Genomic DNA, 56871 nt, shown 5'->3' with positions numbered 1-56871 from the left:
TGCTGCCGGGCTCCGATGGCGATGACGTTCGCGTCGTTGTGCTGTCGCGCGAGCTCCGCAGTCGCGATGCTCCAGACGAGGGCTGCACGGATCCCGCGAACCTTGTTCGCAGCGATCTGCTCACCGTTTCCCGAACCGCCGAACACGATCCCGAGGGCCTCGACTCCCGCGCTCTGATCGGCGACGACACCGAGGGCGGCACGGATGCAGAACGACGGGTAGTCATCGACGGCGTCGTACTCGATCGGGCCGTGGTCGATGACCTCGTGACCCTCCTCAGCCAGATGGTGCTGAAGTTGCGTGGAGAACTCCATGCCGGCGTGGTCGGTGGCGATATGGATGCGCATGGCTCCCATCCTAGGGAAGCGCGGGTGAACGGCGCGGACCGATCTACGCCGATATGATGTTTTCATCATGCCATTGAATGATGCTCAAAGACCGCTCTATGAAGTCAAGGCCAACCTGTTCAAGGGGCTCGCGCATCCGTTCCGTATCCGCATCCTTGAACTGCTGTCTTCGAGTCCCGAAGTGAGCGTGGCCGATCTGCAGGGTGAGACGGCGCTGGAGGCGTCGCATCTGTCGCAGCACCTGGCAGTGCTGCGCCGCCATCGCCTCGTGCAGTCGGAGCGTCGAGGCAGCCACGTGTTCTACCGACTTGCTGATCCCCGCGTCGCCGACCTGCTCGCTGTCGCGCGGGCGCTGCTCCTGAGCCTGCTGGAAGCCGACAGCGCTCAATTGGCGCACGTCGACACACTGCCCACGTTCGGCACGGCAGCGCCATGAGTCGGGCACGCCGCTCGGCGCGGTCGCTCGCACAATCGGCGCGAGCACTCTTGCCGAGCATCCAGGACTACCGCCGGCTGCCCCGCACATGGCGGGGAGATCTCGTTGCCGGCGTCACGGTCGGAATCGTCGCGCTCCCACTCGCTCTCGGTTTCGGAGTGAGCTCCGGCCTCTCCGCTGAGGCGGGCCTGGTCACGGCGATCGTCGCGGGCATCCTGGCCGCCGTCTTCGGCGGATCGAACGTGCAGGTCTCGGGGCCGACCGGAGCGATGGTCGTCGTCCTGGTTCCCATCGTCGCAACCCATGGTGCCGGTGCCGTGGTCGCCGTCACGGCGATCGCGGGCGTCATCGTCGTCGCTGCCGGCGCTCTGCGGCTCGGTCGCGCCGTCTCGTTCATCCCCTGGCCCGTCATCGAAGGCTTCACCCTGGGGATCGCAGTCATCATCTTCCTCCAGCAGGTGCCGCTGCTCACCTCACCGCACACTGTTCATGCCGGCGACCACTCCTCGAACGCGATCATCGCCGCGGTCCAATCGGTCGCGGAGGCGGACTGGTCCTACGTCCCGTGGTCGCTGGGGGCTGCCGCCATCGTGTCCCTCGTCATGCTCATCGCGCCCCGGATCCACCGCGCTCTTCCCGGCTCCCTGATCGGCATCACCGTCGTGACGGCGCTTGCCCTGATCATCGCTACGCCACTGGCGACGATCGGCGCCCTTCCGTCGAGCCTGCCCTCGCCGTCTTTCCCTTCGCTCGACCCGAGTGTCATCGGTCAACTGCTGCTGCCCGCCCTGACGGTGGCAGCACTTGCGGCCATCGAGTCACTGCTCTCGGCTCGTGTTGCAGCGTCCCTCGCCGACACCGGACCCTATGACCCCGACCGCGAACTCGTCGGCCAGGGCATCGCCTCACTCGGCTCAGCACTTTTTGGCGGGATGCCTGCCACCGGCGCCATCGCACGCACCGCCGTCAACGTGCGCTCGGGCGGACGCACCCGTGTCGCCGCGATCACGCACGCTCTCGTCCTCCTGCTCGTTGTCCTCGTGATCTCTCGGCCCGTCGGCGCCATCCCCCTCGCCGCTCTCGCAGGCGTGCTGATGATGACGGCCGTGCGAATGGTGCATGCCTCGACCGTGCGAGCGATCATCACCTCGACACGCGCCGATGCGATCGCCTTCGTCATCACCGCGCTTGTGACGGTGTCGTTTGACCTCATCGTGGCGGTCATCATCGGCGTTCTGTTCGCGGGAGTCATCGCGGTGCGCAGCCTCTCGCGCCAGACCGGCGTGCGTCGCGAAGCAATCAGCGGCGAAGCGGTCGACGGAGACGAACGGATCGCGATCATCGCCATTGACGGCCCGCTCTTCTTCGCCTCCGCCGACCGCGTTTTCGAGCAGGTCGCCTCACTCACCGATGTCTCGGTCGTCGTGCTCCGGATGTCTCAGCTCGAGCTGGTGGATGCCACGGGTGCACGCATGCTGGCCGACATCATCCAGTCGCTCGAAAGACGCGGCATCACGGTGTTGATCAAAGGTGTGCAGCCGCTTCACGACGGTCTGTTCCGGCGGGTCGGGGTCCTGGATTCCCTGCGCCACCACAATCACCTCTTCACCGACCTTCCCGCAGCGATTACCCACGCCCGCAGTCACATCGCGCGAGAGCTCGCGGCGTAGGCTTGGGGGTTATCGCGCCCACAATGCGCGAGGCCGTGTCGCGGCATCCCTGACCCCTCACACACTTGGGAGCATCCGAAAGTGCCTGGAGAAAACCTCACCCGCATCGAAGCGCAGGAACGTCGCGGCGTCCTTGACACGCAGTCCTATGAGGTCGAGCTTGATCTGACCACCGGCCCGGAGGTGTTCCGCTCCACCGCAACGGTGCGTTTCACCGCAACCGAGGGCGCCTCCACGTTCATCGACCTGATCGCGCGGGCCGTCCACTCGATCACGCTCAACGGGCGCAGCATTCCGACATCCGCGTTCGCGGACTCCCGGATCGCACTGGACCAGCTCGCACTCGAGAACGAGCTCGTCGTCGTCGCCGACTGCGAGTACACGAACACCGGCGAGGGCCTGCACCGGTTCGTCGACCCGGTGGACGGCGAGGTCTACCTCTATACGCAGTTCGAAGTGCCCGACTCCCGGCGAGTCTTCGCCGTCTTCGAGCAACCCGACCTGAAAGCGACGTTCCAGTTCACGGTTACCGCTCCCGCGTCATGGAAGGTCATCTCCAACTCCCCCACCCCCGCGCCTGTGCCCAGCGGCGAAGGCATCGCGACGTGGGAATTCGAGCCGACCCCGCGCATCTCGTCCTACATCACTGCGCTGATTGCCGGCCCCTACGAGTCGACGTACTCCGAACTCACGAGCACGTCCGGCCGGGTCATCCCGCTCGGCATCTTCGCGCGAAAGAGCCTGTGGCAGTACCTGGATGCCGACTACATCTTCGAGAAGACCCGTCAGGGCTTCGCCTACTTCGAGGAGAAGTTCGACTATCCGTACCCGTTCGCCAAGTACGACCAGCTGTTCGTCCCGGAGTTCAACGCGGGAGCGATGGAGAACGCCGGCGCGGTCACGTTCACCGAGGTCTACGTCTTCCGGAGCAAGGTGACGGATGCCGTCAAGGAGCGCCGGGTCGTCACCATCCTGCACGAGCTCGCGCACATGTGGTTCGGCGACCTCGTCACGATGAAGTGGTGGAACGACCTGTGGCTGAACGAGTCGTTCGCCGAGTGGGCGTCCACGATCGCCACGGCCGAGGCCACGGAGTGGACCGAGGCCTGGACCACCTTCAACGCGATGGAAAAGACCTGGGCCTACCGTCAGGATCAGCTCCCCTCGACCCATCCTGTCGTCGCCGAGATCAACGACCTCGAGGACGTCCAGGTCAACTTCGACGGCATCACCTACGCGAAGGGCGGATCGGTTCTCAAGCAACTGGCGGCCTGGGTCGGCATCGACGAGTTCTTCGCGGGCGTCGGCGCCTACTTCCGCAAGCATGAGTACGGCAACACCGAGCTGCGCGACCTGCTCACAGAACTCGAGACCACGAGCGGACGAGAGCTGACGGCATGGTCCAAGAAGTGGCTGGAGACCGCTGGCGTCAACACCCTCTCTCCGGCGATCGTGGAGGCCGCCGACGGGACGATCTCGGCCTTCAAGATCGTTCAGACGGCGCCGGCCGACTATCCGACGATCCGCCCCCACCGTCTGGGCGTCGGCTTCTACGCGCTCGATGGCGGTGCGCTCGTGCGCACCCACTTCACCGAGCTGGATGTCGACGGAGACCTCACTGACGTGCCCGAGCTGGTCGGTCTCCCGCGCCCCGACCTCGTGCTGCTGAACGACCACGACCTCGCCTACGCGAAGATTCGCCTCGACGAGCGATCGCTGCAGACCGCGATCGACCACTTGTCGAAGATCTCCGACCCCCTCGCACGTTCACTCGTCTGGGGAGCGGCATGGGATCAGACCCGCGATGCCGAGGCGTCGGCATCGGCCTACATCGACCTCGTCCTGCGCAACATCGGGTCGGAGACCGAATCGACGACCGTGCGTACGACGCTGGCCCAGCTCCAGCTCGCCGCGAACTCCTACGTGGCGCCCCACAAACGAGACGCCTCACGCCAGAAGGTTGCTGACGGACTGTGGGCGCTCGCGCAGGCAGCCGAGTCGGGAAGCGACAGTCAGCTGCAGTTCGTGACGGCGTTCGCAAGCGCCGCCGCGAGCCCCGAGCACTGGGAGACGATCCGTTCGCTCCGCACTGGCGAAACGGCTCTGGACGGCCTGGCAGTCGACACCGACCTGTCGTGGCAGTTGTTGGTCTCGCTCGCGGCGGGGGGCGTCGTGACCGAAGGTGTCATCGATGAGGCGCTCGCGGCCGACAACACCGCCAAGGGCGCCGAGTTCGCGGCGCAGGCGAAGGCGGCGCTGCCGACGGCGGAAGCCAAGAGCGCGGCCTGGTCGTCCCTCGTCGATTCCGATCGTCTGTCGAACACCCTCGTGCGCTCGGCAGGTCTCGGATTCACCCATCCCGCGGGCGTCGCCCTGCTCGATGAGTTCGTCGACCAGTACTTCGCGATGCTGCTCCCGGTCTGGGAGTCGCGCACCTACAAGATCGCCGAGTATCTCGTGCTCGGCCTGTACCCCGCGCCACTGGCAAGTGCCGCTCTCCGCGACGCGACCCGCGCATGGCTGAACGAGCACACAGATGCCCCTCCCGCATTGCGCCGCCTCGTGGCCGAGAACCTCGCCGGTGTCGAGCGCGCCCTGGCCGTGCAGGAGCGCGACGATCACTGAGTGCGCTCCACAACCCGCGCCCTCAGTGATCGCGTATCGCTGAGGGCGCGGGTTCTAGGATTCCACTGATGCACTCGTTCGACACCGCTCCGACACCCGCGACCGTGTGGGACAGCTTCCTGTCCATCCTCGGCTCGATCAGCGGCACGTTGCTTCAGCTCCTCGGAGTGCTCGTCGGCGCGGTTCTGGTCGTGTGGCTGCTGCGCGTGATCATCCGACGCGTGGTCCGACGGGTCGTGGAGGGCGCGAAGTCCCGAGCGAGGGTCGACGACACGCAGGCACTGGACCGGTCGCCCCTGGCATCGGTCCGACTCGTGCAGCGAACGCGAACGCTCGGCTCGATACTGCAGAACATCGTCAACGTGACGGTCGTCATCGTCGCGATCTTGCTCATCATCCTGATCCTGGCAGGGCCCCAGGTCATGAGCTCTTTCACCCTGCTGAGCGCCGCGATCGGCGCAGGGCTCGGCTTCGGCGCGCAGAACATCGTCAAGGACGTCCTGAACGGGATCTTCATCGTCGCCGAGGATCAGATCGGGATCGGCGACGTGGCCGACCTCGGCCTTGCGACCGGGGTCGTCGAGTACGTCAGCGTGCGCATCACTCAGGTGCGCGATGTCAACGGGACGCTCTGGTTCGTCCGCAACGGCGAGATCACCAGAATCGGCAACATGTCGCAGGGTTGGTCCCGCGCCATCATCGACCTCGCGGTGCCGGCCAACGCCGACGTGGAGGAGGTCGAGCAGGCGATGCTGGACGCCGCCCGCGCGCTCGCGCAGGAGCCGAAGTGGCGCAGCCGCATCATCGAGGACCCCGAGGTCTGGGGTCTGGAATCCGTCTCCGGCGACGCTCTCGTCATCCGGATCGTCATGAAGACCCGCGCCGGCGCAAAGGATGATGTCGCGCGCGAATTGCGGATGCGCCTCAAGCGTGCGATTGACGGGCTCGGGCTGACCCTTCCGCAGATGAACTCGATCATGCTGTCGGGACTGGAGAACGCGGGCCGTGTCCGCGGCGCGAACCCCCCTCGCACCAAACCCACGCCGATCACCCAGCCGGGGGCGCCGGACCGGCCGGTCTGGCGTGCGAAGCGCACGAACAAGAAGGTCGATGCGCAGCCCGAGACAACCGAAGCCGGCGAGGAGACAGAGTCGTGAGCACACCCGCACAGCCCGGTACACCCGAACAGCAGTCGTTCTTCGATGCGGTGGGCGGCCACGAGACCTTCGTGCGGATCGTCGACGGCTTCTACCGCGGCGTGGCAGAGGATCCGGTGCTGCGCCCGATGTATCCCGAGGAGGACCTGGGGCCGGCGAAGGAGCGGCTGCTGATGTTCCTCGAGCAGTACTGGGGAGGACCGACCACCTACAGTGAGCAGCGCGGACACCCGAGGCTCCGGATGCGGCACGCACCGTTCCTCGTCAACCCCGACGCGCGGGATCGGTGGCTCGCTCACATGCGTGCCGCGCTGGACGAGGTCGAGTTGTCTCCCCTCCACGAAGAAGCGCTGTGGGACTACCTGAGTCGCGCCGCCCATGCGATGGTGAACTCGTTCGCGCCCACGGAGATCGGGCCGAACGCGGGACACCGCACAGACATCCCCCTGACGTCCGAGAACTGACGCAGGTGACGACGAAGGAGTCGCATGACCGCAGCATCCGTTCACCGCACCGACGTCCTGGTGATCGGCTGGGGGCTGGCAGGCCTGGTCGCCGCTGCTGAAGCGACGGCCGCCGGTAAACGCGTCACGATCATCGACCAGGAGCCGCGCACCAACCTCGGCGGCCAAGCATGGTGGTCCTTCGGTGGGCTGTTCTTCGTCGACTCCCCCGAGCAACGACGCATGGGCATCCGCGACAGTCTCGAACTGGCACGCCAGGACTGGTTCGGCACGGCCGGCTTCGACCGCGACGAGGACGCGTGGCCGCGGCGGTGGGCAGAGGCGTACCTTCACTTCGCGGCAGGAGAGAAGCGCAGCTGGCTCCGCGAGCGCGGGGTCGGCTTCTTCCCCGTCGTGGGCTGGGCCGAGCGGGGCGGGTACACCGCCGGCGGTCCCGGCAACTCCGTGCCGCGATTCCACATCACCTGGGGTACGGGACCGGGCCTTGTCGCTCCGTTCCAGGCGGCGATCGAGCAGGCCGAGCGTGCGGGGATGCTCACCGTCCTCCCGCGCCACCGGGTCAGCGCGCTGACGGTCACGGATGGTGCGATCACCGGCGCCGAGGGCGACGTGCTCGCCCCTTCCAGCGCCGCCCGAGGACTGGCGACCTCGAGGGAGGTCGTCGGGACGTTCTCGATCGAGGCCGGGGCGACCGTGGTCGCCTCCGGCGGGATCGGGGGAAACCATGACCTCGTCCGCAGATGGTGGCCCGAGAGGCTCGGCACCGCGCCGACCGACATGGTGTGCGGTGTTCCCGCCTACGTCGACGGATCCATGCTCGAGGTCACGCAGGCCGTGGGAGCGAACCTCATCAATCGCGACCGCATGTGGCACTACGTCGAAGGCATCCAGAACTGGGACCCCATCTGGCCGATGCACGGCATCCGGATTCTTCCTGGGCCCTCCTCGCTCTGGCTCGATGCCACCGGGGCACGCCTGCCCGTGCCCCTGTTCCCGGGCTTCGACACGCTCGGCACCCTCGCTCACCTGCGCGCGACAGGCCACGATCATTCGTGGTTCGTGCTCTCTCAGCGCATCGTCGAGAAGGAGTTCACCCTGTCGGGCAGCGAACAGAACCCGGATCTCACCGGGAAGGATGTGCGCCTGCTCCTGCGCTCCCGGCTGGGGAAGGGCGCTGCCGGCCCCGTGCAGGCATTCCTCGACCATGGTGCGGATTTCGTCATCCGGGATGACCTCGACAGTCTCATCGATGGCATGCGTGCCATGCCGGGCGGTGACGCGCTCGATGCCGACCGCGTGCGATTCGAGGTCCAGGCGCGCGATCGTGAGATGGACAACGAGTTCACGAAGGACGCGCAGGTGGCGATGCTGCGCTCCGCGCGGGCATACCGCGGCGACCGCTTGGTGCGCACGGCGGCCCCACACCGCATCACCGATCCCGACGCCGGTCCGCTCATTGCGGTCAAGCTGCACGTCCTCACCCGCAAGTCACTCGGCGGCATCGAGACCGATCTGGAGGGACGAGTCCTCCAGCCCGGCGGCACTCCCCTCCCCGGGCTGTTCGCCGCCGGCGAGGCCAGCGGGTTCGGTGGCGGAGGCGTCCACGGATACCGCGCGCTCGAGGGCACGTTCGTCGGTGGATGCCTCTTCTCAGGCCGCGCAGCCGGTCGCGGCGCCGCGACGCACACCTGATCGCTGAGGGTCGACGCGCCGGGGCCGGTTCAGGTCAGCCCACCGTCCACCGAGCGGCCGTACTCTGACGGCGCGTCCCGGACGAGCACGGGCGTGTCACGGTTCAGGCTCTCCCCCCGGAAGAAGGACTTCGCACGGGGGAACAGGAACCACAGGAGCATCAGCACAACACCGAACGCGAGCGCTCCGATTCCCAGCACGAAAGTGCCGCCGACCCCGAGAAGCACCGTGTATCCGTAATCGACGTCGTACATGTCGATCGCGGATTGCACGAAGGCGTACGTCAGGGTGAGGGCGCCCAGGAGGGGAAAGAGGAACTTGTAGAAGAAGTTCCTGCGAGATGTGAACAGCTCCCGCCGGAAGTACCAGACGCAGGCGTAGCCGGTGATCGCGTAGTAGAACGCGATCGCAAGACCGAGCGAAAGAATCGAGTCCTGCAGGATGTTGTCGCTGATCAGGGTCATGCCGACGTAGTAGACGATGGCGACGATGCCCATGACCAGCGTCGAGAACGACGGCGTCCGAAAGCGCGGGTGGACCGTCGCGAACTTCTTGGGCAGCGCGCGGTACGCGGCCATCGCGAGCGTGCCGCGCGCGGTCGGGAGGATGGTCGTCTGCGTCGACGAGATCGCCGACACCATGACGGCAACGATGAGTACCCAGCCGAGCGGGCCGAGAAGACCATCCTTGACGGCGATGAAGAAATCGTCGGCATTCGTCTCGTTCCCCAGGCCCGTGGGTCCGTCACCGAGACCCGCGTACATCATCGCCGCGACCGTGACGGTGACGTACGTCACCAGCAGGATCACCGTCGTCAGCAGCGCGGCAAGTCCCGGGATGCGCCGTGGGTCCTTCGTCTCCTCGTTCAGGGCCAGGGTGGTGTCCCATCCCCAGTAGATGAACAGCGCCAACAGGATCGCCTGCACGAACCCGCTCCAGTCGGCGATCGCGAACGGGTTGAACCACGACCACTCGAAGGGCGTGGGATCGGGCGCGCTGCCGCCGAAGAAGTGCCACAGCGCGGCCACGACGAAGATCGCCAGAGCGAGGTACTGCACCGACAGCAGGACGTTCTGGACCTTCTCCCCGATCTCCACGCCGCGCCAGCTCACCCAGGTCATGGCGGCGATGAAGACGACGCCCGTCACCGTGACCAAAGGTGCGTTGTCCGCCAGCAGCGCGTCCTGGGGGCTTCCGACGATCCCGTCGACGAGCGCCCACAGGTAGATTCCGCTGATCTGCGCGAGGTTGGCGAGCACCACCATCCCCGCGACCGCAACACCCCAGCCGCCCATCCAACCGACCCACGGTCCGAAGGCTTTCGTACCCCAGGTGAAGGTCGTCCCGCAGTCGGGTATCTCCCGGTTGAGCTCGCGGTAGGCATAGGCGATGAAGAGCATGGGCACGAACGCCAGCACGAAGATGATGGGCGCTTGCGCGCCGACCGCGATGACGATGAACCCCAGCGTCGCGACGAGCGAGTAGACCGGTGCGGTGGACGCCAGCCCGATGACCGTGGAGCCCCAGAGCCCCAGAGTGCCGGCCGCGAGGCCCTTCCCCTCCGGAGCGGTGAATGTGATCGGTGCAGTCGCCATTCCGTCACCGTAGGGGTCGCGCGAATTCGCGGTCAAGCATGAGTGTGCCGCCGTGACGACGGTCGCGGCGTCACGACGCGCCAGTGCGGCGAATGCCACCGGCACGCCGGACCAGCACGTGGCCCCGGCGAAGCGACAGTCGCAGCCATGCACCGGACTCCCGCAGCGGCACAGTCTCCGCATCCTGCCCGAGGAATCCGAGCACCTGCGCGACGAATCCGGCGCCCCGAGGCAGGCCATCCAGACGCGGATCGGATGCCCCCCACACCGCACTTCGGATCTGGCGCACCACGTCCTCCCCCGCGTTCGCCGGCACCGCGGTGGCGACGTCCTCCATTCCGCGGTGAGCGGCGGCGGCGAGATCCGTCGATGACAGGTGGCCGAGCAGGGTCCAATCCGCGACGGGCGGCGACACCCCTGCCCACGCTGCACGCATCCCCGCGTCGGGGAGCCGGAGGGCCTGACCGTCCGCGCGAAGCGATGCGCCGTCGACGACGACGTCGCAGGACAGCTCGGGGTCGGCGCCGAGAACGCGCACGCCCAGGACCGTCGGCGAGGTGTCGAGGATGCCCCGGGGTGCGATCGGCGCGCAGCTCATGACCAGGATGCCGTCGGCGGCGCGAAGCCTGACCGCGCCGTCTCCGACACGAGCCGCTCGCGAGGCGAAGGTCTGCGCGTCCACCGCGGTCTCGGCATCAGCGAGAATCAGGAGCGTGGGCATCCGACCTAAACTACCAAGCGAGAAAGGCGCCGCGCCCGCGGCGGCACATTCGCGCTCCGAGGAGGCTCGATGACCGACGGCACCTCCAGCGAGATCGTCGAGGCCGATCCCGTCGCGTCGCTTCTGGCCGTCCTCGATCTCTCCTCCAACGGCGCCCGGACGACAGAGGACATCTTCACGGGAGTCTCGCAGTCGATGCCGCTCGGTCGCGTCTATGGAGGGCAGGTGCTTTCGCAGTCCATCGTGGCCGCATCCCGCACGCTCCCGCCGGGACGGTCCGTGCACTCCATGCACGGCTACTTCCTTCGCCCGGGAGATTCGTCGGCCGAGATCACGTTCGCCGTCGATCGGATCCACGACGGCCGATCCTTCTCGACGCGCCGAACGCAGGCCTTTCAGGACGGCGTGCCGATCTTCTCGATGATCGCGTCGTTCCAGGACGAGGACCCGGGCCTCGAGCACGCGGCTCCGATGCCCGAGGGCATTCCTCGTGCCGAGGAGCTGCCTGACATCGAGGACCACCTGATCGGGCTTCACCCCATGAGCAAGCGCATGTTCACGGACCGCCCTCTCGATGTGCGCCACGTCCCCTCGCCCATCTACCTCCACGTGGAAGGCGAGCGCGTCCCCCGCCAGGCGGTGTGGTTCCGCACACGTCGGCGCTTCCCCGACGATCCCGACCTGCATCGCGCGGCCCTCGCGTACATGAGCGACATGACGATCCAGGAATCGGTCCTGCGCGCGCACGGAATCGCCTGGGCAACGCCGGGGCTCAAGGTCGCAAGTCTCGACCATGCCATGTGGTGGCATCGATTCGCCCGTGTCGACGAGTGGCTGTTGTACGTCCAGGAGTCACCGAATGCGCGGGGCGGTCGCGGACTGGCCACGGGCCGGATCTACACCGCTGATGGCATCCTGGTGGCAAGCGTCGCGCAGGAGATCACGATCCGGGTTCCCGACCACGCCTAGCTGTTGTCAGCGACGGTGACCGTATCGGAGCGGCTCACCGACATACGGCGCCCACGCCTCGCGTTCTCGCTCGCTCAGACGCAGCGGGCGGCCGGAATCGGCATCGACCTTCACGACGACCGTCGTCGCACGCGCATAGATCTCCTGCCCGCTCTCGCCCGCGGTCTCCCGCGGGCTGCACACCTCGTAGCAGACGTCGATACTCGAACCACCGAGCCGCCCGAACCACAGTTGCACATCGAGCGGGTGCCGCTGGTAGGGCACCGGGCGCACGTACTCGATCTCCTGGCGGGCGATGAGGGTGAGCACTCCGGAGTGAAGGCTCGAGTCCATGACGGCGGTCGGCGGAGCCGTCTCGCCGTCACCGGGCTGCCAGAACGCGCGCACACGCGCTTCCTCGAGCAACTTGAGCATCGACGTGTTGTTCACATGGTTGAACGCGTCGAGATCTCCCCAGCGCAGATGGATCGGCAGGTGGACCCGGGCTCCCCCCGCCGCGGGCTCTTCCGGCTCGGTCATCGCGAGTTCAGTCTCGCGTCAGCTTGCGGTATGTGGAACTCGCGCGGTTGAGAGCGTCGGGCCCGAGCCGTTCGAGCTTGTTTCGCTCATACGCCTCGAAGTTGCCCTCGAACCAATACCACGCATCCGGATTCTCGTCTGTCCCCTCGTAGGCGAGAATGTGGGTCGCGATGCGGTCCAGGAACCACCGGTCGTGGGTGATCACCACGGCGCAGCCGGGGAACTCGAGGAGGGCGTTCTCGAGCGACTGGAGAGTCTCGACGTCGAGGTCGTTCGTCGGCTCGTCCAGCAGGAGAAGGTTGCCGCCCTCCTTGAGGGTGAGCGCGAGGTTGAGGCGGTTGCGCTCACCGCCGGAAAGTACGCCGGCCTTCTTCTGCTGATCGGGCCCCTTGAAGCCGAACTTGGACACATAGGCGCGCGAGGGAATCTCCGTCTTGCCGACCGTGATGATGTCGAGGCCGTCGGACACGACCTCCCACAGGGTCTTGTTCGGGTCGATGTTCGAGCGAGTCTGGTCGACATAGCTGATCTTGACCGTCTCGCCGATCTTCAGTTCGCCGCCATCGAGCGGCTCGAGTCCGACGATCGTCTTGAACAGAGTCGTCTTGCCCACGCCGTTGGGGCCGATGACTCCGACGATTCCGTTGGGCGGAAGGCTGAAGCTCAGCCCATCGATGAGGGATCGCCCGTCGAAGCCCTTCTTGAGCTTCTTGGCCTCGATGACGACACTGCCCAGTCGCGGACCCGGCGGAATCTGGATCTCTTCGAAGTCCAGCTTGCGCGTACGCTCCGCCTCGGCGGCCATCTCCTCATAGCGCGCGAGACGCGCTTTGGATTTCGCCTGGCGGCCCTTCGTGTTGGAGCGGACCCACTCGAGCTCGTCCTTCAGCCGCTTCGCGAGCTTGGCATCCTTCTTGCCCTGGATGTCCAGTCGCTCGGCCTTCTTCTCGAGGTAGGTCGAGTAGTTGCCCTCGTACCCGATGAGCCGGCCGCGGTCGACTTCCGCGATCCACTCGGCGACATTGTCGAGGAAGTACCGGTCGTGCGTGATCGCGATGACCGCGCCCGCATACTTCTGCAGGTGCTGCTCCAACCACAGGACGCTTTCGGCGTCGAGGTGGTTGGTGGGCTCGTCGAGCAGCAGCAGATCGGGCTTCTGCAGCAGGAGCTTCGTCAGCGCGACACGCCGCTTCTCACCGCCCGAGAGGTGCGCGACCTGGGCGTCTCCCGGCGGTGTCCGCAGGGCGTTCATCGCCTGGTCGAGCTGCGAGTCGAGGTCCCACGCGTCGGCCGCGTCGATCTCTTCCTGCAACGTGCCCATCTCTGCGAGCAGGCTGTCGAAGTCGGCGTCCGGGTCGCTCATGAGTCCGGAGATCTCGTTGAAGCGATCGAGCTTGGCCTTGATCGCGATCCCGTCCTGGATGTTCTCAAGAACCGTCTTGGACTCATCGAGCTCGGGCTCTTGCATCAGGATGCCGACGCTGAACCCCGGCGTGAGCGTTGCCTCACCGTTCGACGGCGTGTCCAGACCCGCCATGATCTTCAAGATCGTCGACTTTCCGGCACCGTTGGGCCCCACCATGCCGATCTTCGCTCCTGGAAGGAACGCCATCGTCACGTCGTCGAGGATCAGCTTCTCGCCCACAGCCTTGCGGGCGCGGACCATCTGATAGATGTACTCAGCCATAGCCCGACCAGTCTACGGGCCGACCGGCGACGCCCCGTTCAGTGGTCGCCGGCGGGCGGGCGGCACGGGGCCGGCCCCGCATCCCGCCGGCCCGTGCCGGGCGATGTGTCGGACGACTGTCACCAGTCGATCGGCCGCGTGTCGCCGATGAGGCACCGCTCGGTTGCGAGACCCGGCATGACCGCGACAACCGGATCGCCGGTGGACGGCCCGACCTGACCGACCAGACACTCATCCCCCCACCTCACCGAGAACTGGATGCTCTCGGCGGGGTTGCCGACGGTGGATTCGTCGTACGTGACCTCCATGGCCGACTTATCGAACCCTGCCTGGACCAGAGCGTCGATGTATGCGCGGCCCTGGAATCGCTGATCCGTCGCCCACACTGCTGTCACCACGTCGGCGAAGAACGGCAACGCCTGATCGGCATCCGTCGCCTCGCTCAGCTGCTGCGGCGTCGGGGTCGGCGTCTCCGTCGCCGTCGGTGGGGCACTGGCTGTCTCGCTCGGCGTCGGTGTCGGCGAGGGGCTGGGGGTGCACCCGGCGAGCCCGATCGCGGCGGCGGCGACGATTGCCGCCACTCGTGAGGCGCGCGGGCGACCGGCCGCCTCGCGCGGAGCGGTCATTCGAGCAGCACACACGCAGAGGAGTCTAGAGCCCCGCACCCCGCGGCTCCCTGAGAGCTAGAACGGCGTCTCGCTGACCGCGTGCAGGGCAGGGCGAGTGCCGTCGGCACCTCCGGGGGCCGCCCAGCCATCCTCCGCCGCCGCAGGTACGGGTGGGGTGTTCGGCTCCGACACCGAGGCGGCAGTTTGCGCGCTCGACTGTTTGGTGTAGGTCGCCGTGCCCCATCGCAGATCGTGCCCGAGCGTCTCGGCGTCGATCTCGATGCTGACTCCCTTCTTCCCCCCGGACTCCCACGCACGAAGTCGTAGCCGGCCGGTGACGACCAGGGGCTCGCCTTTGGAGACCGAGGCGGCGACGTGTTCCGCCAGTCCGCGGAACGCCGACACGTTGTACCAGTTCGTCCCGTCGTCGACCCAGCTGCCGCTTGATCGGTCGAAGTGGCGCTGGGCGCTGGCGAGGCGGAAGTTCGCCACCGGCATGCCGCCCGTGGTGACTTTGAATTCCGGTGGAGTGGCCACGTTTCCGGTGACCGTGATGACGTCTGACATTTCTCCCTTTCCCGTCCGGACCTGTTCCGGACTGCGCTGGTACCCGAGTGCCCGTCGGGTACCAGCGCCGAGATCAGGCTCGCCGATCAGCGGCCGCTACCGCGCGCGGTGCAGCGGTGTCGTGAACGCACCACCCATCGCGCGCGGCTGGGGAGGAATGCTCAGGCGGTGACGTACTCGGCGAAGCGGGCCCGCACCTTGTTGACCTTCGGTACCGCCACGGCCAGGCAGTACCCCTGCGTGGGGTTCTTCGCGAAGAAGTCCTGGTGGTACTCCTCGGCGGGGTAGAACGTTCCGAGCGGCTCGATCGTCGTGACGATCCCGCCGTCCCACCACTGCGCCGCACGATCACGCGCTGCCTCGAAAAGCTCGCGCTGCTCGTCATCTGCCGGGAACATCGCGCTGCGGTACTGGGTTCCGATGTCATTGCCCTGACGGTTGAGCTGACGCGGATCGTGCATCGTGAAGAACGCGTCGAGGATCACGTCGTCGGAGATGACGTCGGGGTCGAAGGTCACCGCGACAGCCTCGGCATGACCGGTGCGCCCGGTGCAGACCTGCTCATACGAGGGATTCTCGACAGCGCCGCCGACGTAACCCGAGACAACCGACGAGACGCCTCGCAGTGCGCGGTATGCCGCGTCGAGGCACCAGAAGCAGCCCCCGGCAAGAACGAACGTGTGCATGATTTCTCCTTGTTGTGCGCCGGATCCGCGGCGCCACTGGAGACAACAGTCTCGCGGGATCTGCTGTTCCCCGCATCCGTGTCGGTGGTCGGATCTATGTTCGACTCGGAGGGAGAGGGATGACGACACCACGCATACGGCTCGTACCGATCGGAATCGACACCTGGCGAGTGGTGCACGACGACCTCGGGCCCATCGGGCAGGTGCGGGCCGGATGGGACGAGCAGGGCGAGCACTACGCGGTGAAGCGGTTTCATCCGCGCGATCGCCGCTTTCACGTGCTCGGCCGATTCTGGAACAAGGATGACGCCATCGACGCGCTCGTCCTGTCGACATGACGCGAGCATCGATGCCGGGAGGTCACACCGGCGCGCTCCAGAGGTCACGCACGCCGCGTGGCGCATCCCGCAGCACGCCCGGCCAGATCTGCGCCAAGATCTCGACGGCACGCCGCAGGTCAGCGGGCGGCCCCGTGAAGGGAATGCGCAGGTGGCGCTCGTTCCCCCCCTCGAGAGCGAACCGGGGACCGGCAGCCAGCAGCAGTCCCGCCGAGCGAGCCTGAAGCACGAGCGCAGAACTCAGTGGCGCATTCAGTTCGACCCAGAGCGCGACACCCCCGTCCACTGACGGCACGCGCCACTCGGGCAGCCGTTCCGCGAGGGCCGAGACGAGCGTGTCCCGACCCTCCCGCAGGAACTCCCCTCGATGTCGCGCGATCTCAGGAAGGCGGGGCACGAGTCCCGTTGCGACGGCCTGTTCGAACTCCGGGGTGCCGAGATCGTACGCGGGCCGCTCTTGCACGAGTCGATCGATCAGCTCGTGATCGGTCCGGATCCATCCGACGCGAAGACCGCCCCACACGGTCTTGCCGAGCGAACCCACGCGGATCACGAGGGATTCGTCATCGGTGCGGAAGCCGCGGTCGCAGGGACCGCGATCGATGTCGAGGTCTGCGGTGGTCTCGTCGATCACGAGGCGTGTTCCCCAGCGACGCGCGGCGGCGAGCACTGTCTCTCGTTCATGCGCCGACATGCTGCGCCCGGTAGGATTCTGGAAGTCGGGCATGAGGTACGCGAGCACCGGACGCGTCCGCGCGAACGACTCCTCGACGCGCTCCAGATCCCACCCGGACTCGGCGGCGACGGGTATGCCGACCAGTCGCCCGCCCGCGCGGCGCAGGGCGTCTGCGGCGTGCGGGTACGTCGGAGTCTCGATTGCGACACGCTCACCGCGGTTGACCAGCACGCTCGAGAGCAAGTGGATCGCGCTCTGCGCGCCGGCGGTGATCATGACGTGGCGGGGCTCGGTCGGAAGCCCGCGCGCGCGGAAGTGTTCCGCGATCGCCTCACGCAGCTCTGCGCGGCCCAGAACGTCGTATCCCGATCGCGAGGCGAGGGTGGCCGCCTCGGCGGCGACATCCGCCATGTGTCCGGCAAGACCCGGCCATGCGGGTGGACTCGCCTGCTGCAAATCGATCGTGCCCGTCGCCCCCAAGACGCGCGCCACCTCGCGCCGACCGAGCGGGAGCGTGACGCTGCCGGAGCCGCGAACGCTGCTGATGTGGCCCGAGTCCCGCAAGCTCTGGTACGCCATTGACACGGTGCTGCGACTGATGCCCAGCGCCGACGCGAGTTCGCGTTCCGCGGGAAGCGCGGTTCGGGGCGCGATGCGATTGTCGAGGCACAGCAGACGGATGCCGTCCGCGAGAGCCTCGTATGCGGGCTCGCGTGTGCGCCAGCCGCCCAACGCAACGGTGAGCGCACGAGCGGACATTCGTGACTCCATGGCCACTCCTTCCCAATTGGACTGGTCGCCGCAGTCCACTTCTGGACTTGGATGGTGCCATGGTCCGCCGTATCGTGCAACTTCTCATCGGCCTCCCCCTCTACGGCGCAGGTGCGGCCCTGACAGTGGCGGCAGGGCTCGGTGTCGACCCGTGGACTGTCTTCGCCGAGGGGCTCTCGCTTCGCACCGGTATCGGGGTCGGCTGGATGACGAACATTCTCGGGCTGCTGATCCTGCTGGCGTGGATTCCGCTTCGCCAGCGTCCTGGAATCGGCACCATCGCCAACATCCTGATCGTCGGCACCGCGATGCAGATCACCCTGTGGCTGCTGCCGCCCATTTCGGGCTTTCTCGCGCAGCTGGCCGTCCTCGTGGGCGGAATCGTGCTGGTCGCGATCGCCTCGGGTCTGTACATCGGAGCACGATTCGGACCCGGACCCCGGGACGGTCTCATGACCGGTCTTCGGAGCCGCTTCGGGATGCCGATCTGGGCGGCGCGGGCGAGTGTCGAGGTGACGGTGCTCATTCTGGGATGGCTGTTGGGCGGCACTGTCGGACTGGGCACCGTGCTGTTCGCCCTGACGATCGGACCTCTCGTTCATGTGACGCTGCCGCTGTTCGACACGGCACGCAGACGGCATCCGGCGTCGCCGCTGGCTCCGGCGCCACTGGTCACACCGAGGTAGGAGAAGTGTGCCCCCGCGCCCTCCCGCCACTCCACGCGCCGCGACGCGACGCGCGGAGCCTCCGGCGGCAGGGGCCCGTGAATCGGGCGGTGTAGAGACGGAGAGGACCGCCCCTCCGGGACGGTCCTCTCCATCTCGTGCCCCCGACAGGACTCGAACCTGTAACCGGCGGATTAGAAGGCCGCTGCTCTATCCATTGAGCTACGGAGGCGCATCTCCCAGATTACCGGGAGCCGCCAGGGCACCCGGGAGGCCCCGCTCTAGGATGGGCGGCATGGCCTCGAGCGAGAACGACCGTCTGGTGTGGATCGACTGCGAGATGACCGGGCTGGATCTCGCCGTCGATGAACTCGTCGAGATCGCCGTCATCGTCACCGACTTCGAACTACGCCCCCTCGACCCGGGCTTCCAGGTCGTGATCAAGCCTGACGCCTACGCGCTGGCGAACATGAACGAGTTCGTCACCAGCATGCATCAGAAGTCGGGGTTGCTCGAGGAGATCCCGAATGGCGTGAGCGTGGCCGAGGCGGAGTTCGAGGTTCTCGAGTACATTCAGCGTTTCGTTCCGCAAGAGGGCAAGGCGCCCCTCGCTGGCAACACGATCGGCACTGACCGAATGTTCCTCGCGAAGTACATGCCCAGGGTCGATCGGTGGCTCCACTACCGCAACGTCGATGTATCCAGCATCAAGGAGCTCGCGCGACGCTGGTATCCGCGCGCCTACATCCACGCCCCGGCGAAGGATGGCGGCCACCGCGCTCTCGCCGACATCAGTGAATCCCTGCGTGAACTGGCGTATTACCGCAGCGTCGTCTTCGTTCCCGAGCCCGGACCCACAAGCGACGATGCCAAGCAGGCGGCGGCTGCCGCCGTGTCGGCGTTCACCTCCGGCGTGTGAGAGAATCTTTTGGTTGCCCGCCTCGGTGGGCACATGGTGGGTATAGCTCAGTTGGTAGAGCACCTGGTTGTGGTCCAGGGGGTCGCGGGTTCAAGTCCCGTTACTCACCCCAATGAAGCCGTGAACGACACCGGCAGGGTGCGGCCATGATCGAGATGGATGCGGAAACCTTCGAGCAGTTGGTCGTCGACGAGCTCGATCGCCTTCCCGACGACATGGTCGATGGCCTCGACAACGTCGTCTTCGTGGTCGAGGATCGTGGCGAAGACGGTTCGCTGGATCTTCTCGGACTGTATGACGGTTGGGCGCTCACCGAACGCGACAGGTACGGCGCGGGCGAGCTGCCCGACCGGATTATCGTCTATCGTGAAGCGCACTTGGCGGCGTGCGACGACCTCGACGAGCTTCGCGCCGAGATCCATACGACTCTTGTCCACGAAATCGCACACTTCTACGGCATTGACGACGACCGACTCCACGAGTTGGGATGGGCATGATGAACACGGCGACTCTCCCCCGTGCCGACGAGGATCTCGAACTGCGTGGCGCACCCGAAACGCCCTGGCAGACAGTGGTGTGGAACGATCCGGTCAACCTGATGAGCTACGTGACACACGTCTTCCGCACATACTTCGGATTCAGTGCTGAGCGGGCAGAGTCGCTGATGCTCGCCGTGCACCACGATGGCCACGCCGTGGTCGCGGAAGGAGCGCGCGAGCAGATGGAACTGCATGTCCACGCGATGCACGACTACGGGCTGACTGCCACGGTCCGGAGGGCCCCGCAATGACGCGCGAGCTCGTGATGGCGATCACGCGGGTGGAAGCGCTTCACCTGTCCCAGATGACACAGCAGTTCCTGGATCTGCTCGAGGCGACGACGGATGCCGCCAGCGACGAGGCGGTTGCCCGGCTCGTTCCGGACGGATACAGCGACGACGATGACGCGGCGCGCGAGTTCCGGCGCCTGACGGAGCGAGAACTGCTCGAGCGTCGTCACGTCGATGCCCAGGCCGTTCTCGAGATCCTCCGCCCGACGCTGCCCGACCAGCCGATCGCGCCCGACGACGCGTCTCTCACCGAGGAGGTCGTCGTCCATGCGAGTGCTGACGACGTCGGCGCACTCCTGCGCACCCTGTCGGCGATCCGCCTCGTCCTCGCCACGCGCCTGGGCATTCAGAGCGAAGACGACCACGATTCGACCGATCCGAGGTTCGGGATCTACGACTGGCTCGGCTACCGGCTCGACAGCCTGATCGCCGCGATCGACTCGGATTCGCCGCCCACGGCACCCTGACGACGCCCGCAGCCCTTAGCTGCGCTCAGGGCACGACCACATGGTGAGTGGCGTGGGCCGCCGGATCGTCGCGGTCGATATGACGCTGCTCCTGTCGTGCCCACCTCTCCCAGTGCGGCCGGTAGGTGTCGCCATCCCGCTCGAGGGCGCGTTCTCGACGCGACGGCTCCGGCGACTCGACCCACACGCGCACCTGCGCCAACTCGGCAGTAACCGGGGTGAGGATGCCCGAGCCCTCCACGAGCAGCGGCAGACCGGCATCCACCTCGTGCGTCTCGGCGTATGCGGCCGCCTCCCAGTCCCACCGGCGCCACGCTCCGCGCCGCCCTCGGGCGTGCGGGGTCAGAACGTGTCGCGCGACGTCGTCGACAGCGGCATCCAGCCCGTCCCACCCCGGGTAGGTCGAGTCCAACGCCAGCACCTGAGGTGACAGCGGCAGCGGCCACTGACCCACAAGGAGTCGCGCCAGGCTGGTCTTTCCAGCCCCACTGCGTCCGTCGATGAGCACGACAGGGGCTTCGATCCCCAGAGCGAGGAGGTCGGCGCGCAGCAGCTCCGTCGCCCCCGTCAATGCGTCGGCGACGAGAGCGTCACTTCTTGAGGGCGCGAATGACACGGATCAGCACATGCCCGGCAACCCAGACGAAAGGAATACCGACCGCGAGGAGCGAGACCAGGTTGGGCTCGAAACGCAGATCGTCACCGCGGCGAATGTACGCGCCGATGGGGATCGCCGTGCCTCCGGCGCCACCGCCGCCGTTGCCGCTCTCGTCGGAGCCGCCGCCGAAACCCGACGACGCGAGCGCGACGGGAATGATCCGGATGCCGTCGACGTCCTGCTGTTCTCCGTAGATGCCGGAGACGCCGAAGGATGCTGCCTGCTTGCCGATTTCGAGCGCGATGTTGGGCATGAGCCCCACGCTACCCGCACCGAGCGTCCGAGGACAGGCCGAAATGGGCCGGGTCGTGTCAGTTCGGCATGTCGCGCGGAGGACGCGGATTCGAGGGCAGGCTTCCGCCCCCGCGTTCGGTGATGAGTGTCGCGCGGGTGACGGCTCCTCGACCGAAGCGGGCCGTCGCGGTGTCCAGCGCGGACTCGACACGTCGCCACTCGCCGTCATCGTCCCAGAGCGCCGGCGCAGACTCAGCCACTGGCCGAAGCTTCTCGGCGCGGACCCCCACGAGCCTCACGGGCAGGCGCCGGTCGATGTCGTCGAACAGTTCGAGAGCGACATCTCCGATCCGCTGACCGACCGAGCTGGGTTCAGGGAGCGTGCGTGAGCGCGAGACGGTACTGAAATCGGAGAAACGCACCTTGATCGCCACGCTGCTCGCCTCCCACGACGCCGCGCGCAGGCGCGCCGCCACGCGGTCAGAGAGGCGCCGCAGCTCCGAGCGCAGCACCGCCGCATCGCCGATATCCGTGCGGAACGTCTCCTCGTGACCGACGCTCTTCTCCACGCGGGTCGTCGTGACCTCTCGTGCATCGCGCCCGCGGGCAAGATTCCAGACCCGCTCACCCATCGCGGCGCCGAGCGCACGGTCGAGAACCGCGCGCGGTGTCTCGATCACATCGGAGACGGTGTGGATGCCGCGCGAGGCGAGCGCCTCGGCAGCCTTCGGCCCCACTCCCCACAGAGCGCGAACCGGGCGCGGTGCGAGGAACGCGGCGGTGTCGGCCTCGGCGATGATCAACAGACCGTCGGGCTTGCTCATCGTCGAGGCCATCTTGGCGACGTGCTTTGTCGCCGCCGCCCCGACGCTGCACGTCAGCCCGGTTTCGTCCTTCACCCGCGCCCGAAGCATCCGGGCAATGGTGCCGGGAGGGCCCCAAAGCCGGCGCGCCCCGCGCACGTCGAGGAACGCCTCGTCGATCGAGAGCGGCTCCACCAGCGGGGTGATGTCGTGGAACACCCGCATGACTTCACGCGAGAGCGCAACGTAGCGATCGAAGTGGGGTGGTACGACGATCGCCTGCGGACACAGCCGCAGAGCCTGCCCGACGGGCATCGCGGCGCGCACGCCGAACGCGCGCGCTTCGTACGACGCGCTCGAGACCACCGAGCGGCTCTCCGGCGCCCCGATGATGAGGGGCTTGCCTGCCAACGACGGATCATCCAGCACCTCGACGGCGGCATAGAACGCGTCCATGTCGACATGCAGGATGTCGGCCCCGGTGTCATCGGCGTCCTCCGCCGACACGAGGCGATCGCGCCCATCCCCGCGTCCCATGCCCCTATTCTCCTCCGCCCCTCCGACAGCGGGCGGAGGGCTTTCTCACGGTCGTCCTTCAGCCGGAGGATCCGCATCCGCTATACCCTAGGGGGTATCAGAATCCATGATTCACAGGAGTACATGATGATCGCCTCGAAGGCGGCGAGGCTGGCCACATCGGCCGCTCTTGCTGCGCTGATCTCCACCACCGTCGTACTTGCCGGGTGCACAGCGTCCCCGCCTGAGAGCACGACCGTCGATCCTGTTGCGCCGACCGCTTCGCTGTCGACCCCGCCCTCCACCTCACCGGAGCCGCTCGAATCCGACGTCGCGGCCGATGCCGAGACCGAGCTTCGCGCCCAGCTGCTCTACCTCATCGAAGAGGAGAAGCTCGCGCACGACGTGTACACGGTGCTCGGTGATACGTGGGGCGGCAACGTGTTCGTGAACATCGCGGCGTCCGAGACCACTCATCAGGAGGCCGTCGCCGCGCTGCTTCCCGACTACGGGCTGACCGATCCGCGCGTGAACGAGGTGGGCCTCTTCCAGGACGCGAGCCTGCAGACCCTCTACGATCAGCTGATCGCCGAGGGCATGCGCTCCCGCGATGACGCGATCGACGTCGGCGTCCTCATCGAGCAGACCGACATCGCCGACCTCACCGAGGCTCTCGATGATGCACCGGATGACGTCGCCGTCGTCCTCGAACGTCTGCTCGCCGGGTCACAGAATCACCTTGCCGCCTTCGAGCGGCAGGCCTGAACCGGGCACCGATCAGGCCTGCCCAGCGCGCTCCAGAATCAGCTCACGCACGCGCGCGGCATCCGCCTGCCCTTTCATCGCTTTCATGACGGCGCCGATGATCGCGCCGGCAGCCTGAACCTTGCCGTCGCGGATCTTCTCGAGCACATCCGGCTGGGAGGCCAGCGCCTCGTCGATCGCGGCAATGAGCGCTCCGTCGTCCGAGACGACAGCGAGCCCTCGTGCGTCCACGACCTCCTGGGGCGTGCCCTCACCCGCGATGACACCCTCGAGCACCTGGCGGGCGAGTTTGTCGGTGAGCGTTCCCGCATCCACGAGCGCCTGCAGCGCCGCCACGTCAGCCGGGGAGACGAGCTCGCTCGCCTCCCGCTCCTGGGCGTTCGCGATGCGGGCGATCTCGCCGGTCCACCACTTGCGCGCGGCAGCCGGCGACGCACCCGCCGCGATCGTCGCCTCCACCTCGGCGAGGATGCCCCCATTGGCGACGTCCTGGAACTCCAGGTCCGTGAAGCCCCACTCGGTCTTCAGGCGCCGACGCCTCGCTGCCGGGGGTTCGGGCAGCGCCGCGCGCAGTTCCTCGATCAGCTCGAGCGACGGCTCGACCGGCAGCAGGTCGGGCTCGGGGAAGTACCGGTAGTCGTCGGCATCCGACTTCGGGCGTCCCGGCGAGGTCGTCCCGGTGTCTTCGTGCCAGTGGCGGGTCTCCTGGATGATCGTGCCGCCGGCGGCGAGGATCGCGGCCTGGCGCTGGATCTCGTGGCGCACCGCCCGCTCGACCGACCGCATCGAGTTGACGTTCTTGGTCTCGGTGCGCGTCCCCAGGGGCGCCGGCGGCTCTCCCGGGGCGGTACGGGGACGCAACGACACGTTGGCATCGCACCGGAGGTTTCCGCGCTCCAGTCGCGCCTCCGAGATGCCCAGCGACAGCACGATGTCGCGGATGGTCCGTACGTATGCCTTGGCCACCTCGGGTGCACGGTGCTCGGCGCCGAAGATCGGCTTGGTGACGATCTCGACGAGGGGCACACCGGCGCGGTTGTAGTCGACCAGCGAATACTCGGCGCCCTGGATGCGGCCGGTTGCCCCGCCCATGTGGGTGAGCTTGCCGGCATCCTCCTCCATGTGGGCCCGCTCGATCGGGACCTCCACGATCGTGCCGTCTTCGAGCTCGACCTCGACGGTGCCCTCGAAGGCGATCGGCTCGTCGTACTGCGAGATCTGGTAGTTCTTTCCGAGGTCGGGATAGAAGTAGTTCTTGCGCGCGAACCGACTCGACGGGGCGATCGAGCACCCCAGCGCCAGGCCGAGGCTGATCGACGAACGCACCGCGGTCTCGTTGACGACCGGCAGCGCGCCCGGAAGCCCCATGTCGACGGGAGCGACGAGGGTGTTGGGCGCAGCGTCGTGGTTGTCGGCGTGAGCGGGGTTGCCGGCGGGCGAGAACATCTTCGTGCGGGTGTTCAGCTCGACGTGCACCTCGAATCCGAGCACGGGCTCGAACAGCTCGAGCGCCTTGTCGAAGTCCATCAGCTTCGCGGTGGCCATCAGGCTCGCCCTCCCATCGATGCCCCCAGGACCGGCGCCCGATCCAGCAGGGGTCCTCCCCACTCATCGACCAGCAACGCCTCCAGCGCCGCCCCGACCCGGTAGAGGCGGGCATCCTGCCGCGCGGGGGCGAGGAACTGGATGCCGACCGGTAGGCCGTCCTCGGCAGCCAGGCCCGACGGGAGAGAGATGCCGGGCACACCGGCGAGGTTCGCGGGGATCGTCGCGACGTCGTTCAGGTACATCTGCATGGGGTCGTCGACCTGCTCGCCCAGGCGGAACGCGGTGGTCGGCGCTGTCGGGGTCGCGATGACGTCGACCTGCTCGAACGCCTCGTCGAAGTCGCGCTGGATGAGCGTGCGTACCTTCTGCGCCGACCCGTAGTACGCGTCGTAGTATCCGGCGCTGAGCGCGTAGGTGCCGAGGATGATGCGGCGCTTGACCTCGTCGCCGAACCCGGCATCCCGGGTCGCCGCCATGACGTCTTCGACCGTGCCGCCGGGGACGTCGACCCGCAGTCCGAAGCGCACGGAATCGAACTTGGCGAGGTTGCTGGATGCCTCAGCCGGAAGGATCAGGTAGTACGCGGCGACCCCGTACTCGAAGTGGGGTGCGCTGATCTCGACGATCTCGGCTCCCTGGGCCTCCATGGCCGCGAGCGCTTCCCGGAAGGATGCCGAGACGCCGGGCTGGAATCCGCTGTCGGGCAGCTCGCGGATGACGCCGACCCGCAGGCCCTTGAGCACATCGCCGCGGGCACCCTCGCGGGCGGCATCCGCGAACGAGGGCCAGTGCTCGTTCAGCGAGGTGGAGTCGTGCGGGTCGTGCCCGCCGATGACGTCGTGGAGCAGGCCCGCGTCGAGCACGGTGCGGGTGACGGGGCCGATCTGATCGAGGCTCGAGGCCAGGGCGATCGCCCCGTACCGGCTGACCGCGCCGTAGGTCGGCTTGACGCCGACGGTTCCGGTCACGTGCGCGGGCTGGCGGATCGAACCGCCCGTGTCCGATCCCAGCGCGAGAGGCGCTTCGAACGCGGCGACCGCTGCCGCCGATCCGCCGCCGGAGCCGCCGGGGATGCGGTCGAGGTCCCAGGGGTTGTGGGTGGGACCGTACGCGGAGTGCTCGGTCGACGAGCCCATCGCGAATTCGTCCATGTTCGTCTTGCCCAGTGGCACGAGCCCGGCGGCGCGGGCGCGGGCGACGACCGTCGCGTCGTACGGCGAGACGAACCCCTCGAGGATGCGGGAACCGCTCGTGGCGGGCATGTCGGTCGTGACCAGCACGTCCTTGATCGCCAGCGGCACCCCGGCAAGCGGCGGAAGGTCCTCCCCCGCCGCCCGACGGGCATCGATGGTCTCGGCGACCTCGATGGCGTGATCGCTGACGTGCAGGAAGGCGTGGATGTCGGCATCCACCGCCGCGATGCGGTCGAGGTGCGCGCGGGTCGCCTCGACACTCGAGACCGCACCGGTGCGCAGCTGCTCGGCGAGGTCGGCCGCGCTCAGGCGGATGAGGTCGTCGCTCACTGCTCTTCTCCCAGGATCGCGGTGACCCGGAACCTGCCATCGGCAGCATCCGGCGCATTCTGAAGCACCTGCTCGGGGGTGAGCATGTCGCCCGGCTCGTCGGGGCGGAAGACGTTCTGCAACGGGATCGGATGGCTCGTCGCCACCACATCGGGGGTCGCGACCTGCGAGACCTTGGCGATGTTGTCGACGATCACGTCGAGCTGCCCCGTCAGGCGCTCCACCTCCTCGTCGCTCAGGTGGATCCGGGCGAGCACGCCGAGATGGCGCACGAGATCGGGGGTGATTTCAGACACCGGACCATTCTAGGCGGGGCACTCCACGCAGCCCGTTCTGCCCCTTCCCGTCGATGTCGCATCACCCATAGGCCCGGCGCTGCGCCACCCATAAGCTGGGTGCCGTGACGACGTACGACCCGCCCCGTCCCTGGATCGCCAGCTATGCCGAGGGGGTGCCGGCCGATCTCGACCCGGTGTCGGGCTCGCTCGTCGACATCGTCGCGGCATCCGTGCGCGACTACCCCGATGCGCCCGCGCTGCAGTTCTTCGGTCGCACGACGACCTATCGGTCGCTGGACGAGCAGATCCAGCGCGCGGCGGCTGCCCTCCACGAGCACGGTGTGCGGCCGGGAGACCCCGTCGCGATCGTGCTTCCGAACTGCCCCCAGCACATCGTCGCGTTCTACGCGATCCTGCGGCTGGGAGCCGTGGTCGTCGAGCACAACCCGCTCTACACGCCACGGGAGCTGCGGAAGCAGTTCGAGGATCACGGCGCGAAGCACGCGATCGTCTGGAGCAAGGTCGTACGCACCGTCCAGGAGTTCCCGCGGGACCTCCGGGTGGACACGCTGATCTCGGTGGACATCACCAAGGGCATGCCGTGGACGATGCAGCTGGCCCTGAGGCTGCCGATCGCGAAGGCGAAGGAGGCGCGCACGGCCTTGACCGAGCGGGTCAACGGCACCGTCAGCTGGGAGGATGTCGCGTCGCACGCGCCCCTGCCGGCGACCCACCCGACTCCGGGGACCGATGATCTCGCCCTCATCCAGTACACGAGCGGCACCACGGGAACCCCCAAGGGCGCCTCGCTGACCCACCGGAACCTCCTGTCCAATGCCGCGCAGGCGCGTGCCTGGGTGCCCACGATCCACCGCGGCGAAGGATGCGTCGTCTACGCCGTCCTCCCGATGTTCCACGCCTACGGGCTGACGCTGTGCCTGACGTTCGCGATGTCGATGGGGGCACGGCTCGTGCTGTTCCCCCGCTTCGACCCCGACATGGTGCTGGAGGTCACCAAGAAGCACCCCGCGACGTTCCTGCCTCTCGTCCCGCCGATCGCGGATCGACTGCTCAAGGAGGCCAAGCTCAAGGGCGTCTCGCTGGCGGGCACGGGTGTTGCGATCTCGGGGGCGATGGCCCTGCCGCACGAGCTGGTCGTGCCGTTCGAGGCCGAGACGGGCGGATATCTCGTCGAAGGGTACGGTCTGAGCGAGTGCTCGCCGGTCTTGATGGCCAACCCGGTCGCCGACAATCGCGTCCCCGGAACGGTGGGCCTTCCGCTGCCCGGCACCGAATGCCGCGTCGTCGACCCCGAGAACCCCACCGTCGATGTCGCGCCCGGCGAACGCGGCGAGCTCATCGTTCGCGGTCCGCAGGTGTTCTCGGGTTACTTCGGCAAGCCGGAGGCCACTGAGGCGGTATTCGTCGACGGCTGGTTCCGCACCGGCGACATCGTCACGATCGATGACGCCGGATTCGTGCGGATCGTCGACCGCATCAAGGAACTGATCATCACCGGCGGGTTCAATGTCGCTCCGACCGAGGTCGAGAGCGTGTTGCGCCAGCATCCATCGGTCGCCGACGTCGCCGTCGTCGGTCTGCCATCGGACCGGTCGGGCGAGGAAGTCGTCGCCGCTGTGGTCCTTGAGCCCGATGTCGACGAGGTGGATGAGGCAGCCATCCGGGAGTTCGCGCGCAGCATCCTGACCCCGTACAAGGTGCCCCGCCGCATCTTCGTCGTCGACGAGTTGCCGAAGTCGCTCATCGGCAAGGTCCTGCGTCGCCAGGTGCGCGACAAACTCCTGGAGCTCTCCGGCGACGAGTAATCCGTCGATGACGTTCAACCGGGGGACTTCGACCTCGAGCCGTCGAGCCTCAGGCGCGTGGTCGAGTTGCTGCGTGACTCCGGCGCTGGCTTCCGGCTCCGGCCTAGGGAGAAGAGCGACTCCCCGGGAGCGACTCACCCGCATCGACAACGCGGAAATACGCATGCGCCAGTCCGATGTCGGATCCCCCTCGTAGTGTTGGTATCAACAGGGAATCGCACACGTGCCCACTTCGTGCGAGACGGATGCCGCGGTTGCGGTCCGATCGGAGATGGGTATGGAACACGACGCGAACGCCGCCGTCGTGGGGTGGCGTGCCCTCGACGCGCTCGTGTCCGAACTCGGGGACGCGCATCGGGCTGTGGCGGAAGCTCAGGCGCGGGTGTCGCGGTTGTTCGCCGCGGCGCTCGATCTCGCGCTGGAGCGCGCTGCGCAGCAGCAGGCCGACGGCATCCGGCGCCGCGCCGACAGTGATCTGCCGGTGCGGGAGGTCGCTGCGGAGATCGCGGCGGCGTTGCGTCTGAGCGATCGGAGCGTGCAACGGCGGATGGGTGACGCGTTCACGACGGCCACCGACTACGCCCGCACTCAGGACGCGTGGGAACGCGGCGCGATCGATGCGGCTCACGTGTCGGCGATCCTCGATGGCGGTGTGGGGATCGATCCGACGCTGCGTGAGACGTACGAGCGCTACGCGTTGGCTGCCGCGGAGACCGAGACTGCGGGTCGGATGCGGAGCATCGCCCGCATCATCGCGGCGCGGGTCGACCCAGAGTCTTCCGCCCGGCGTCGAGCCCAGGCCAAAGCCGACCGCGGTGTGCGGGTCATCGATCTTCCCGACGGGATGGCCAGGCTCCTGGCAGAGCTCCCCGCACCCCTCGCGTACGCGATCCACGACCGACTCACCCGGATGGCGAAGCGCGTACACGAGGATCCGCCCCCGGTCACGGTCGACGAGCTCTCTCGCACCAACACCGCGGATTCCGTTCCCGGCGAACTGACGGACCCAGCGTCGGTCGACGAGACGCTCGACCCTGCGGGCGGCCTGGTGGTCGTCACAGGACCAGGACCTCATGGCACGGAGACCGCCGCCGACCGCCCTGAGCCCGATCTCGCAGGAACCGCGGTAGCGGTGGACGCTGCCGCGTGCGTGGGAACGGCTGCCGCGGGCACGACACCGCCGGTCGATACCCGCACGATGGATCAGACCCGGGCCGATCTACTCACCGATCTGCTGCTGGCCGCCACGCCGGTCGCCCACGGCGTCGGCCTGGACGCGATCACCGGCCACGTTCAGGTCACCGTTCCCGTGCTCACTCTCGCCGGCGTCGGGTCACAGCCCGCCCTCCTCGTCGGGCACGGTCCGGTCGACGCCGACGTCGCCCGCCGACTAGCCGCGAACGCTCCGGGGTGGGACCGGGTGATGACCGATCCGTACACCGGAGCGGTCCTCGCCGTCGATCGGTATCGACAGAGCGCCGACCTCGAACGATATCTCCGGGCGCGCGACGAACGGTGCCGGTGTCCCGGTTGCCGACGGCTCGCTCGGAGGTCCGATGTCGACCACACGGTGGATGCGGCTCGAGGAGGTCCGACAACGTCAACGAACCTCGCCCACGTCTGTCGACGACATCACACCCTCAAGCACGAGACCGCCTGGCGCGTCCGGCAACTCGCCGGCGGCGTGCTCGAATGGACAGGCCCCACGGGGCGGACGTACGTCGACCGGCCGCCGGGCATCGTCACCTTCGTGCCCGACGAAACGCCGCCACCGTTCTGAACCGGGCCGTCGGTTACGGGGGCGGGTCGCTGTGACAGACCGCATCTCATTCTGTGAAGTGGCGAAGGACCCGCATGGCGCGAAGGGTGATCACTCGGTGAGGCGTACCGGCGCGCGGGTAGACGACGTGCGTCATGCCCGGATACTGCGCGGCACCGACCCATCGGCCGTCCGGCCGCCGCCTGTGGCGGACGATGGCGAGCGCGGCGTCGAGGCGAGGGTCGTACGCGACGCCCGCACTCCGAAGCACGTCGAGTCCACGCAGCACGTCGAAGTGCCACCGCGCAGGATCATGAAACCGGGTGAACTCGGCGCGGATCGGCTCGCCGTCGGAGCGACGCTGGTACAGGTTCCGCTGCAGAAGGACGTCCACGGCGGACGCGACGGCGACCCGGATCTCGTCGGCGCGGTACAGGTATCCGCAGCGCAGGTACTCCGCCAGTCCGTCGATCACGCTCGTCGTGCTGTGAACGGATGAAACGCGGGCACCGGATCGGTTGGTCATGCAGTTGAACCCGCCGTCAGCCATCCGTTGTCTCAGGACGAAGTCCACGATGCTCCGCAACGCCGCCGGGTCCGCGCCGAAGTAGCTCGCGAACGCCAGGAACATCCCGTTCATGCAGACATCCGAGTGCCTCACCGAATCAGCGGGGTTGAAACCGCCGTCCTCGCCGATGTGTTCGCTCAGCGCCGCCTGTACGGCATCGACGCACGCCGGGTGGCGCTGTGGAATCGCGAGATCGCGCAGTTCGAGCAGCGAGTAGTGCCCGCACGTCCACTTGGGTTCATAGAAGCCCCGGCCCCACCCGCCGTGGGTTCGTGCGTCGAGAATCCGCGCCGCAACGCCCTCCGTCGCGGCCCGAGCGCGGAGGTCGGGACGTTCCTCATCCAGAAGATCGCGATAGACCTGGAACTGGACGGCAGCATCTCCGGCGAGCAGCCAGGAAACGACGTCCCGGTCGACCTCATCGGGCTCGTCGAATCCTCGCGCGACGTGCTCGCCGACGGCCGCCATGCCGACAGCATAAGGATGCAGAAGCCCCACGCACAGCGGACGACATCGCAGGACCGGTGTGTTCAGCCGTCGAGCGCCGCGGGTCCCTCCTCGACGAGGATGCGGAATTGCGCGGCGTCGATGATGCGGATGCCGAGCTCCTCGGCCTTCGCGAGCTTCGAACCGGCACCGGGGCCGGCAGCGACGAAGTCCGTCTTCTTCGACACGCTCGAGGCCGCCTTGCCGCCCGCAGCGAGGATTGCCTCCTGGGCGCCCTCCCGCGTGTATCCCTCGAGCGTCCCCGTCGCAACGACCGTGATGCCCTCGAGCACTCCCCCCGTGACGACTGCCGCGCCCGGCCCGGGGTGACCCGGGGTGGACAGTTGTGCCCCCGCGGCAGCCCAGCGTTCGACGATCTCGACGTGCCAATCGACCTCGAACCAGTCGATGATCGCATCGGCGATGATCGGGCCGACGCCCTCGACCGCCGCGAGCTCCTCCCGGGAGGCGGCACGGATCGCGTCGAGCGAACCGAACCACTGCGCGAGCGCGCGCGCCGCCACCGGGCCCACGTGCCGGATGCTCAGAGCGACCAGGAACCGCCACAGGTCTTTCGTCTTTGCCCGCTCGATGTTCTCGAGCAGTTCGCGGGCCGCCGCGGACAGGATGAAGTCCGCGTCCCCGTCGAACGGGCCGTCCGGATCGAACGCGGGGTCGGGTCGGGAGGCGGTCGGCGCGCGGCCGTCCAGCGGCGCCTTGCGCTGCCGCCGGAACGGGCTACGCGCGTCGGGGGTGCCGTCCGGCCGCAGTCGCACCAGTCCGGTCTCGGCATCCCGCACCTCGACATCGATCGGAAACAGGTCCTCGGCACGCAGCTCGAACAGACCGGCCTCGGTAACCAGAGGCGGCATCTCGGGGCGTAGCGGGTGGGTGAGCGCAGCCGCCGACACCTCCCCCAGTCCCTCGATGTCCAGGGCGCCCCGTGAGCCGATGTGCTCCACGCGACCGCGCACCTGTGCCGGGCACGACCGAGTATTGGGGCACCGCAGGTCGATGTCGCCCTCCTTCGCGGGTGCCAACGGTGATCCGCATTCGGGGCACTGGGTCGGCATGACGAACTCGCGCTCAGAGCCGTCGCGCAACTCGACAACCGGCCCGAGCACTTCGGGAATGACATCACCCGCCTTGCGGATGACGATCGTGTCGCCGATCAGCACCCCCTTGGCCTTGACGACGTCCTGGTTGTGCAGCGTCGCTTGCCGCACCACGCTGCCCGCGACCCGCACCGGCTCCATGACAGCGAACGGCGTCGCCCGCCCGGTGCGACCGACCGAGACGACGATGTCGAGCAGGGTCGTGTTGACCTGCTCAGGCGGGTACTTGTACGCGATCGCCCACCGCGGCGCGCGGCTTGTTGCCCCCAGCTCATCGTGCAGCGCGAGCTCGTCGACCTTCACCACGACCCCGTCGATCTCGTGCTCGACATCGTGGCGGTGCTCGCCGTAGTGGCGGATGTAGTCCGCGGCCTCGTCGACGGATGCCGCGACCGTGAAGTACGTGCTGACCGGCAGGCCCCACGAGCCCAGAAGCCCGTAGACCTCGCTCTGCGTGGCCACGGGCGGGTTCGGCCACGCCCCGATCCCGTGCACCGTGAGCCGCAGTCGCGAGAGTCGCTCGTGCATCGCCTCGAGCTGCCGCTCGTTCTTGCCCTCGCGCTTCTGCCGCAGCGAGCCGGATGCCGCGTTGCGGGGGTTCGCGAAAAGACGGTCTCCCATCGACTCTTGGTAGGCGTTGAGCGATTCGAAGTCCGCGACGGTGAAGAAGACCTCCCCTCGAACTTCCACGAGGTCCGGATGCCCGTCTCCCGCCAGCACCTCGGGGATACCGGCGACATCGCGAACGTTCTCGGTGACGTCCTCGCCGACACGGCCGTCGCCGCGGGTCGCCGCCGACACGAGCCGACCGCGTTCGTACCGCAGCGAGAGCGCGAGCCCGTCGATCTTCAGCTCGCACAGGTAGCGCACCGGCCCGCCCACATCGCGCTGCACCCGGGCCGCCCACGCGCGGAACTCCTCCTCGCTGAAGACGTTGTCGAGGCTCAGCATCCGTTCGGCGTGCTCGACGGGAGCGAAGAGGGTTCCGGATGCCGCACCCACCGACAGCGTCGGCGAGTCCTGACCCTGCACCTCCGGGTGGAGCCGCTCGAGCGCCTCAAGCCGCTGCATCCAGCCGTCGTACGTCGCGTCGTCGACGATGACCTCGTCACGCCCGTAATACGCATCACGGGCCTCGACGATCAGGTCGGTCAGCCGCGCCGCTTCCGCGCGCGCGTCGTCGAGGGTGAGGTGCTCGAGACCGGTGTCGGCAGTCGTCGTGGTGAGGTCGGATGCGTCATTCGAAGCCACGTGTGCAGTCTAGGCAGGGCTGCCGACGCGAGGTCCGGAACGCCGGTCGAGGGTGTCTGCCGGTTCAGGCTTCCACCGGGACCGCGGAGCGCGTGCGATCGATCGTGAACTGCCCGAGCACGCGCGTGCCGTCGTAGAGCACCGCGGTCTGCCCGGGCGCGACGCCGTCCAGCGGAGCGTCGGGAATCACGACAACCTCGCCGTCGACGATCTCGGCGCGCGCGGGCACCGGGTCGGCGTGGGCGCGGATCTGCACGTGACAGGCGAAGGATGCCGACTCCGGCGCGGCTCCCGCCCAGCTGAATCGCGAACCGGCGATCTCGGCAGTTGCCAGGGCCTCCTTCGGCCCGACGATGACCGTGTTGCTCACCGGCCTGACCTCGAGCACGAACCGCGGCTTGCCGTCGGGCGCGGGCACGCCGAGCGCAAGTCCGCGGCGCTGCCCGACCGTGTAGGCGTGCGCGCCGTCGTGCGTGCCGACCTGAGCGCCCGAGCGATCGACGATCGGGCCCTGCGCGACACCGACTCGCTCGGCAAGCCACCCCTTGGTGTCTCCGTCGGGGATGAAGCAGATGTCGTGGCTGTCCGGTTTGTGCGCGACCGTCAGACCGCGCTCCTCCGCCTCGGCCCGGACGACGGCCTTCGACGGTGTCGCCCCCAGCGGGAAGTAACAGTGCGCGAGCTGCTCCGAGGTCAGGACGCCGAGCACATACGACTGGTCCTTGGCGGCATCCGACGCGCGATGCAGCTCTCGGCCGTCCGGGGTGTCCAGGAGCGTCGCGTAGTGCCCGGTGCACACGGCGTCGAAGCCGAGCTCGATCGCCCGTTCGAGCAGGGCTGCGAACTTGATCTTCTCGTTGCAGCGCATGCACGGATTCGGGGTGCGACCGGCGCGGTATTCGGCGACGAAGTCGTCGATGACCTCGTCACGGAAGCGCTCCGAGAAGTCCCACACGTAGAACGGGATGCCGAGGCGGTCGGCGGCGCGGCGGGCATCCATCGCATCCTCGATCGTGCAGCATCCGCGGCTGCCGGTGCGGAGGGTTCCGCCCGCGCGCGAGAGCGCGAGGTGCACGCCGACGACGTCGTGGCCGGCATCCACGGCGCGCGCAGCGGCCACGGCGGAGTCCACTCCCCCGCTCATCGCCGCCAGAACACGCATCTGTCCAGTCTAGGCAGCACCGCCTGGGCGGGACCCGGATGCCGACCGCGCGCGCTCGACGGCACTCGGCAACGCCGCGAGCAGAGCGTCGATGTCGGCATCCGTCGTCGTGCGTCCCAGCGTGAACCGCAGCACCTCGCGCGCTTCCCGGTCGCTGTGCCCCATCGCCATGACGACGTGCGAGGGCTCGGGAACTCCGGCCTGACACGCCGAACCGGTCGACGCCGAGATCCCCGACATGTCGAGCAGGAACAGGAGCGTCTCGCCCAGCGCCCCACGAAAGAGCACATGCGCATTGCCGGGGAGCCGGTCGCGAGGATCCCCGAGCGGCTGCGCATCCGGCACGGTCGCCAGGATCCCCTCGATCAGTCTGTTGCGCATCCTCGACAGGCGCACCGACTCGACGGCGAGCTCGGAGACGGCGAGCTCGGCGGCGACGGCGAAGGCCGCCGCGCCCGCGACATCCTGGGTTCCCGAGCGCAGCCCCCGCTGCTGCCCGCCGCCGTGCACGAGCGGATCCAGCCGGGCCGACCGGGCGACCACGAGCGCCCCGACGCCGATCGGACCGCCGATCTTGTGCGCCGAGACACTCATCGCGAGCAGCCCTGTCCCCGGCCGCGCGTCGCCGCGCAGGGTTGAGAAGGCGACGGGCACGTGCCCGAACGCGGCGATGGCGTCCAGATGCAGGGGCACGCCCTCGGCGGCGGCCGCTTGCGCGAGGTCCGCGACGGGATTGACGGTGCCCACCTCATTGTTCGCGATGAGCGCTGTCGCGAGCGCCGCTCCAGGGAGGGCTGCGGAAAAGTCCGCCTCCCGGATGCCGCCCGCCGGGGTGAGCGGGACGCGTCGGATGCGGGCACCCTCCCGCCGGGCGAGCCAGTCGACCGGATCGATCGACGCGTGATGCTCACCGTCGGGCAGAACGATCTCGGAGGTTCCGTGGCGGCGGGTGCCCCACAGCCCCTTCACCGCGAGATTCACCGATTCAGTGCCCCCGGAGGTGATCACGATCTCGACCGGATCGCACTCCAGGGCCGCCGCGAGCCGCTCCCGTGCGTCCTCCAGCATCCGCCGGGCACTCTGCCCGTTCGTGTGAATCGACGACGCGTTGCCGACCACCGCAGCCGCGTCAAGCCAGGCCTCTCGCGACTCGGGACGAAGCGGCGTCGACGCCGCGTGGTCCAGATAGATGCTCACGAACTCCACTGTGGCAAACATCGGCACCGGCGGGGCCCGAAAGATGAGATCCCTCTCATGAACGCGTGTTACGTCACCGCCCGTGTGCGCCGCACCGCCACTCTGACACCGTCAGATACTGATCCTCCCGAAAGGTCGTCATGGCTCCTGCGTCCCCTGCCCCGCGACGGACACGAACGCGCCGTGTTCTCCCCGCTCTCACCGTGACCGCTGCCGCCGCCGTCGTGGCAAGCATCGCCTTCACAGCCGGTCCCGCCCTCGGACACGGCTACGTCGGAGGCGGCGGCACGATCCTCGCCCGCGCGGCCGATCCCGCCAACTCCGGGCGGGGCGCGATCGCCTACGAGCCCCAGAGCCTCGAGGCACCGAAGGGTTTCCCCGCGGCAGGCCCGGCTGACGGCCAGCTCGCCTCAGCGGGTCTTGCCATTGCGGCAGCGCTCGACGAGCAGACCGCGACGCGCTGGCACAAGCACACGGTGACGACCGGTGCGCTCGTCGTACCCTGGCGCTATACGGCTCCGCACCGCACGTCGCAGTGGCGGTACTACCTGACCGTCCCCGGCTGGGATCCCAACGCTCCGCTCGATCGCGGCGACTTCGAGTTGATCGCCACGATCGCCCACGACGGCACGGCCGCCTCGACGAACCCCGCGCACACCATCACGATTCCCGCGAACCGTTCGGGGTATCACGTGCTCTACGCCGTGTGGGACATCGCCGACACCACCAACGCGTTCTACAACGTCATCGACCTCGACATCGTCGGTTCGGGCCCGCAACCGACACCGACGCCCACCGCGACTCCGACGCCCACCGCAACCCCCGCGCCGACCGCGAGCCCGACGCCGACGGCATCCCCGACTCCCAGCGCGACCCCCACTCCGACGGTCTCCCCCGCGCCCAGCCCGACAGCGACGACTCCGCCGGCGCCGGTACCTCCGGGGGCCCCGCACCATCTCCACACCATGTCGGTCAGCGCTGAGAGCGTGTCCTTGATGTGGTCGGCCGGCTCCGGCGCAGCCGCGTACGCCGTCACTCGGGACGACGTCCCGCTCACGACGACGACCGGCACGAGCTTCGTCGACGCGGCCCCGGTGCCTGGCGCGCGTCACACCTACAGTGTTCGATCGATCGGATCGACGGGAGTGGTCTCATCACGCGCGGCCACCTTGACGGTCACGATCCCGGGCCAGACGCCTGCTCCCGTTGAGCCGTGGAGCGCGACGGGGCGCTACAGCATCGGAGACGTGGTGAGCTGGGGCGGCGCGACGTTCCGCTGCATCCAGGCCTATCAGGGCTGGGGCGACCCGAACTGGATCTTGGCACCCTCGCTCTGGCAGCGGATGTAGATCACCATGCAGGTCGGGCCCCGGCGGCGCACGAGTGCATTCTCGGCGCGCGGCCGGGGTCCGACTGCGTCGTTATGCTCTACGCATGCCGATTCCCGAGTCAGCGGTGGTTTTGCGCGCCGAAACGGCACCGAGCGACCTCCGGTCCCCGCGGTTCGATGATCTCGGCGTCCACCTACACGAGGGCGGTGGCACGCTTCGCGTCTGGTCGGCCCGCGCCTCCTCGATCGATCTGCTGATCTTCGACGCCGACGACCTCGACTGGGTCGTGGAGACGGTTCCGCTGTCCCGCGTGGATGCCGACATCTGGTCGGCGTACTCGCCCCTCCTGCGCCCCGGAACCCCGTACGCGATCCAGGTCGACGGCCCCCCTGGGGCGGGCAACACCTTCAACCCCGCGACACTCCTGATCGAGCCCTACGCGCGAGGCCTCGTCCGCAGCGGATACGACGGATGGCGATCTGTCGTCGTCGCGGGAGACTTCGACTGGGCTGGGGTGCGTAAGCCCCTCGTCCCCCTTGACCGGACCGTCATCTACGAGGGTCACGTCAAAGGCATGACCAAGCGCCACCCCGAGGTTCCGGCGGCCCTGCACGGGACCTACGCTGGCCTCGCACACCCGGCGATGATCGAGCACTTCACGTCGCTCGGCGTGACAAGCATCGAGCTCTTGCCCGTGCACCAGTTCACGACCGAGCCGCGCCTGCTCGAACTGGGGCTCACCAACTACTGGGGCTACAACACTGTCGGGTTCTTCGCCCCCCATGCCGCGTATGCCACGGAGGCGAATCGACGAGAAGGACCCGAGGCTGTCCTGCGCGAGTTCAAAGGCATGGTCAAGCTCCTGCACGAGGCGGGACTGGAGGTCATCCTCGACGTCGTCTTCAACCACACCTCGGAAGCCGATCTCGGCGGGCCGCGGTCGAGTCTGCGCGGTATCGACAACCGGGGGTACTACCGCCAGCATCCGGACGGCGCCTACATCGATGTCACGGGGTGCGGCAACAGCGTCGACACCTCGACGGATGCCGCGGCACGCCTCGTGCTGGACTCACTGCGGTACTGGGCGAACGATGTCCAGGTGGATGGCTTCCGCTTCGACCTGGCCGCGACCCTCGGCCGGGACAAGGACCACACCTTCACTCCCGACCATCCCCTCCTGCGCGCAATCATCGACGACCCCGCCTTGGCCGGAGTCAAGAAGATCGCCGAGCCGTGGGACGTCGGGATGGGCGGGTGGCAGACAGGCAACTTCGGCGACGGCTGGATGGAGTGGAATGACCGCTACCGCGATCGTGTCCGCAACTTCTGGCTCAGCGACGTCGACTACGGACGCCGAGCCGCGACGGCCCCCGTCGGCGTCGGCGGCTTCGCGACACGGCTCGCCGGATCGTCCAACACGTTCAGCGCCGAACGCGGACCGCTCGCAAGCGTGAACTTCGTCACGGCGCACGACGGATTCACGCTCCACGACCTCGTGTCCTACGACGTCAAGCACAACGCGGCGAACGGCGAGCACAACCGCGACGGCGCCGACACGAACCGGTCCTTCAATCACGGCGCGGAGGGCGAGACCGACGACCCGGTCATCCTTGCGACCCGTCGGCGGGCGATGCGCAATCTCCTCGGCACACTGCTGCTGTCCGCCGGCGTGCCGATGATCACCGCCGGAGACGAGTTCGGGAGGACTCAGCACGGTAACAACAACGCGTACTGCCATGACAGTGCGCTCACCTGGCTGCCCTGGGAACACGCTCCCTGGCAGACGGATCTGTTCGCGCACGTGCAGCGCCTGCTGAGCCTGCGGGCCGAGAATCCTGCGCTACGGCCGAGCCGGTTCGCCCGCGACGATCAGGATATCCCGTCGGCATCCGTCATGGACTGGTACGACGAACGGGGCGAGATGATGTCGGGCGAGCGGTGGGCCGATCCCACGCACCGAACCCTTCAGTACCTCGCGACCTCCACTCCCGAGCTCGAAGCGCCGAACCGAACTCTGCTGATCGTGCACGGGAACGAGCGGCCCGTCACGGTGCGCTTGCCGCTCGTCGACGGCGTCGCCCAGTACCGATCGGTGTGGTCCAGCGAGGATGAACACCCCTCAGCGACCACGAGTCTGCACGAGCCCGGATCGACCATCGAGCTCGGACCGACCTCGATGCGACTGTTCGTGGCAGTTCCTACCTGAGAGGTCCGCTCGCGCGAATTGTGGCCGACGGGGCGCGCCCTGTCCACGCCTGTCCCGGCGGGGGCGAGCGGGGTAGGTTCGAAGCGTGGCATCCAGCAAACGATCTCCCGCCCCTCGACCCTGGCGAAGCGCCACCGCGATCCCGGTACGGCAGGTGACCTCTCCTGCCCCACCGGCCGATGCCGCGATGGGTCGCATCCCGATGGTGCGCCCGCGCCCGGACACACCGGACGCCCACTACCGGCCGAGCGCGTTCCGGGGCGAGGTCGTCCCGTTCGGCGTCACGGCCTTCCGTGAGGGGCACGACCGGATCGGCGTGCACGTCCGGCTCTTCTCACCGTCCGACGATGAGTCACTGCACCGACTGGAACCCGCGAATGACGGGTTCGACCGGTGGTGGACTCACGTCGCGCTTCTGGAGGAGGGGACGTGGACGTTCCGTTTCGAATCGTTCGCCGACGACTTCGCCACCTGGCACCACGCCGCCCACGTCAAGGTACTCGCGGGCGTGGACGTTCCTCTCATGCGGGAGATGGGCGCGCTCCTGTGCGAACGCGGCGCCGGGGAGCGCACTCGCCCCGCCGCGGAGCGTCGCCTTCTGACTGAGCTGGCGGATCAGTTCCGTGCGGATGCCGTGAGCGACCCGCTCAGCCTGATCGACGACCCGCGACTGAAGACCGTCTTCACCGAGCGCCCGCTGCAATCCCTCGTCACCGTTGGACCCGATCGCGAACTGCTCGTGGAACGAGAGCGGGCGGGGGTCGGCGCATGGTACGAGTTCTTCCCGCGCTCAGAGGGGGCCAAACGCCGGAAGGACGGCACGATCAAGAGCGGCACGTTCCGCACCGCCAGCAAGCGGCTGCCCGCCGTGGCCCGCATGGGTTTCGATGTCGTGTATCTGCCTCCTGTGCACCCGATCGGACTGACCAATCGCAAGGGGCCGAACAACTCGCTGACGCCCGGCCCGGGCGATCCTGGGTCGCCGTGGGCGATCGGGGCCGCAGAGGGGGGTCACGACGCGATCCATCCCGACCTGGGCACTCTGGCCGACTTCCGGGCTTTCGTGCGTGCCGCCGCCGCCGAGGGACTGGAGGTGGCCATGGACTTGGCGCTGCAGGCATCCCCGGACCACCCGTGGGTGACCGCCCACCCGGAATGGTTCACCACCCTGCCCGACGGATCGATCGCCTACGCCGAAAACCCGCCCAAGAAGTACCAGGACATCTATCCGATCAACTTCGACAACGATCCGGAGGGCATCCGCGCCGAGGTACTGCGCATCGTGCGGCACTGGATCGCGCAGGGCATCCGCATCTTCCGCGTCGACAATCCGCACACCAAACCCCTGCAGTTCTGGGAGTGGCTCATCCGCGAAGTCACCGCCGAACACCCCGACGTCATCTTCCTGGCTGAGGCGTTCACGCGCCCTGCCCCGCTTCAGGGCCTCGCGATGGTCGGATTCCAGCAGAGCTACACCTACTTCACGTGGCGAAACACGAAGCAAGAGCTCGAAGAGTTCCTGTCCTCGCTGGCTCACGAGACAGCGGACTACCTGCGCCCGAACCTCTTCGTCAACACCCCCGACATCCTCACCGAGTACCTTCAATACGGCGGTCACGCCGCCTACGTCATCCGTGCCGCCATCGCCGCCACCGCCGCACCCGTGTACGGCGTCTACGCCGGCTACGAACTCTTCGAGAACGTCGCACGCCCCGGGTCGGAAGAGAACATCGACAACGAGAAGTACGAGTACAAGTTCCGAGACTGGGAGGCGATCGACGCGGCCGGCACGTCGCTCGCGCCGTTCCTGACGCGGCTCAACGAGATCCGCCGTGACCACCCCGCACTGCGCCAATTGCGAAACCTCGCGATCCACTGGAGCGACGACGACGCGATCCTGGTCTATTCGAAACACCTCGACGCCGCCCTCTCCCCCACGGGCGAGGCCGACACCATTCTCGTCGTCGTCAACGTCGACCCACACTCGATGCGGGAGACCACGGTCCATCTGGACACACGCATCTGGGGAGTCGAGCCCGGAGACGCGTTCAGCGTGACCGATCTGATCACGGGCGCGCAATGGACGTGGACCGACCACAACTACGTGCGGCTCGACGCATTTCGCGAGCCCGTGCACATTCTGCGGATTGAGGGACAACGATGAACGCGATCGACCCCGGCACACTCGACGCCGTCGCGCACGGCACCTATCACGATCCGCACAGTGTGCTCGGCATCCATCCCACCGGCAAGGGGACGTGGGTCATCCGCACCCGGCGACCACTCGCCACGACGGTGACAGCGGTCTTCGACGGCGGGAAACGCGCGCGGCTCGAACACCTCGCATCCGGAATCTGGGAGGGCACCGTCACCGGCCCGATCGGCCCCTATCGCATCGATGCATCGTATGACGACGGGCCCGACTACCGCGCCGACGACCCGTACCGGCACGCGCCCACCATCGGTGAACTCGACCTTCACCTGATCCGCGAGGGTCGTCACGAGCGCCTCTGGGACGTACTCGGATCGCACGTCCGCACGCACGAAGAAAGCCATGGCACCTCCTTCGCCGTGTGGGCGCCCAATGCGCGCGCGGTGCGCGTGGTCGGCCAGTTCAATGGATGGGACGGCTCCGCCCACGCCATGCGGTCGATGGGCGGTTCCGGCGTCTGGGAGCTGTTCGTTCCCGCGGTGAGCGAGGGCACGGTCTACAAGTACGAGATCCTCGGCCCCGACGGGCACTGGCGACTCAAGGCCGACCCGCTTGCGCGAGAAGCAGAGGTGCCGCCCGCCACCGGTTCGGTGGTCACGGCATCCTCATACCGATGGGAGGACTCGGCCTGGCTCGCGCAACGCGCGAAGCGCCGTCCCGTGACCGAGCCGATGTCGATCTATGAGGTACACCTCGGGTCGTGGCGCCCCGGTCTGTCCTATCGAGACGCCGCAGATCCCCTCATCGACCATGTCACGTCTCTGGGCTTCACACACGTCGAGTTCCTGCCGCTGGCCGAACACCCCTTCGGCGGTTCATGGGGCTACCAGGTCACGGGGTATTACGCCCCGACGAGCAGATTCGGCAGCCCCGACGATCTCAAGTACCTCATCGACCGGCTTCACCAGGCAGGCATCGGGGTCATCATGGACTGGGTGCCGGGGCACTTCCCCAAGGACGAGTTCGCCCTGGCGAAGTTCGACGGCAAGGCGCTGTACGAGCACCCCGACCCTCGGCGAGGCGAGCACAAGGACTGGGGAACGCTCATCTTCGACTACGGCCGGAACGAGGTACGCAACTTCCTGGTCGCCAACGCGCTCTACTGGTACGACGAGTTCCATGTCGACGGACTCCGAGTGGATGCCGTCGCCTCGATGCTCTACCTCGACTACTCCCGCAACCCGGGGGAATGGGAACCGAACATCCACGGCGGGCGCGAGAACCTCGAGGCGATCCGGTTCCTCCAGGAGGTCAACGCGACGTGCTACAAGACCTTCCCCGGCATCAGCATGATGGCCGAGGAGTCCACGAGCTTCCCCGGCGTGACGGCTCCGACCGACCATGCCGGCCTCGGATTCGGCTTCAAGTGGAACATGGGGTGGATGAACGACAGCCTCGAGTACATCGCCCGGGATCCGCTCTACCGGTCGTATCACCAGGGTGAGCTGAGTTTCTCGTTCGTGTATGCGTTCAGCGAGAACTACGTCCTGCCGATCAGCCACGACGAGGTCGTGCACGGCAAGGGCAGCCTGTTCTCGCGGATGCCCGGAGACCACGCCGGCAAGCTCGCCAACATGCGCGCCTATCTCGCATACATGTGGTCACATCCCGGCAAGCAGCTTCTGTTCATGGGACAGGAGTTCGGGCAGATGGCCGAATGGTCGGAGTCGCGAGGGCTGGATTGGTGGACGCTCGATCAGCCCACGCACCGACAGCTTCAAGATTTCGTGGGTGCACTCAACGGCATCTACCGCGCCAACCCGCCGCTGTGGAGCCGCGACAACGACGGATCGGCCTTCAGCCGAATCGGCGCCCCCTCGTGGAATCCGAACGTCCTCGCCTTCACCAGGCGCGACTGGGACGGGAACACCATCGCGGTCGTGTGCAACTTCTCGGGGACGACGCTCTCGAACTATGCCCTCGATCTGCCGCAGGCCGGGGTGTGGCGAGAGATCCTCAACACCGATGCGCACGAGTATGGGGGCGCCGGAGTCGGCAATCTCGGAATGGTCGTCGCCGGCGAGGACGGCCGCGCCTCCATGGTGCTCCCGGCCGTCAGCGCGATCTGGCTGCGCTATGACCCACAGGCACGGATCCCGTCGACCACACACGGCTGAGCGGGTGCGCCGTCCCCTGCGTCAGGTCTAGAACAGCAGCGAGGCGAGACGACTGCGAGCACGGATGACGCGAGGGTCATCGTCACCGACGATGCCGAACAGTTCCAGCAGACGCTCGCGCACAGGCATCCGATCGTCGCTGGGCAGCGCCGCGAACAAATCCAGGAGCCGCTCGAACGCGTCCTCGACATGACCCCCCGTCACATCGAGGTCAGCGACCAGCAGCTGGGCATCGACATCGGTGGGGGCAGCGGCTGCAGCCGCACGCGCGGCCTGGAGGTCGGCCCCCTGGATGCGCGAAAGCAGCCGGACCTGGGCGAGGCCTGCGCGGGCATCGGTGTCCCGCGGGTTCTCGGCCAGTGCGCGCTCGTATGCCGAGACGGCGGCGGCGTAATCGCCGGATTCGATCGCTGCGAACGCCTCGGCGTGCAGTGGGGGCAGCGCGGGCTCCTCGGGCGTCTCCCCGTCGGCTTGACTGTCACCGACCGACCCGGTGACACCGTTCTGCGCCGCGAGCTGGAGAAGTTGCGCGAACACATCGCGGACCTGCTGCTCGGGAACGGCACCCGTGAACAGCGGCACCGCCTGTCCGCCGACCAGAGCGACGACCATCGGAATGGACTGAGCGCGGAACGCCTGAGCAAGCTGCGGATTGGCGTCTACGTCGACCTTTGCCAACACCAAGCGACCCGCGTGCTCGGTGACGACACGCTCGAGAACCGGGCTGAGCTGCTTGCACGGCCCGCACCACTCGGCCCACAGGTCCACCACGACGGGGACGGTCTTGGACAGCTCCAGGACCTCGGGGAACATCGCGTCCGTGACGTCGATCACCAGCCGGGCGGCGGTTCCGCCCGCAGGTGCACCCGCCGTGGGTTCAGTCGGGGCAGGCGCCGCGGGGCGGTTGCGCAGGGCGGACAGGTCGACGGCGCCCCGGAGCGGAGCGCTGGAGCCGGGAAGTGTCACAGCACGGAGCCTTTCAGAATCGAACTGGAGTATCCCAGGAGTTGGATCGGCTCACTCGATCCTCGCTCTGGGACGTAGAAGAACAACTGGTCGCTGAAGGTCGTCGAAAAGCCGGATGCCGACTGGTCGGCGCCCGCGAGGGTCTTCACGGTCTCATTGCCTTCGAGCTTGATGACCGCGTCCTCGTTGGTCGGCTTGACGGTGTCGGTCTCGTAGATGCTGACCGCGACGATCGCGCCGCTCTCGAGCGTCGCGATCGCGAAGGGGGAGAACTCGCCCGCCGCGGCGCTGAACGTCAAGCTCCCCGTCTCGGCACCGGTCTGGTTGAACTCGTCGAGCCGCTCTTTGCGATCGGCGACGACACCCGCTCGGAACGTGTCGCTCTCCTCGTCGAACAGGCCGGCGAACTCGGACTCGTCACCCTTGTTGAGCACGTCCGCGTAGGCGGAGGCGAGTTCATCGGGTGGCAGGAGCAGGAACGGGGAGTCGGGTGCGAGTTGGCTGGCGCCGATGTAGGAGGGAGCGAGCTCCGGCATCAGGGTGTTCGCTCCCAGATTGCCGAGATAGCTCAGCTTGTATTCCGTCCACGGATCCGCCTGGGACAGCACCATGATGCTGGAGGTGTTCGCCTCGTCATCGGTGATGACCGCGAGGAAGGAGCGAGGCCACCCGTTGTAGGCCTGCGGCAGGAGGACCTCGACGGGCTTGCCCGGCACAGCGGTGGGCAGCGGGTAGTCGGCGATCGCGTCGCGCAGCGTGTAGTTCGTCTTGCGCTCGGCCAGGAGCGCGCCATCCAGCCGGGTCGCGGCGAGGTCCGCATCCTTGGTCTCGTCCGCCTCCGCGACGGTCTGCGCGACCTGGGCGAGGATCCGCTCCGCCTGCGGCTTGGTCACGGCGGGAGCCTGCTGTCCTTCCGGGACGATCACCGACGCTGTCGGGCTCGGCGTCTCGGAGGGCACCAGCTCTGGCCATGCGTCGGCCGTACACCCAGACAGCAGCGCGCCGGCCAGCGCGACGGCCGGGACAGCGATGAGGCGCCGACGGCCCCACGTGATCGAACGCTTGGGTTTGCCCGCGCTGATCACGCCCTTGTCGGCTTCGGCGACGGAAAGGTCGATCGGTTCGGTGACGGGAATGGGCAACCCCTTGCGTCGTGGGCCGCGGGAGCGTCGCACGTGGCGGATGCCGAGAATGTACAGCACGACACCGACTGCCATGAGGATGCCGCCGCCGACGATGAGCGGGCCCGCCCACGGCGTCGAGTTCGCGATCGGCCACGTCACGCTCACTGTCGTGGGCGCCGGAGCCGTGCCATCTGAGGCGATGATCACGCTCATGTCAGCGGGAAGCTGCAGCGGCGCGATGACCAGATCCTCCTGCTGGTACTGGTCGAGCCAGAGGTCAGAGCCCGCGGGGTTGCGGCCCGGGATCGCCTCCTCGTCTGCGCCTTGCTCGGCTGCGGCGTCATCGGTTGCTGCCGCATCCGAGGCCGGCGCCTCCGTCGACTCGGCGGGGGTGGGCTCGGGAGCAGGCGTCGGGTCTACCTCTTCGGTGACGAGCGAGCCGTCCTCGGTGCGTACGACCTGGTTGTACGACGCGTCCGCGAGCCACGCCTGCACGTCGGCCGTCCGGCCGTACGCGGCGAACACGGTTCCCTCGCCGAGCACACGTAGCGTCTGAGAGCCCGGTGTCGAGGTCAGGACATCGCCACCGATGACCAGGTAGGGCTCGTTCTGGCTGATCGAGACCTCCGCCGTCGTCGATCGCGGGCCTTGGAAGATCGTCCGCTGGGCGATTCCCGCCCCGATCATCACGGTCGCGAGAACGAGCGCAACCACAGCCCATACGAAACGCACGAAGAACCTTTCTCGGCGCACGGACGTCGACGCACACCGGAATATCGACATTTCAGACTAGCGAAGATGACCTGAAAGTCCCCAGAGAGGCGCTGCATCACGTCCACGTCGTCCACTATGCGTATTCTGATCGCCAGGCGGTCGAGTCCCACAGAACGAGGTCCCGTGAAGCTGCAGAACCCCTTCCGCGTCGCATTCGTCGCGACGCTCGGCGTCGGTCTCGGTCTCCTGCTGATCGCCAGCGTGCAGACCCTGTCGACGATCCTCCTCTACGTGGGCACCGCCCTCTTCCTCGCGCTCGGTCTCGAGCCGATGGTCTCGTGGTTGATCCGCCGACGGCTCCCCCGGTGGGCCGCGGTTCTCGTGACGATCGTGGTCGTGCTGGGCGTGTTCGCCGGAGTCATCCTGATGGTGCTGCCGATCATCGTCGAGCAGATCACGCAGTTCGTGATCGAGGTGACCCGCATCCTGCAGAATCCGTCGTGGCCCGACGAGTTGCAGACCTGGCTCGAATCGGTCTTCCCCATGCTCAGGTGGGATGACATCTTCGCGTACATCCTGCAGTGGCTCGAGGGCCTGGACTTCGCCTCCATCGGTGGGTCGATCGGCGGGAACATTCTCGCGATCGGCGCGACGATCGCCAGCGGCCTGTTCGGCGCGTTCATCGTCCTGATCCTCACGATCTACTTCACGGCATCGATCCCCTCACTGAAGAAGGCTGTCTATCAGCTCGTCGCGGCCTCGAAGCGGCAGCGTTTCATCGACCTCGCCGAGCAGATCACCGACTCCGTCGGCTACTACGTCATCGGCCAGGTCACGCTGGGCGTGATCAACGGCATCCTGAGCTCGATCTTCCTGACCGTGATCGGCGCGCCGTTCCCGGCGGTGCTCGCCGTCGTGGCGCTGCTGTTCTCGCTCATCCCCCTCGTGGGTACGCTCACGGGGTCGACGATCATCGTGCTGACCTGCCTCATCCCAGGACTCGGCTCCCCGACGATCGCCCTCATCGCTGCGATCTACTACCTGATCTACATGCAGGTGGAGGCGTACGTCATCTCCCCACGCATCATGAGCCGTGCTGTCTCGATCCCCGGGGCCGTCGTGGTCGTCGCAGCCCTCGCCGGCGGGTCCCTCTTGGGACTCCTCGGCGCCCTGATCGCGATCCCTGCCGCCGCGAGCGTGCTGATCATCTACCGGCAGGTCGTCATCCCTCGTCAAAACGAGCGGTGACGCTCAGGCGGGCGTGCCGAGCTCGCCGTCCCAGTCCGTCGCCAGCGGAAGAGCGTCGGGGTTGATCGCCGCGACGATCTCGGTGAGCACCCTCCGAGTCTGATTCTCGCCGACCCACAGATGACGACCGCCCTCGACGGGGATGAGGGTCGCGTGGGGAATCACCGCGAACCGCTGTGCAGCCTCATCCGGCCGCAGAAAGTCGTCGAACTCGGGGACGAGCACGATGATCGGACGCGGATCTTCCGCCCAGCCGGCCAGCTCCTCGGATGTGGTTCTGTGCAGCGGCGGGGAAAGCAGCACGATCCCCTCGACGTCGTGCTCGGCCGCGTACTTCAGCGCGAGCTCCGTCCCGAAAGACCAGCCCACGACCCACGGGCGCGGCAGTCCGCGCTCGGCAACGAAGGACATCGCAGCCGCGACATCCCAGCGCTCGCCAGCTCCGCCGTCGAACGTTCCCTCGCTTGTGCCGCGCGGAGAGGTCGTTCCGCGCGTGTTGAATCTCAGTACCGCGAGGTCGGCCAGGGCCGGAAGACGCGCCGCCGCCTTGCGAAAGATATGGGAGTCCATGAAACCACCGGCCGTCGGCAGCGGATGCAGTGTCACGAGCGTCGCGTGCGGTGCGCGACCCTCCGGGAGTGCGAGCTCCCCGACGAGTCGAAGGCCGTCCTCGGTGTGAAGCTCGATCTCCTCCCGGCGGGCGGGCAGCAGCATCGGTCCGCGGATCTCCATGTCAGCTGATCCTCCAGCAGTGGGTATGCCAATGGCGCCGCGCGGCGATGTCTGCCGCGTCGCCGAGGACTCCGTCCGAGCGCCAGGCCACCACATGCGCGGTGCCCGGCTCGATCGGACGAACGCAGCCCGGGCACGCGTAGGCCTTCGTCGCCTGCGCTCCCGACACCGGTTGGACGGTCCAGGCCACGCCGCGGCGGACCTCTGTGCGTTTCCACCCAGCCAGGAAGCGCTCGAACCCGTCGTCGCCGGCGGGCTCAGGACGGCGACGATGAGATCGTGGCATCCTCGCCGATCACCACCAGTGGTTGTTGACCCAGAAGTTGTACGCTCCGCCCCAGCTGCCGTAGCGTCCCACCGCGTAGCCGTTGGCCCACCTCAGGTTGTCGACCGGGTTGTAGCCGCTCCCGGGAACCTTGCTGCACGGGAGCGCCTGAACGAGACCGCACGCCCCGGAGCGGCGGTTCGTGGCGTTGGGATTCCATCCGCTCTCGCGCGAGACGATGTAGTCGACATAGCCCCATTCGCTCTCGGGGATGCCCGCCGCCGACATCCACTCGGCCGGCGACCCGCCGCCGGAGTAGAACAACGGCGCCGCCGCTCCCCCGCCGCTACGGCTCGAGGCCACCACCGGAGTGGGCGTGGGCTTCGGTTTCACATAGACCTGGTAGCCGCCGCGGTCGGGATCGAAAGCAGCAGCATCGACATCAGCGTCGACGACGAGTGACTGCGCGTCGACCAGGGAGCTCGCGTAGAGGGAGACCGCCTCGGGTGCCTCGTCTTCGGGTGTCGCGAATGCCATGCCGCTCGGGCCCGCGTTGGCCGCGACGAACCCCATCGCCGCCAATGCCGCGAACACGGCCAGCACCCCGCGCCGCTTGGACCAGTGACCGACCGGGGCAGCGGCCGCGCGCGGCGGAACGCTCGAACGCCGCGTGGCGACGTCGGCACGAGGCCGCGCCGACACCTCAGCGTTGCGATTCTCACTAGTCACGATGAGTCGATTCTACCGACGCGCAGCGACGAACACGGTGCGAGTGTCCGTGGTTCACTCGACAGCGAGCATGACCTCGACGACGGCATCGAGCACGGCATCCACCTGGACTTCGCGATAGCCGCCTCGCTGCATCCTGAAGGCGACCCCTCGGACCTGCTCGATCGTCGCTCCCGTTCCAGACTCGAGGTAGCGGGCCAGCTTGTCCATCACGAAGTCGACTTCATCGATCCGATAGCCGTAGCGCAGGGCGCCGGTGCGCTGGAAACGTCGACGGGGCGGACGCTGCAGACGATCGAGGACGATCTGCGCATCTCGGCGGGTGCGCGCGATCCACACGTCGGTGCCCACGCGAGCAATGGCAGCGTCGCGCTCTCGCCGCGCGAACGCGTCCTCGATGCGCGTGAGTGCGGCATCCACGCTCGTGATCTCGTAGCCGCGGCGCGTCAGCGGGAACGCCGCAGCCCGGATCTGACCCGAGGTCATCGACGTGCGTCCCGGGGACTCGAATGCTTCCCGCGCGTGAGAGAGAAAGCTGTCCACAGCGGCCCGCTCATAACCCTTCACGCGGCCCCGCGTCACCGGGAACAACGCCCGTGCGGGCTCCGGAACCGCTGCAGCGGCGGAGTCGGTATGAGAAGTCATCGTCATGAGATCACCCACCTCGTGCTCGTGCAGCACATCATGCTGCCACGACCGGTGCGAACAGGTAGTACAGCGCGAGCGCGGCGGTCGCCGAGGGCAGGATCGAGTCCAGCCTGTCCAGGACGCCGCCGTGCCCCGGGAGCCAGGAACTCATGTCCTTGATTCCGAGGTCTCGCTTGACCATCGACTCGCCCAGGTCGCCGGTTGTCGCCGTGCCGAGGATCAGCGCACCGAAGATCGCACCGGCCCACCACGGCACCCCGAGCAGAAAGACCCCCAGCAGGATGCCGGCGGCGACCGCGCCGACCACGGCTCCGCCGAATCCCTCCCACGTCTTGTTGGGACTGATCCGAGGCGCCATCGGGTGTTTTCCGAACGTGAGGCCGGATGCGTAGGCCGCTGTGTCGGCGACCACAGCGACGGCGATGAAGGCGATGATCCACCATTCGCCTCCTTCCTGGCGCAGCAGGATCATGGCCATGCTCGCCAGGAACGGCACGTAGAACACGACGAACGTTCCCGCGAGCACGTCGCTCGTCACAGCGGTGTAGGGACGAGCGTCGGCGGCGGCCATCTGGGCGATCAACCGCCAGACGACCACGAAGACGAGAGCCGCAAACAGGGCGACCCAGTGGAGCCACAGCTCCAGGAACGCGCCAGACAGAAGAACGACGACGGAGGCGACCAGCTGTGGCGCCAGGTCGATACGTCGTCCCGACCCGGTCAGTGCCCGCGAGAACTCCACGACCCCGAGCACGACCACCCCGAGCGCCAGGAGGATGAACACCCACTTGACGAAGATGAGCGAGAGGAGCGCGACCGCCCCGATTCCCACTCCGATGAGGATCGCGAGGATCAGATCCCTACCTGTGCGCTTCTTGATGCGCTCATTCGCTTCCTCGAACTCGGCGCGCGCGTGCGCGACATGTTGCTCGAACTCACTGCGCGCAGTGCGCACGTGCGCCTGGAAGCCGGCGCCAGGATCCTCCGCCGGCACCCCAGCGGGGTCGCCGGGGAGGCGCGCGTCGGAACGATCGTCGGTCATGTCGACCGTTAGACCTCGAGAAGCTCTGCTTCTTTGCGCTTGAGCGCCTCGTCGATCTGGTCGACGTGTGCGCGCGTCAGCGCATCGAGCTCTTTCTCCGCACGAGACAGCTCGTCCTCACCGATCTCGCTCTTGAGGGCGTCGAGGTCGTCCTTCGCCTTGCGGCGGATGCCTCGGACATGCACCTTCGCATCCTCACCCTTGGCCCGCACAAGCTTGACGAACTCCTTGCGGCGCTCCTCGGTGAGCTCCGGCATCGTGACGCGCACGATCGTGCCGTCGTTGGTCGGGTTCGCGCCCAGGTTCGGGGCATCCCGGATGGCCTGCTCGATCGCCTTCAGCGCCGACTTGTCGTAGGGGTTGATGACGAGCGTGCGCGCCTCGGGGTTGTTCAGGGAGGCGAGCTGCGCGAGCGGCGTGGGCGAGCCGTAGTAGTCGACCATGATCCGCTGGAACAGCTGCGGATTGGCCCGACCCGTGCGCACGGTCGCGAAGTCATCCTTCGCGGCCTCCACGGCACGATCCATGCGGGTTCCAGCATCGGTCAAGACATCCGCGATCACGGCGACTCCTTACTGCGTCTGACCAGCCCAGTCTAGTCGGCAGGCCTTCAGCCGACCGTGACGACGGTGCCGATCGGTTCGCCCCGCAGCGCACGTGTGACGTTGCCCTCCGGTTCCATGCCGAACACACGCATGTCCATGCCGTTGTCCATGCACAGGCTGAACGCGGTCGAATCGACAACCTTCAGACCGCGCTGCAGGGCATCGAGGTAGGTGATCCGGTCGATGCGGGTCGCCGTCGGATCGGTGCGCGGATCGGCGGTGTAGACGCCGTCAACGCCGTTCTTGGCTACGAGAACCTCGGTCGCCCCGATCTCCAGCGCCCGCTGCGCCGCGACCGTGTCGGTCGAGAAGTAGGGCAGGCCAGCCCCCGCACCGAAGATCACGACGCGCCCCTTCTCCATGTGGCGCTCCGCGCGACGCGGGATGTAGGGCTCGGCGACCTGCGTCATCGAAATGGCGGACTGCACTCGCGTCGCAGCTCCCGCCTGCTCGAGGAAGTCCTGCAGCGCGAGTGCGTTCATGACGGTACCGAGCATCCCCATGTAATCGGCTCGGCCCCGATCCATCCCCCGCTGGCTGAGCTCCGCTCCGCGGAAGAAGTTTCCCCCGCCGACCACGACGGCGATCTCCACCTCATCGACCGCTGCCGCGATCTCGCGCGCGATCTGGCTGACGACATCCGGATTGACCCCGAGCTGCCCTCCCCCGAACGCTTCCCCCGAAAGCTTGAGCAGGACGCGTCGGCGTCCCGTCGATTCATCCGCCACGTACGTCTCCTCTGTGTCGCCTACAACCTACCGAAGCACATGAGAAAGGGCCCGCACGGAATGGTGCGGACCCTTTCATCGCGGTGCTTACGCGCCGACCTTGAACCGAGCAAAGCCCGTGAGTGTCAGGCCTGCATCCTCGGCCACCTGTGCGACCGAGAGCTTGTTGTCGCGGGCGTAGTCCTGATCGAGCAGAGCGACCTGCTTGAAGTAGGCGTTGACCCGGCCCTCGACGATCTTGGGGAGAGCGGCCTCGGGCTTGCCCTCGTTGCGCGAGATCTCGGTGACGATCTCACGCTCCTTCTCGACATCTGCCTCGGGGACCTCGTCGCGAGACAGGTAGGACGGGTTTGCGAACGAGATGTGCTGCGCGAGGGCGCGAGCGGTCTCGGCATCCTCACCCGTGTAGGCCAGCACGACGCCCACCTGGGGCGGGAGGTCCTTGTTGGTCTTGTGCAGGTAGATCTCGAACTTCTCGCCCTCGAGCGTGCGCACCTGGCGAAGCTCGACCTTCTCGCCGATGATCGCTGCCTCATCGGAGATCAGCTGGTCGACGGTGCTGGCACCCGCGGGAGCGGCCAGCGCCGCCTCGACGGAGTCCGCCGACACGGCTGCGGCAGCGTCCACGACCTTGTCGGCAAGGGCGACGAAACGGTCGTTCTTGGCGACGAAGTCCGTCTCGCACGCGAGTTCGATGAGAGTGACCTTGCCGCCCACCTCGCGAGCGGCGATGAGGCCTTCGCTCGTCGAGCGGTCGGCACGCTTGGCGTTGCCCTTCGCGCCCTTCAGACGCAGGATCTCGACGGCCTTCTCGACGTCGCCGTCGGCCTCTTCGAGCGCCTTCTTGGTGTCGACCATGCCCGTTCCGAGCTGCTCGCGCAGGGCCTTGATGTCGGCGATCGTGAAGTTTGCCATGGGTGGCGGCTCCTTGTTCGTGGTGAGTTCTCGTGGATGCTCCGGCGGCGCACACGCGCCGCCGGAGCGATGTCGATCGGCTACTTGGTCTCGGCGGTGTCAGCCTCGGCGGTGTCAGCCTCGGCGGCGTCCGCCTCGGCGACCGCGTCGGTTCCGGCGACTGCCTCGTGCGCGGCTGCCCCGGCAGCGTCGGCGTCGGACTCGGTCGCGATGGTCTCGACCTCGGCGAGGTCAGTGACCACCGGCGCACCCTGCTCGAGAAGCTCGCGCTCCCATTCGGCGAGGGGCTCAGCGGCCTCGGCCTCGTCGGCAGGCTGGTGACGCTGGATGAGGCCGTCGGCGGCAGCATCCGCGATGATGCGCGTGAGCAGGCTCACCGAGCGGATCGCGTCGTCGTTGCCGGGAATCGGGTACTGGAACTCGTCCGGGTCGGCGTTGGTGTCGAGGATGCCGATGACGGGGATGCCGAGCTTCTTGGCCTCGTCGATGGCGAGGTGCTCACGCTTGGCGTCGACGACCCAGATGGCCGAGGGGGTCTTCTGCAGGTTGCGGATACCGCCGAGCGACTTGTGGAGCTTGTCGAGCTCGCGCTTCTTGATGAGCAGTTCCTTCTTGGTCAGACCGCTCGCCGCCGGGTCGTCGTAGTCGAACTCCTCGAGCTCCTTCATGCGCTGCAGGCGCTTGGAGACGGTGACGAAGTTGGTGAGGAGGCCACCGAGCCAACGCTCGTTGACATAGGGCTGGCCCACACGGGTCGCCTGCTCGGCGATGATCTCCTGCGCCTGCTTCTTGGTGCCAACGAACAGGATCGTGCCACCGTGGGCAACGGTCTCCTTGACGAACTCGTAGGCCTTGTCGATGTAGGTGAGGGACTGCTGCAGGTCGATGATGTGGATACCGCTGCGCTCGGCGAGGATGAAGCGCTTGACCTTCGGGTTCCACCGGCGGGTCTGGTGTCCGAAGTGCACGCCGCTGTCGAGCAGCTGGCGAATCGTAACGACGGCCATGGCCGTACTCCTTTGCTGACGCGGTTGCGCGTCTCTTACGGTTGATCTCGTCGGTCGGCGACCGACGATCCTGGTGCCCGACGCGCTCCCGCTGGGCTCGGGTGAGCACAGACCGGTGGGAGTGGCGCCACCTGGCCGATAGCCAGGCTTTGGGCACGCGAAGTCACCCCGCGGACGGGGTGCCCCTCCAGTGTACCAGCGGACGCCTCACCGCAGGACGCGCGAGTGCGCAGCCGCATCCTCCCCAGCACCCGGGGTCGCACTGCCCGTCCCCCGCCTCGCGCCGGCGCCCCGGGCTCGCGCCTGGGCGACGGATGCTGGCAGCATGCCCCCGTCGCACCTCCTGCCCCCGTCGCACCTGACAGCACCGTCGCACCTGACAGCACCGTCGCGCCCCGATCGACTCTTACGCCGGATCGTTCTCGTCATTCTGGCGGTGGTCCTCCTGTCGCCAGCCTGCCTACCCGCGACCCCCTCAGCGGCGTCCGAGGACCATGCGCTCGGCGTCGACGGTCAGCCGACGGCCTCGGCCGCGGCGAGCCTCGGGCCCGGTCCCGCCGCGCGCGACTGGATCTGGCCAACGTCGGGGTTTCGACTCGTGGCCCCGTATGTCGCCCCGGCGCACCGCTACGGGCCCGGGCACCGCGGCGTCGATCTCGCGCTGTTCGACACTCGGACTGTGCGTTCGCCAGCCCCGGGGGTCGTGCGATTCACCGGCACCGTGGTCGATCGCGACCTCATCACGATCGACCACGGTGACGGTTTCGTGACGACCCTCGAACCCGTGGCATCTCCGCTCCGGGTGGGCGACCGCGTCGATCGAGGTCAACACGTCGGCATCGTCACGGAGGGCGGTCATGCACCCCGTGACGCTGTCCACTTCGGTGTCCGCTGGCACGGTGAGTACATCAACCCGATGCTGCTGCTCGGTGGCGTGCCGCGCGCGATCCTGCTTCCGTGCTGCCGATGACGCTCTCACACCGCCGGAGGCGAACTCAGCGGAAGACGTTCCGGTCGCCGTTGTCCTGGACCTGGCCGTAGCCTCTCGCGCTCAGTGTGTTGTCGTTGCCGTTCACGGTGACCAGATCGATCGTGCCGTCTGCCTCGATGAGCGTGCGGTCTCCGGCGATGTCGAGCACCCCGATGGCGCCGCCGGAGACGGAGTTGTCGTTGCCTTCCAGCCGCAGACTGCCGATGTCGCCGATGACGACGTCATTCGAACTCCCCTGCAAGAGCACGGTGTCGGCGTCGCCGTCGATGCGAGCGACGATACGGTTGCCTGCGATCGTCACGTCTGCGCAGTCGCCCGTGAGCGAGAAGGTGACGTCGTTGCCCGCGAGAACGGCCTGCCCGCCGACGCAGAGGGCGTCTGGTGCGGGCTCGGGGTCCACGGTCACCGTCGGAACGGGCGTCGGGGTGATCGTCGCCCACGTCGGTGTCGGCAGCGCAGTCGCGGGCGCTCGAGTCGGCACGACGGTGACCCGCGGTCCGGGCAGCGCGATGCATCCGCCGAGCGCGAACGTCACGACCAGGGCGAGGGCTGCACCGAGGGTGCGGCGCGGAGCATGCATGCGATAACCCTACGCGCGATATCCGCCATCTCCGGAGGACTGCGGGGGCGCTCTACGCGCGAGGATGGGCGAGACGGTAACTTGCGGCGAGCCGTTCACTCGACACGTGGGTGTAGATCTGCGTCGTGCCGAGACTTGCATGACCCAGCAGCTCCTGCACCGAGCGCAAGTCGGCGCCGCCGTCGAGCAGGTGCGTCGCACCGGAGTGGCGCAGCGCATGCGGACCGACGGCGCCGCCCGTGAGAGCCGCTACCCGGCGGGATACGACATCGTAGACGGCGCGGGCGCCGATGCGACCGCCGCGAACCCCGAGGAAGAGGGCGCCAGGGGCGGATGCCGAGTCGACAAGGGCGGGACGTCCGCGCACGAGATAGGCATCCAGCGCGCGGGCTGCCGCTCCGCCGTAGGGCACGATCCGCTCCTTGGATCCCTTGCCCCAGACTCGAGCAGTGCGCCGAGCAGCGTCCAGATCAGTCAGATCGAGGGCGCACAGCTCCGAGACGCGCAGGGCCGCACCGTACAGCAGCTCGAGGATCGCGTGGTCGCGAAGGTCGACGGGATCTCCTCGCTCGGTGGCGGTCTCGCCGAGCGCGTCGAGCAGGTGCGAGAGCCCT

Annotated in this window: 54 protein-coding genes and 2 tRNA genes (2 of these 56 only partly in view); 23 read left to right on the top strand and 33 right to left on the bottom strand. The window is 67.8% G+C overall.

The features are described from left to right. Nucleotides 1-347, bottom strand: partial view of a ribose-5-phosphate isomerase gene (locus ACSGC5_RS10640; protein WP_434970595.1) — the 5' portion only. It extends 184 nt beyond the left edge of the window; the window shows 347 of its 531 coding nt (coding positions 1-347); the start codon lies at nucleotides 345-347; the stop codon falls past the left edge of the window. Between the two features lie 67 nt (nucleotides 348-414). On the opposite strand from ACSGC5_RS10640, the gene ACSGC5_RS10635 reads away from it, so the two are divergent. The 6 genes from ACSGC5_RS10635 to ACSGC5_RS10610 all read left to right on the top strand — a co-directional run bounded on the left by ACSGC5_RS10635 (nucleotide 415) and on the right by ACSGC5_RS10610 (nucleotide 8391). Beyond that, a complete protein-coding gene (locus ACSGC5_RS10635; protein ID WP_331791567.1) occupies nucleotides 415-783 on the top strand; it encodes an ArsR/SmtB family transcription factor in 369 nt (122 codons plus the stop codon). Then, nucleotides 780-2453 carry a SulP family inorganic anion transporter gene (locus tag ACSGC5_RS10630; protein WP_434970594.1) on the top strand — a complete coding sequence of 558 codons (1674 nt, stop codon included), beginning with the start codon at nucleotides 780-782 and terminating at the stop codon, nucleotides 2451-2453. The genes ACSGC5_RS10635 and ACSGC5_RS10630 overlap by 4 nt, the downstream gene beginning before the upstream one ends. A gap of 81 nt (nucleotides 2454-2534) precedes the next feature. After that, nucleotides 2535-5078, top strand: a complete 2544-nt coding sequence (pepN, locus tag ACSGC5_RS10625) for an aminopeptidase N (protein ID WP_434970593.1) — start codon at nucleotides 2535-2537, stop codon at nucleotides 5076-5078. 68 nt (nucleotides 5079-5146) lie between these two features. Beyond that, the gene (locus tag ACSGC5_RS10620) at nucleotides 5147-6235 is read left to right on the top strand and encodes a mechanosensitive ion channel family protein (RefSeq protein ID WP_434970592.1); all 1089 of its coding nucleotides are present in this window, start codon (nucleotides 5147-5149) and stop codon (nucleotides 6233-6235) included. Next, a complete protein-coding gene (locus ACSGC5_RS10615; protein ID WP_434970591.1) occupies nucleotides 6232-6699 on the top strand; it encodes a globin in 468 nt (155 codons plus the stop codon). Before ACSGC5_RS10620 ends, ACSGC5_RS10615 begins: the two co-directional genes overlap by 4 nt. Before the next feature lie 24 nt (nucleotides 6700-6723). Then, nucleotides 6724-8391, top strand: a complete 1668-nt coding sequence (locus ACSGC5_RS10610) for an FAD-binding dehydrogenase (protein ID WP_434970590.1) — start codon at nucleotides 6724-6726, stop codon at nucleotides 8389-8391. A 29-nt stretch (nucleotides 8392-8420) separates the two neighbouring features. Here ACSGC5_RS10610 and ACSGC5_RS10605 read toward each other — a convergent pair whose 3' ends face one another. Together ACSGC5_RS10605 and ACSGC5_RS10600 are read right to left on the bottom strand one after the other, a co-directional pair. Beyond that, nucleotides 8421-9986 (bottom strand): APC family permease, encoded by a 1566-nt coding sequence (locus ACSGC5_RS10605; RefSeq protein ID WP_434970589.1) that lies wholly within the window; start codon nucleotides 9984-9986, stop codon nucleotides 8421-8423. A 70-nt stretch (nucleotides 9987-10056) separates the two neighbouring features. Continuing rightward, nucleotides 10057-10707, bottom strand: coding sequence for a hypothetical protein (locus ACSGC5_RS10600; RefSeq protein WP_434970588.1), 651 nt, complete (start codon nucleotides 10705-10707; stop codon nucleotides 10057-10059). 69 nt (nucleotides 10708-10776) lie between these two features. On the opposite strand from ACSGC5_RS10600, the gene ACSGC5_RS10595 reads away from it, so the two are divergent. Beyond that, nucleotides 10777-11676 (top strand): acyl-CoA thioesterase, encoded by a 900-nt coding sequence (locus tag ACSGC5_RS10595; RefSeq protein WP_434970587.1) that lies wholly within the window; start codon nucleotides 10777-10779, stop codon nucleotides 11674-11676. Between the two features lie 6 nt (nucleotides 11677-11682). Here ACSGC5_RS10595 and ACSGC5_RS10590 read toward each other — a convergent pair whose 3' ends face one another. The 5 genes from ACSGC5_RS10590 to msrA form a co-directional block, all read right to left on the bottom strand. Continuing rightward, a complete protein-coding gene (locus ACSGC5_RS10590; RefSeq protein ID WP_434970586.1) occupies nucleotides 11683-12195 on the bottom strand; it encodes an acyl-CoA thioesterase in 513 nt (170 codons plus the stop codon). A gap of 7 nt (nucleotides 12196-12202) precedes the next feature. Next, nucleotides 12203-13882, bottom strand: a complete 1680-nt coding sequence (ettA, locus tag ACSGC5_RS10585; RefSeq protein ID WP_434970585.1) for an energy-dependent translational throttle protein EttA — start codon at nucleotides 13880-13882, stop codon at nucleotides 12203-12205. Nucleotides 13883-14001: 119 nt separating this feature from the next. Further along, entirely contained in the window at nucleotides 14002-14508 is a 507-nt protein-coding gene (locus ACSGC5_RS10580; protein WP_434970584.1) for a DUF6993 domain-containing protein, read from the bottom strand. Nucleotides 14509-14565: 57 nt separating this feature from the next. Next, entirely contained in the window at nucleotides 14566-15057 is a 492-nt protein-coding gene (locus ACSGC5_RS10575) for a single-stranded DNA-binding protein (protein WP_434970583.1), read from the bottom strand. A gap of 161 nt (nucleotides 15058-15218) precedes the next feature. After that, a complete protein-coding gene (gene msrA, locus ACSGC5_RS10570; protein WP_434970582.1) occupies nucleotides 15219-15743 on the bottom strand; it encodes a peptide-methionine (S)-S-oxide reductase MsrA in 525 nt (174 codons plus the stop codon). Nucleotides 15744-15862: 119 nt separating this feature from the next. Between msrA and ACSGC5_RS10565 the strand changes: the two genes are divergently transcribed. After that, a complete protein-coding gene (locus ACSGC5_RS10565; protein WP_434970581.1) occupies nucleotides 15863-16081 on the top strand; it encodes a hypothetical protein in 219 nt (72 codons plus the stop codon). A gap of 22 nt (nucleotides 16082-16103) precedes the next feature. Here ACSGC5_RS10565 and ACSGC5_RS10560 read toward each other — a convergent pair whose 3' ends face one another. Continuing rightward, on the bottom strand, nucleotides 16104-17528 hold the full coding sequence (locus tag ACSGC5_RS10560) for a PLP-dependent aminotransferase family protein (protein ID WP_434970580.1): 1425 nt from the start codon (nucleotides 17526-17528) through the stop codon (nucleotides 16104-16106). Nucleotides 17529-17587: 59 nt separating this feature from the next. Between ACSGC5_RS10560 and ACSGC5_RS10555 the strand changes: the two genes are divergently transcribed. Next, complete coding sequence (locus ACSGC5_RS10555) at nucleotides 17588-18214, top strand: YczE/YyaS/YitT family protein (RefSeq protein WP_434970579.1); 627 nt, start codon at nucleotides 17588-17590, stop codon at nucleotides 18212-18214. A gap of 138 nt (nucleotides 18215-18352) precedes the next feature. Here ACSGC5_RS10555 and ACSGC5_RS10550 read toward each other — a convergent pair. Next, nucleotides 18353-18425, bottom strand: a tRNA-Arg gene (locus ACSGC5_RS10550). 63 nt (nucleotides 18426-18488) lie between these two features. Here ACSGC5_RS10550 and orn point away from each other — a divergent pair. The 5 genes from orn (at nucleotide 18489) to ACSGC5_RS10525 (ending at nucleotide 20408) form a co-directional block, all read left to right on the top strand. After that, entirely contained in the window at nucleotides 18489-19112 is a 624-nt protein-coding gene (gene orn, locus ACSGC5_RS10545; protein WP_434970578.1) for an oligoribonuclease, read from the top strand. A gap of 36 nt (nucleotides 19113-19148) precedes the next feature. Then, nucleotides 19149-19224, top strand: a tRNA-His gene (locus ACSGC5_RS10540). A 34-nt stretch (nucleotides 19225-19258) separates the two neighbouring features. Further along, entirely contained in the window at nucleotides 19259-19609 is a 351-nt protein-coding gene (locus ACSGC5_RS10535) for a metallopeptidase family protein (RefSeq protein WP_434970577.1), read from the top strand. Further along, a complete protein-coding gene (gene clpS / locus ACSGC5_RS10530) occupies nucleotides 19600-19902 on the top strand; it encodes an ATP-dependent Clp protease adapter ClpS (RefSeq protein WP_434970576.1) in 303 nt (100 codons plus the stop codon). Before ACSGC5_RS10535 ends, clpS begins: the two co-directional genes overlap by 10 nt. Continuing rightward, the gene (locus ACSGC5_RS10525; protein ID WP_434970575.1) at nucleotides 19899-20408 is read left to right on the top strand and encodes a DUF2017 family protein; all 510 of its coding nucleotides are present in this window, start codon (nucleotides 19899-19901) and stop codon (nucleotides 20406-20408) included. Before clpS ends, ACSGC5_RS10525 begins: the two co-directional genes overlap by 4 nt. A 25-nt stretch (nucleotides 20409-20433) precedes the next feature. On the opposite strand, the gene ACSGC5_RS10520 is transcribed toward ACSGC5_RS10525, so the two are convergent. The 3 genes from ACSGC5_RS10520 to ACSGC5_RS10510 are packed head-to-tail and all read right to left on the bottom strand — an operon-like array spanning nucleotide 20434 to nucleotide 22640. After that, on the bottom strand, nucleotides 20434-21024 hold the full coding sequence (locus ACSGC5_RS10520; protein ID WP_434970574.1) for a hypothetical protein: 591 nt from the start codon (nucleotides 21022-21024) through the stop codon (nucleotides 20434-20436). Next, nucleotides 20999-21319 carry a hypothetical protein gene (locus tag ACSGC5_RS10515; RefSeq protein WP_434970573.1) on the bottom strand — a complete coding sequence of 107 codons (321 nt, stop codon included), beginning with the start codon at nucleotides 21317-21319 and terminating at the stop codon, nucleotides 20999-21001. Before ACSGC5_RS10515 ends, ACSGC5_RS10520 begins: the two co-directional genes overlap by 26 nt. A 58-nt stretch (nucleotides 21320-21377) precedes the next feature. Next, a complete protein-coding gene (locus tag ACSGC5_RS10510; RefSeq protein WP_434970572.1) occupies nucleotides 21378-22640 on the bottom strand; it encodes a DNA polymerase IV in 1263 nt (420 codons plus the stop codon). A 123-nt stretch (nucleotides 22641-22763) separates the two neighbouring features. Here ACSGC5_RS10510 and ACSGC5_RS10505 point away from each other — a divergent pair, with 123 nt between their 5' ends. Then, on the top strand, nucleotides 22764-23384 hold the full coding sequence (locus ACSGC5_RS10505) for a DUF2202 domain-containing protein (protein ID WP_434970571.1): 621 nt from the start codon (nucleotides 22764-22766) through the stop codon (nucleotides 23382-23384). 12 nt (nucleotides 23385-23396) lie between these two features. Here ACSGC5_RS10505 and gatB read toward each other — a convergent pair whose 3' ends face one another. Genes gatB through gatC form a run of 3 tightly spaced genes read right to left on the bottom strand, consistent with a single transcriptional unit; the run spans nucleotide 23397 to nucleotide 26751 of the window. Further along, complete coding sequence (gatB, locus tag ACSGC5_RS10500) at nucleotides 23397-24929, bottom strand: Asp-tRNA(Asn)/Glu-tRNA(Gln) amidotransferase subunit GatB (RefSeq protein ID WP_434970570.1); 1533 nt, start codon at nucleotides 24927-24929, stop codon at nucleotides 23397-23399. Further along, nucleotides 24929-26455, bottom strand: coding sequence for an Asp-tRNA(Asn)/Glu-tRNA(Gln) amidotransferase subunit GatA (gatA, locus tag ACSGC5_RS10495; protein WP_434970569.1), 1527 nt, complete (start codon nucleotides 26453-26455; stop codon nucleotides 24929-24931). Before gatA ends, gatB begins: the two co-directional genes overlap by 1 nt. Next, entirely contained in the window at nucleotides 26452-26751 is a 300-nt protein-coding gene (gene gatC, locus ACSGC5_RS10490) for an Asp-tRNA(Asn)/Glu-tRNA(Gln) amidotransferase subunit GatC (RefSeq protein ID WP_434970568.1), read from the bottom strand. Before gatC ends, gatA begins: the two co-directional genes overlap by 4 nt. 104 nt (nucleotides 26752-26855) lie before the next feature. On the opposite strand from gatC, the gene ACSGC5_RS10485 reads away from it, so the two are divergent. Beyond that, nucleotides 26856-28559 (top strand): long-chain-fatty-acid--CoA ligase, encoded by a 1704-nt coding sequence (locus tag ACSGC5_RS10485; RefSeq protein WP_434970567.1) that lies wholly within the window; start codon nucleotides 26856-26858, stop codon nucleotides 28557-28559. Between the two features lie 223 nt (nucleotides 28560-28782). Further along, entirely contained in the window at nucleotides 28783-30339 is a 1557-nt protein-coding gene (locus tag ACSGC5_RS10480; protein ID WP_434970566.1) for a DUF222 domain-containing protein, read from the top strand. Nucleotides 30340-30385: 46 nt separating this feature from the next. Here ACSGC5_RS10480 and ACSGC5_RS10475 read toward each other — a convergent pair whose 3' ends face one another. The 4 genes from ACSGC5_RS10475 to ACSGC5_RS10460 form a co-directional block, all read right to left on the bottom strand. Next, entirely contained in the window at nucleotides 30386-31354 is a 969-nt protein-coding gene (locus ACSGC5_RS10475) for a hypothetical protein (protein ID WP_434970565.1), read from the bottom strand. A 62-nt stretch (nucleotides 31355-31416) separates the two neighbouring features. After that, complete coding sequence (gene ligA / locus ACSGC5_RS10470) at nucleotides 31417-33738, bottom strand: NAD-dependent DNA ligase LigA (RefSeq protein ID WP_434970564.1); 2322 nt, start codon at nucleotides 33736-33738, stop codon at nucleotides 31417-31419. 64 nt (nucleotides 33739-33802) lie between these two features. Further along, a complete protein-coding gene (gene mnmA / locus ACSGC5_RS10465) occupies nucleotides 33803-34900 on the bottom strand; it encodes a tRNA 2-thiouridine(34) synthase MnmA (protein ID WP_434970563.1) in 1098 nt (365 codons plus the stop codon). Nucleotides 34901-34909: 9 nt separating this feature from the next. Continuing rightward, complete coding sequence (locus ACSGC5_RS10460) at nucleotides 34910-36097, bottom strand: cysteine desulfurase family protein (RefSeq protein WP_434970562.1); 1188 nt, start codon at nucleotides 36095-36097, stop codon at nucleotides 34910-34912. A gap of 203 nt (nucleotides 36098-36300) precedes the next feature. Between ACSGC5_RS10460 and ACSGC5_RS10455 the strand changes: the two genes are divergently transcribed. The 4 genes from ACSGC5_RS10455 to glgB all read left to right on the top strand — a co-directional run bounded on the left by ACSGC5_RS10455 (nucleotide 36301) and on the right by glgB (nucleotide 43963). Further along, on the top strand, nucleotides 36301-37446 hold the full coding sequence (locus ACSGC5_RS10455) for a lytic polysaccharide monooxygenase (protein ID WP_434970561.1): 1146 nt from the start codon (nucleotides 36301-36303) through the stop codon (nucleotides 37444-37446). A gap of 85 nt (nucleotides 37447-37531) precedes the next feature. Further along, nucleotides 37532-39634 carry a glycogen debranching protein GlgX gene (gene glgX, locus ACSGC5_RS10450; protein WP_434970560.1) on the top strand — a complete coding sequence of 701 codons (2103 nt, stop codon included), beginning with the start codon at nucleotides 37532-37534 and terminating at the stop codon, nucleotides 39632-39634. A gap of 187 nt (nucleotides 39635-39821) precedes the next feature. Next, nucleotides 39822-41798: a maltotransferase domain-containing protein gene (locus ACSGC5_RS10445; protein ID WP_434970610.1), complete on the top strand. Its 1977-nt coding sequence runs from the start codon at nucleotides 39822-39824 to the stop codon at nucleotides 41796-41798. Next, nucleotides 41795-43963, top strand: coding sequence for a 1,4-alpha-glucan branching protein GlgB (gene glgB / locus ACSGC5_RS10440; RefSeq protein ID WP_434970559.1), 2169 nt, complete (start codon nucleotides 41795-41797; stop codon nucleotides 43961-43963). The genes ACSGC5_RS10445 and glgB overlap by 4 nt, the downstream gene beginning before the upstream one ends. A gap of 27 nt (nucleotides 43964-43990) precedes the next feature. Here glgB and ACSGC5_RS10435 read toward each other — a convergent pair whose 3' ends face one another. Beyond that, nucleotides 43991-44929, bottom strand: coding sequence for a tetratricopeptide repeat protein (locus tag ACSGC5_RS10435; protein ID WP_434970558.1), 939 nt, complete (start codon nucleotides 44927-44929; stop codon nucleotides 43991-43993). Next, the gene (locus tag ACSGC5_RS10430; RefSeq protein WP_434970557.1) at nucleotides 44926-46785 is read right to left on the bottom strand and encodes a glycosyl transferase; all 1860 of its coding nucleotides are present in this window, start codon (nucleotides 46783-46785) and stop codon (nucleotides 44926-44928) included. Before ACSGC5_RS10430 ends, ACSGC5_RS10435 begins: the two co-directional genes overlap by 4 nt. A 165-nt stretch (nucleotides 46786-46950) precedes the next feature. On the opposite strand from ACSGC5_RS10430, the gene ACSGC5_RS10425 reads away from it, so the two are divergent. Beyond that, nucleotides 46951-48015: an AI-2E family transporter gene (locus ACSGC5_RS10425; protein WP_434970556.1), complete on the top strand. Its 1065-nt coding sequence runs from the start codon at nucleotides 46951-46953 to the stop codon at nucleotides 48013-48015. A 3-nt stretch (nucleotides 48016-48018) separates the two neighbouring features. Here ACSGC5_RS10425 and ACSGC5_RS10420 read toward each other — a convergent pair whose 3' ends face one another. The 9 genes from ACSGC5_RS10420 to rpsB form a co-directional block, all read right to left on the bottom strand. Continuing rightward, nucleotides 48019-48747, bottom strand: a complete 729-nt coding sequence (locus ACSGC5_RS10420) for an alpha/beta hydrolase (protein ID WP_434970555.1) — start codon at nucleotides 48745-48747, stop codon at nucleotides 48019-48021. 1 nt (nucleotide 48748) lies between these two features. Then, a complete protein-coding gene (locus ACSGC5_RS10415) occupies nucleotides 48749-49033 on the bottom strand; it encodes a hypothetical protein (protein WP_434970554.1) in 285 nt (94 codons plus the stop codon). A gap of 9 nt (nucleotides 49034-49042) precedes the next feature. Next, nucleotides 49043-49741: a transglycosylase SLT domain-containing protein gene (locus tag ACSGC5_RS10410; RefSeq protein WP_434970553.1), complete on the bottom strand. Its 699-nt coding sequence runs from the start codon at nucleotides 49739-49741 to the stop codon at nucleotides 49043-49045. Between the two features lie 54 nt (nucleotides 49742-49795). After that, nucleotides 49796-50392 (bottom strand): DivIVA domain-containing protein, encoded by a 597-nt coding sequence (locus tag ACSGC5_RS10405; RefSeq protein WP_434970552.1) that lies wholly within the window; start codon nucleotides 50390-50392, stop codon nucleotides 49796-49798. Between the two features lie 31 nt (nucleotides 50393-50423). Then, nucleotides 50424-51431 (bottom strand): phosphatidate cytidylyltransferase, encoded by a 1008-nt coding sequence (locus tag ACSGC5_RS10400; RefSeq protein ID WP_434970551.1) that lies wholly within the window; start codon nucleotides 51429-51431, stop codon nucleotides 50424-50426. 8 nt (nucleotides 51432-51439) lie between these two features. Then, entirely contained in the window at nucleotides 51440-51994 is a 555-nt protein-coding gene (frr, locus tag ACSGC5_RS10395; protein ID WP_434970550.1) for a ribosome recycling factor, read from the bottom strand. Between the two features lie 47 nt (nucleotides 51995-52041). Next, on the bottom strand, nucleotides 52042-52764 hold the full coding sequence (gene pyrH, locus ACSGC5_RS10390) for a UMP kinase (protein WP_434970549.1): 723 nt from the start codon (nucleotides 52762-52764) through the stop codon (nucleotides 52042-52044). 87 nt (nucleotides 52765-52851) lie between these two features. Further along, nucleotides 52852-53679, bottom strand: a complete 828-nt coding sequence (gene tsf / locus ACSGC5_RS10385; protein ID WP_434970548.1) for a translation elongation factor Ts — start codon at nucleotides 53677-53679, stop codon at nucleotides 52852-52854. An 80-nt stretch (nucleotides 53680-53759) separates the two neighbouring features. Further along, nucleotides 53760-54686: a 30S ribosomal protein S2 gene (rpsB, locus tag ACSGC5_RS10380; protein ID WP_434970547.1), complete on the bottom strand. Its 927-nt coding sequence runs from the start codon at nucleotides 54684-54686 to the stop codon at nucleotides 53760-53762. A gap of 325 nt (nucleotides 54687-55011) precedes the next feature. Between rpsB and ACSGC5_RS10375 the strand changes: the two genes are divergently transcribed. Then, nucleotides 55012-55656, top strand: a complete 645-nt coding sequence (locus ACSGC5_RS10375) for a murein hydrolase activator EnvC family protein (RefSeq protein ID WP_434970546.1) — start codon at nucleotides 55012-55014, stop codon at nucleotides 55654-55656. Nucleotides 55657-55681: 25 nt separating this feature from the next. Here the strand turns inward: ACSGC5_RS10375 and ACSGC5_RS10370 are convergent, their stop codons facing one another. Next, nucleotides 55682-56257 carry a hypothetical protein gene (locus tag ACSGC5_RS10370; protein ID WP_434970545.1) on the bottom strand — a complete coding sequence of 192 codons (576 nt, stop codon included), beginning with the start codon at nucleotides 56255-56257 and terminating at the stop codon, nucleotides 55682-55684. Nucleotides 56258-56309: 52 nt separating this feature from the next. Further along, nucleotides 56310-56871 carry the 3' portion of a tyrosine-type recombinase/integrase gene (locus ACSGC5_RS10365; RefSeq protein WP_434970544.1) on the bottom strand. 338 nt of this gene lie beyond the right edge of the window, so only the last 562 of its 900 coding nucleotides appear in the window; its start codon lies beyond the right edge, outside the window; its stop codon occupies nucleotides 56310-56312.

The sequence above is a fragment of the Microbacterium sp. bgisy207 genome (genome assembly GCF_965345035.1).
Taxonomy (GTDB): domain Bacteria; phylum Actinomycetota; class Actinomycetes; order Actinomycetales; family Microbacteriaceae; genus Microbacterium.
Note: the sequence above shows the minus strand (reverse complement) of the source record. Positions and strands in the feature narration are given on the sequence as shown.

Bases quoted from the DNA above. Each gene is read 5' to 3' on its own strand.
- ACSGC5_RS10635 (WP_331791567.1), top strand. From the start codon at position 415: ATGCCATTGAATGATGCTCAAAGACCGCTCTATGAAGTCAAGGCCAAC.
- ACSGC5_RS10630 (WP_434970594.1), top strand. From the start codon at position 780: ATGAGTCGGGCACGCCGCTCGGCGCGGTCGCTCGCACAATCGGCGCGA.
- ACSGC5_RS10620 (WP_434970592.1), top strand. From the start codon at position 5,147: ATGCACTCGTTCGACACCGCTCCGACACCCGCGACCGTGTGGGACAGC.
- ACSGC5_RS10610 (WP_434970590.1), top strand. From the start codon at position 6,724: ATGACCGCAGCATCCGTTCACCGCACCGACGTCCTGGTGATCGGCTGG.
- ACSGC5_RS10605 (WP_434970589.1), bottom strand. From the start codon at position 9,986: ATGGCGACTGCACCGATCACATTCACCGCTCCGGAGGGGAAGGGCCTC.
- ACSGC5_RS10600 (WP_434970588.1), bottom strand. From the start codon at position 10,707: ATGCCCACGCTCCTGATTCTCGCTGATGCCGAGACCGCGGTGGACGCG.
- ACSGC5_RS10595 (WP_434970587.1), top strand. From the start codon at position 10,777: ATGACCGACGGCACCTCCAGCGAGATCGTCGAGGCCGATCCCGTCGCG.
- ACSGC5_RS10590 (WP_434970586.1), bottom strand. From the start codon at position 12,195: ATGACCGAGCCGGAAGAGCCCGCGGCGGGGGGAGCCCGGGTCCACCTG.
- ettA (WP_434970585.1), bottom strand. From the start codon at position 13,882: ATGGCTGAGTACATCTATCAGATGGTCCGCGCCCGCAAGGCTGTGGGC.
- ACSGC5_RS10580 (WP_434970584.1), bottom strand. From the start codon at position 14,508: ATGACCGCTCCGCGCGAGGCGGCCGGTCGCCCGCGCGCCTCACGAGTG.
- ACSGC5_RS10575 (WP_434970583.1), bottom strand. From the start codon at position 15,057: ATGTCAGACGTCATCACGGTCACCGGAAACGTGGCCACTCCACCGGAA.
- msrA (WP_434970582.1), bottom strand. From the start codon at position 15,743: ATGCACACGTTCGTTCTTGCCGGGGGCTGCTTCTGGTGCCTCGACGCG.
- ACSGC5_RS10565 (WP_434970581.1), top strand. From the start codon at position 15,863: ATGACGACACCACGCATACGGCTCGTACCGATCGGAATCGACACCTGG.
- ACSGC5_RS10560 (WP_434970580.1), bottom strand. From the start codon at position 17,528: ATGGAGTCACGAATGTCCGCTCGTGCGCTCACCGTTGCGTTGGGCGGC.
- ACSGC5_RS10555 (WP_434970579.1), top strand. From the start codon at position 17,588: ATGGTCCGCCGTATCGTGCAACTTCTCATCGGCCTCCCCCTCTACGGC.
- orn (WP_434970578.1), top strand. From the start codon at position 18,489: ATGGCCTCGAGCGAGAACGACCGTCTGGTGTGGATCGACTGCGAGATG.
- ACSGC5_RS10535 (WP_434970577.1), top strand. From the start codon at position 19,259: ATGATCGAGATGGATGCGGAAACCTTCGAGCAGTTGGTCGTCGACGAG.
- clpS (WP_434970576.1), top strand. From the start codon at position 19,600: ATGGGCATGATGAACACGGCGACTCTCCCCCGTGCCGACGAGGATCTC.
- ACSGC5_RS10525 (WP_434970575.1), top strand. From the start codon at position 19,899: ATGACGCGCGAGCTCGTGATGGCGATCACGCGGGTGGAAGCGCTTCAC.
- ACSGC5_RS10515 (WP_434970573.1), bottom strand. From the start codon at position 21,319: ATGCCCAACATCGCGCTCGAAATCGGCAAGCAGGCAGCATCCTTCGGC.
- ACSGC5_RS10510 (WP_434970572.1), bottom strand. From the start codon at position 22,640: ATGGGACGCGGGGATGGGCGCGATCGCCTCGTGTCGGCGGAGGACGCC.
- ACSGC5_RS10505 (WP_434970571.1), top strand. From the start codon at position 22,764: ATGATGATCGCCTCGAAGGCGGCGAGGCTGGCCACATCGGCCGCTCTT.
- gatB (WP_434970570.1), bottom strand. From the start codon at position 24,929: ATGGCCACCGCGAAGCTGATGGACTTCGACAAGGCGCTCGAGCTGTTC.
- ACSGC5_RS10475 (WP_434970565.1), bottom strand. From the start codon at position 31,354: ATGGCGGCCGTCGGCGAGCACGTCGCGCGAGGATTCGACGAGCCCGAT.
- mnmA (WP_434970563.1), bottom strand. From the start codon at position 34,900: ATGCGTGTTCTGGCGGCGATGAGCGGGGGAGTGGACTCCGCCGTGGCC.
- glgX (WP_434970560.1), top strand. From the start codon at position 37,532: ATGCCGATTCCCGAGTCAGCGGTGGTTTTGCGCGCCGAAACGGCACCG.
- ACSGC5_RS10445 (WP_434970610.1), top strand. From the start codon at position 39,822: ATGGGTCGCATCCCGATGGTGCGCCCGCGCCCGGACACACCGGACGCC.
- glgB (WP_434970559.1), top strand. From the start codon at position 41,795: ATGAACGCGATCGACCCCGGCACACTCGACGCCGTCGCGCACGGCACC.
- ACSGC5_RS10420 (WP_434970555.1), bottom strand. From the start codon at position 48,747: ATGGAGATCCGCGGACCGATGCTGCTGCCCGCCCGCCGGGAGGAGATC.
- ACSGC5_RS10415 (WP_434970554.1), bottom strand. From the start codon at position 49,033: ATGCCACGATCTCATCGTCGCCGTCCTGAGCCCGCCGGCGACGACGGG.
- ACSGC5_RS10405 (WP_434970552.1), bottom strand. From the start codon at position 50,392: ATGACGATGACTTCTCATACCGACTCCGCCGCTGCAGCGGTTCCGGAG.
- ACSGC5_RS10400 (WP_434970551.1), bottom strand. From the start codon at position 51,431: ATGACCGACGATCGTTCCGACGCGCGCCTCCCCGGCGACCCCGCTGGG.
- tsf (WP_434970548.1), bottom strand. From the start codon at position 53,679: ATGGCAAACTTCACGATCGCCGACATCAAGGCCCTGCGCGAGCAGCTC.
- rpsB (WP_434970547.1), bottom strand. From the start codon at position 54,686: ATGGCCGTCGTTACGATTCGCCAGCTGCTCGACAGCGGCGTGCACTTC.
- ACSGC5_RS10375 (WP_434970546.1), top strand. From the start codon at position 55,012: ATGCCCCCGTCGCACCTCCTGCCCCCGTCGCACCTGACAGCACCGTCG.
- ACSGC5_RS10370 (WP_434970545.1), bottom strand. From the start codon at position 56,257: ATGCATGCTCCGCGCCGCACCCTCGGTGCAGCCCTCGCCCTGGTCGTG.